46 protein-coding genes, 1 tRNA gene and 10 pseudogenes (2 of these 57 cut by a window edge) are annotated in these 57671 nt (G+C 57.5%); 31 read left to right on the forward strand and 26 right to left on the reverse strand.

The annotated features are described in order from the left end of the window. Positions 1-83 (reverse strand): annotated as a pseudogene (locus OKW26_RS23185) (IS3 family transposase) (it extends 1051 nt beyond the left edge of the window). 576 nt (positions 84-659) lie between these two features. Between OKW26_RS23185 and OKW26_RS23190 the strand changes: the two are divergent. The 3 genes and pseudogenes from OKW26_RS23190 to OKW26_RS23200 all read left to right on the forward strand — a co-directional run. Next, positions 660-1544, forward strand: a complete 885-nt coding sequence (locus tag OKW26_RS23190) for an acetaldehyde dehydrogenase (acetylating) (protein WP_429355357.1) — start codon at positions 660-662, stop codon at positions 1542-1544. Beyond that, a complete protein-coding gene (gene dmpG, locus OKW26_RS23195; RefSeq protein ID WP_429355358.1) occupies positions 1541-2566 on the forward strand; it encodes a 4-hydroxy-2-oxovalerate aldolase in 1026 nt (341 codons plus the stop codon). Before OKW26_RS23190 ends, dmpG begins: the two co-directional genes overlap by 4 nt. Positions 2567-2718: 152 nt before the next feature. Then, positions 2719-3485, forward strand: a pseudogene (locus tag OKW26_RS23200) (SDR family NAD(P)-dependent oxidoreductase); the annotation flags it as partial. Between the two features lie 600 nt (positions 3486-4085). On the opposite strand, the gene OKW26_RS23205 reads toward OKW26_RS23200, so the two are convergent. From OKW26_RS23205 to OKW26_RS23220, 4 genes and pseudogenes are all read right to left on the reverse strand, one after another. Next, positions 4086-5237, reverse strand: a complete 1152-nt coding sequence (locus OKW26_RS23205; RefSeq protein WP_429355359.1) for an IS110 family transposase — start codon at positions 5235-5237, stop codon at positions 4086-4088. Positions 5238-5456: 219 nt separating this feature from the next. Further along, positions 5457-5693, reverse strand: a pseudogene (locus OKW26_RS23210) (IS110 family transposase); the annotation flags it as partial. A gap of 81 nt (positions 5694-5774) precedes the next feature. Further along, entirely contained in the window at positions 5775-7163 is a 1389-nt protein-coding gene (locus OKW26_RS23215) for an MATE family efflux transporter (protein WP_429355360.1), read from the reverse strand. Positions 7164-7470: 307 nt separating this feature from the next. Next, positions 7471-8568 (reverse strand): NAD/NADP octopine/nopaline dehydrogenase family protein, encoded by a 1098-nt coding sequence (locus OKW26_RS23220; protein WP_429355361.1) that lies wholly within the window; start codon positions 8566-8568, stop codon positions 7471-7473. Between the two features lie 643 nt (positions 8569-9211). Between OKW26_RS23220 and OKW26_RS23225 the strand changes: the two are divergent. Then, positions 9212-9364: pseudogene (locus OKW26_RS23225) on the forward strand (transposase); the annotation flags it as partial. Here OKW26_RS23225 and OKW26_RS23230 read toward each other — a convergent pair. From OKW26_RS23230 to OKW26_RS23240, 3 genes and pseudogenes are all read right to left on the reverse strand, one after another. Beyond that, on the reverse strand, positions 9322-9633 hold the full coding sequence (locus tag OKW26_RS23230; RefSeq protein ID WP_184062901.1) for an IS3 family transposase: 312 nt from the start codon (positions 9631-9633) through the stop codon (positions 9322-9324). The pseudogene OKW26_RS23225 and the gene OKW26_RS23230 overlap by 43 nt on opposite strands. An 18-nt stretch (positions 9634-9651) precedes the next feature. Then, positions 9652-10489: pseudogene (locus tag OKW26_RS23235) on the reverse strand (transposase); the annotation flags it as partial. A gap of 139 nt (positions 10490-10628) precedes the next feature. Then, positions 10629-11528 (reverse strand): LysR substrate-binding domain-containing protein, encoded by a 900-nt coding sequence (locus OKW26_RS23240; protein WP_184062899.1) that lies wholly within the window; start codon positions 11526-11528, stop codon positions 10629-10631. Positions 11529-11736: 208 nt separating this feature from the next. Here OKW26_RS23240 and OKW26_RS23245 point away from each other — a divergent pair, with 208 nt between their 5' ends. The 3 genes from OKW26_RS23245 to OKW26_RS23255 are packed head-to-tail and all read left to right on the forward strand — an operon-like array spanning position 11737 to position 14622. After that, positions 11737-12882, forward strand: coding sequence for an NAD(P)/FAD-dependent oxidoreductase (locus OKW26_RS23245; protein WP_429355362.1), 1146 nt, complete (start codon positions 11737-11739; stop codon positions 12880-12882). Continuing rightward, positions 12857-13234, forward strand: a complete 378-nt coding sequence (locus tag OKW26_RS23250) for a (2Fe-2S)-binding protein (protein ID WP_409259537.1) — start codon at positions 12857-12859, stop codon at positions 13232-13234. The genes OKW26_RS23245 and OKW26_RS23250 overlap by 26 nt, the downstream gene beginning before the upstream one ends. After that, positions 13231-14622, forward strand: a complete 1392-nt coding sequence (locus OKW26_RS23255) for an FAD-dependent oxidoreductase (protein ID WP_429355363.1) — start codon at positions 13231-13233, stop codon at positions 14620-14622. The genes OKW26_RS23250 and OKW26_RS23255 overlap by 4 nt, the downstream gene beginning before the upstream one ends. A gap of 361 nt (positions 14623-14983) precedes the next feature. Here OKW26_RS23255 and OKW26_RS23260 read toward each other — a convergent pair whose 3' ends face one another. The 7 genes from OKW26_RS23260 to OKW26_RS23290 all read right to left on the reverse strand — a co-directional run bounded on the left by OKW26_RS23260 (position 14984) and on the right by OKW26_RS23290 (position 21061). After that, positions 14984-16129 (reverse strand): porin, encoded by a 1146-nt coding sequence (locus OKW26_RS23260; protein WP_429355364.1) that lies wholly within the window; start codon positions 16127-16129, stop codon positions 14984-14986. Positions 16130-16272: 143 nt separating this feature from the next. After that, positions 16273-17067 carry an ABC transporter ATP-binding protein gene (locus OKW26_RS23265; protein WP_429355365.1) on the reverse strand — a complete coding sequence of 265 codons (795 nt, stop codon included), beginning with the start codon at positions 17065-17067 and terminating at the stop codon, positions 16273-16275. A gap of 70 nt (positions 17068-17137) precedes the next feature. Next, positions 17138-17851, reverse strand: coding sequence for an ABC transporter permease (locus OKW26_RS23270; protein ID WP_429355366.1), 714 nt, complete (start codon positions 17849-17851; stop codon positions 17138-17140). A gap of 4 nt (positions 17852-17855) precedes the next feature. Continuing rightward, complete coding sequence (locus OKW26_RS23275) at positions 17856-18545, reverse strand: ABC transporter permease (RefSeq protein ID WP_429355367.1); 690 nt, start codon at positions 18543-18545, stop codon at positions 17856-17858. Positions 18546-18861: 316 nt separating this feature from the next. Further along, positions 18862-19641: an ABC transporter substrate-binding protein gene (locus OKW26_RS23280; protein ID WP_429355368.1), complete on the reverse strand. Its 780-nt coding sequence runs from the start codon at positions 19639-19641 to the stop codon at positions 18862-18864. Between the two features lie 114 nt (positions 19642-19755). Next, positions 19756-20250, reverse strand: coding sequence for an NAD/NADP octopine/nopaline dehydrogenase family protein (locus OKW26_RS23285; protein WP_429355369.1), 495 nt, complete (start codon positions 20248-20250; stop codon positions 19756-19758). Positions 20251-20497: 247 nt separating this feature from the next. After that, positions 20498-21061, reverse strand: coding sequence for an MFS transporter (locus OKW26_RS23290; RefSeq protein WP_429355370.1), 564 nt, complete (start codon positions 21059-21061; stop codon positions 20498-20500). Between the two features lie 877 nt (positions 21062-21938). On the opposite strand from OKW26_RS23290, the gene OKW26_RS23295 reads away from it, so the two are divergent. From OKW26_RS23295 to OKW26_RS23325, 7 genes are all read left to right on the forward strand, one after another. Beyond that, entirely contained in the window at positions 21939-22241 is a 303-nt protein-coding gene (locus tag OKW26_RS23295) for a hypothetical protein (protein WP_429355371.1), read from the forward strand. Positions 22242-22325: 84 nt separating this feature from the next. Next, positions 22326-23093 (forward strand): ABC transporter substrate-binding protein, encoded by a 768-nt coding sequence (locus OKW26_RS23300; RefSeq protein WP_184062880.1) that lies wholly within the window; start codon positions 22326-22328, stop codon positions 23091-23093. 213 nt (positions 23094-23306) lie between these two features. After that, complete coding sequence (locus OKW26_RS23305) at positions 23307-24710, forward strand: MmgE/PrpD family protein (RefSeq protein ID WP_429355372.1); 1404 nt, start codon at positions 23307-23309, stop codon at positions 24708-24710. Between the two features lie 373 nt (positions 24711-25083). After that, entirely contained in the window at positions 25084-26247 is a 1164-nt protein-coding gene (locus tag OKW26_RS23310; protein ID WP_184062876.1) for an enolase C-terminal domain-like protein, read from the forward strand. Between the two features lie 1822 nt (positions 26248-28069). Beyond that, on the forward strand, positions 28070-29347 hold the full coding sequence (locus OKW26_RS23315) for an NAD(P)/FAD-dependent oxidoreductase (RefSeq protein ID WP_429355373.1): 1278 nt from the start codon (positions 28070-28072) through the stop codon (positions 29345-29347). A gap of 922 nt (positions 29348-30269) precedes the next feature. Further along, a complete protein-coding gene (locus tag OKW26_RS23320; protein WP_429355374.1) occupies positions 30270-30767 on the forward strand; it encodes a hypothetical protein in 498 nt (165 codons plus the stop codon). Continuing rightward, on the forward strand, positions 30736-31458 hold the full coding sequence (locus OKW26_RS23325; protein WP_429355375.1) for an EAL domain-containing protein: 723 nt from the start codon (positions 30736-30738) through the stop codon (positions 31456-31458). The genes OKW26_RS23320 and OKW26_RS23325 overlap by 32 nt, the downstream gene beginning before the upstream one ends. Positions 31459-32432: 974 nt before the next feature. Here OKW26_RS23325 and OKW26_RS23330 read toward each other — a convergent pair. Then, positions 32433-33719, reverse strand: coding sequence for a tyrosine-type recombinase/integrase (locus OKW26_RS23330; RefSeq protein WP_429355376.1), 1287 nt, complete (start codon positions 33717-33719; stop codon positions 32433-32435). Positions 33720-33883: 164 nt separating this feature from the next. Then, positions 33884-33970, reverse strand: a tRNA-Leu gene (locus OKW26_RS23335). 177 nt (positions 33971-34147) lie between these two features. On the opposite strand from OKW26_RS23335, the gene OKW26_RS23340 reads away from it, so the two are divergent. Then, positions 34148-35290, forward strand: a complete 1143-nt coding sequence (locus OKW26_RS23340) for an ISNCY family transposase (RefSeq protein ID WP_429355377.1) — start codon at positions 34148-34150, stop codon at positions 35288-35290. Between the two features lie 1110 nt (positions 35291-36400). On the opposite strand, the gene OKW26_RS23345 is transcribed toward OKW26_RS23340, so the two are convergent. Both OKW26_RS23345 and OKW26_RS23350 read right to left on the reverse strand, forming a co-directional pair. Then, positions 36401-36574, reverse strand: coding sequence for a hypothetical protein (locus tag OKW26_RS23345; protein WP_184062866.1), 174 nt, complete (start codon positions 36572-36574; stop codon positions 36401-36403). Positions 36575-36747: 173 nt separating this feature from the next. Further along, positions 36748-37215, reverse strand: coding sequence for a hypothetical protein (locus tag OKW26_RS23350; protein WP_429355378.1), 468 nt, complete (start codon positions 37213-37215; stop codon positions 36748-36750). Between OKW26_RS23350 and OKW26_RS23355 the strand changes: the two genes are divergently transcribed. The 3 genes and pseudogenes from OKW26_RS23355 to OKW26_RS23365 form a co-directional block, all read left to right on the forward strand. Beyond that, positions 37190-38248, forward strand: a complete 1059-nt coding sequence (locus OKW26_RS23355) for a porin (RefSeq protein ID WP_429355379.1) — start codon at positions 37190-37192, stop codon at positions 38246-38248. The genes OKW26_RS23350 and OKW26_RS23355 overlap by 26 nt on opposite strands. 312 nt (positions 38249-38560) lie before the next feature. Further along, entirely contained in the window at positions 38561-39226 is a 666-nt protein-coding gene (locus OKW26_RS23360; RefSeq protein ID WP_184062864.1) for a GntR family transcriptional regulator, read from the forward strand. Positions 39227-39495: 269 nt separating this feature from the next. After that, positions 39496-39723: pseudogene (locus OKW26_RS23365) on the forward strand (transposase domain-containing protein); the annotation flags it as partial. Between the two features lie 224 nt (positions 39724-39947). Here OKW26_RS23365 and OKW26_RS23370 read toward each other — a convergent pair. Both OKW26_RS23370 and OKW26_RS23375 read right to left on the reverse strand, forming a co-directional pair. Then, positions 39948-40208, reverse strand: a complete 261-nt coding sequence (locus OKW26_RS23370; RefSeq protein ID WP_260321315.1) for a hypothetical protein — start codon at positions 40206-40208, stop codon at positions 39948-39950. 227 nt (positions 40209-40435) lie between these two features. Next, a pseudogene (locus OKW26_RS23375) lies at positions 40436-41415 on the reverse strand (IS110 family transposase); the annotation flags it as partial. Between the two features lie 697 nt (positions 41416-42112). On the opposite strand from OKW26_RS23375, the gene OKW26_RS23380 reads away from it, so the two are divergent. The 3 genes from OKW26_RS23380 to OKW26_RS23390 all read left to right on the forward strand — a co-directional run bounded on the left by OKW26_RS23380 (position 42113) and on the right by OKW26_RS23390 (position 43157). Continuing rightward, entirely contained in the window at positions 42113-42433 is a 321-nt protein-coding gene (locus OKW26_RS23380; protein WP_429355380.1) for a hypothetical protein, read from the forward strand. 14 nt (positions 42434-42447) lie between these two features. After that, the gene (locus OKW26_RS23385; RefSeq protein ID WP_429355381.1) at positions 42448-42585 is read left to right on the forward strand and encodes a hypothetical protein; all 138 of its coding nucleotides are present in this window, start codon (positions 42448-42450) and stop codon (positions 42583-42585) included. 323 nt (positions 42586-42908) lie between these two features. Further along, on the forward strand, positions 42909-43157 hold the full coding sequence (locus OKW26_RS23390) for a hypothetical protein (RefSeq protein WP_429355382.1): 249 nt from the start codon (positions 42909-42911) through the stop codon (positions 43155-43157). A gap of 199 nt (positions 43158-43356) precedes the next feature. Here the strand turns inward: OKW26_RS23390 and OKW26_RS23395 are convergent. Beyond that, positions 43357-44083 (reverse strand): annotated as a pseudogene (locus OKW26_RS23395) (IS6 family transposase). 43 nt (positions 44084-44126) lie between these two features. On the opposite strand from OKW26_RS23395, the pseudogene OKW26_RS23400 reads away from it, so the two are divergent. From OKW26_RS23400 to OKW26_RS23410, 3 genes and pseudogenes are all read left to right on the forward strand, one after another. Then, positions 44127-44288, forward strand: a pseudogene (locus OKW26_RS23400) (ABC transporter substrate-binding protein); the annotation flags it as partial. A 676-nt stretch (positions 44289-44964) separates the two neighbouring features. Further along, complete coding sequence (locus OKW26_RS23405) at positions 44965-45171, forward strand: hypothetical protein (protein WP_429355383.1); 207 nt, start codon at positions 44965-44967, stop codon at positions 45169-45171. A gap of 61 nt (positions 45172-45232) precedes the next feature. Then, entirely contained in the window at positions 45233-45661 is a 429-nt protein-coding gene (locus OKW26_RS23410) for an IclR family transcriptional regulator domain-containing protein (RefSeq protein ID WP_429355384.1), read from the forward strand. Positions 45662-46150: 489 nt separating this feature from the next. Here OKW26_RS23410 and OKW26_RS23415 read toward each other — a convergent pair. After that, positions 46151-46372: pseudogene (locus OKW26_RS23415) on the reverse strand (DDE-type integrase/transposase/recombinase); the annotation flags it as partial. 380 nt (positions 46373-46752) lie between these two features. Between OKW26_RS23415 and OKW26_RS23420 the strand changes: the two are divergent. The 6 genes from OKW26_RS23420 (at position 46753) to OKW26_RS23445 (ending at position 54144) form a co-directional block, all read left to right on the forward strand. After that, entirely contained in the window at positions 46753-47013 is a 261-nt protein-coding gene (locus tag OKW26_RS23420; RefSeq protein ID WP_429355385.1) for a hypothetical protein, read from the forward strand. Between the two features lie 532 nt (positions 47014-47545). Beyond that, positions 47546-48733, forward strand: a complete 1188-nt coding sequence (locus OKW26_RS23425) for a porin (RefSeq protein WP_429355386.1) — start codon at positions 47546-47548, stop codon at positions 48731-48733. A 454-nt stretch (positions 48734-49187) separates the two neighbouring features. Next, positions 49188-49727, forward strand: coding sequence for a MarR family winged helix-turn-helix transcriptional regulator (locus OKW26_RS23430; protein ID WP_429355387.1), 540 nt, complete (start codon positions 49188-49190; stop codon positions 49725-49727). 372 nt (positions 49728-50099) lie between these two features. Further along, positions 50100-51665, forward strand: a complete 1566-nt coding sequence (locus tag OKW26_RS23435; protein ID WP_429355388.1) for a methyl-accepting chemotaxis protein — start codon at positions 50100-50102, stop codon at positions 51663-51665. Positions 51666-52192: 527 nt separating this feature from the next. Continuing rightward, entirely contained in the window at positions 52193-52408 is a 216-nt protein-coding gene (locus tag OKW26_RS23440) for a hypothetical protein (RefSeq protein WP_184062848.1), read from the forward strand. 168 nt (positions 52409-52576) lie between these two features. Next, positions 52577-54144 (forward strand): IS3 family transposase gene (locus OKW26_RS23445; protein ID WP_429353521.1). Its coding sequence is split into 2 segments (ribosomal slippage): positions 52577-53015 and positions 53015-54144, totalling 1569 coding nucleotides; the frame shifts between segments, so codons are not numbered across the junction. 116 nt (positions 54145-54260) lie between these two features. Here the strand turns inward: OKW26_RS23445 and OKW26_RS23450 are convergent. The 3 genes from OKW26_RS23450 to OKW26_RS23460 form a co-directional block, all read right to left on the reverse strand. Next, positions 54261-54932 (reverse strand): GntR family transcriptional regulator, encoded by a 672-nt coding sequence (locus tag OKW26_RS23450; RefSeq protein WP_429355389.1) that lies wholly within the window; start codon positions 54930-54932, stop codon positions 54261-54263. Positions 54933-55075: 143 nt separating this feature from the next. Then, positions 55076-55774, reverse strand: coding sequence for a GntR family transcriptional regulator (locus OKW26_RS23455; RefSeq protein WP_184062844.1), 699 nt, complete (start codon positions 55772-55774; stop codon positions 55076-55078). A gap of 1059 nt (positions 55775-56833) precedes the next feature. Further along, entirely contained in the window at positions 56834-57379 is a 546-nt protein-coding gene (locus tag OKW26_RS23460) for a tripartite tricarboxylate transporter substrate-binding protein (RefSeq protein WP_184062842.1), read from the reverse strand. Between the two features lie 166 nt (positions 57380-57545). Between OKW26_RS23460 and OKW26_RS23465 the strand changes: the two genes are divergently transcribed. After that, positions 57546-57671, forward strand: partial view of an IS30 family transposase gene (locus OKW26_RS23465; RefSeq protein ID WP_429352295.1) — the start only. Its footprint extends 897 nt past the window's final position; only the first 126 of its 1023 coding nucleotides appear in the window; its start codon is at positions 57546-57548; its stop codon lies off the right edge, out of view.

Consider the following 57671-nt stretch of genomic DNA (forward strand, 5'->3'; position numbering starts at 1 on the left):
GCGTCCGCTCGCCCCTTGACCGCCGCCATCGCCACTTTCGCTTTGAACCCGGCTGAGTGCGTCCGTCGGGTTCTCTTCGTCATCTTCCTGGTTCCTTTGTCGGCATTATCGCCGGCTCAGGTCCCGAGCATTCCACTTATCCGACTGTCCGAATTTGCGCGGCCATCTCTCAGCGCGTGGGCCGCAAGCCACGCGCTACACATGCGTTTCACTCGCCTTTGGAGGTCTTCGCAGGCATGCGCGAAGTCGCTTCAACACGTCCCTCTGCATTTCACTAAACCGGTTGCACTTCACCTTTCAAACTGCTCGACCAAATACGCTCGCCGCTTAGCTCTGAGTCTAAACGCGTGCGGTTTGTCGGGAAGTCGACCTCATTGTCTGAAGACCGACGTTAATGAGCGGCACAATTCTTCGCAAGTGGGTCAGAGGTCCTGTCGTCCCGGGATTCCGAGGGTTTGCGGCCCACATGGCCCGGAAGCTGCTCAGAGACTGCGCGGATACAGTCCGGTCGCTGCCGCAACCGCGGAGAAAGACCATATGCCCTCAGCACACGGAGACATGGTCACGCTATGCAGCCCCCGATTCGCAACCACGTTTCTAACTTTTTCTCAACTGGAAGGTGCCAATGTTGATGATTTGGAGCGCAAAGAGAGCGCGAAATGAGTGATTCACGCACGAACGTAGCCATCATTGGATCAGGAACGCTTGGTACCGATCTGATGTGCAAGGTCCTCGCGTCGGAAAGCTTGAGCCTTGCGTTTTTGGCCGGACGCGATCCGAAGAGCCGCGGGCTCGCCGTTGCGAAAGAGCGTGGCGTCGAGACGTCGGCGGATGGAATCAATTTCCTGAAAGCGCACCGCAATGCATATGACATCGTGTTCGATGCGACCTCCGCCTATGCGCACGTCGACCACAATGCCGTTTTTTCTGCTTGCGGGAAATTTGCCGTCGATCTGACGCCGGCTGCCATTGGTATGGTGTGTGTGCCATCGGTCAATCTCACCGACGTCGCCGGGCAGCAAAACGTCAGTCTGGTTACCTGCGGCGGACAGGCGAGCTTGCCGCTCGCGCATGCGCTCAGGCAGGCGACGCAGCAGATTGACTACCTCGAGGTCGTTTCAACAATAGCGGCCGCGAGCGCGGGCATGGCGACGCGGGAAAATATCAACAATTACCTTACTACTACCGAGCGGGCCCTGTCTCTCTTTTCGGGGGCGGACAAGGTGAAGGCGATCCTAAATATCAATCCTGCGGAACCGGGCGTAATGATGCAAACGACGATCTACGCTTACGCGAAATGTGGTGACTTTTCCGAAATCGAGGGCGCAATCAGTAGCGCCGTCGCTTCCGTACAGGAATACGTCCCCGGCTTTCAGATCGTGCTCGCGCCGATTCTGGATGAAGGACGAATCACTGTCAGCGTGAAGGTGCAAGGCAGCGGACATCATCTACCGAGCTATGCGGGCAATCTCGACATCATCAATTGCGCGGCTGTCGCGGTAGCGGCGCACAAGGGCCGTGTGACGAGGAGCAAGCAATCGTGAAAAGCTACATCACTCTGACCGACGCATCCCTGCGCGACGGAAATCACGCAGTGCGGCACCAGTTGACAATTGGGCAGATCGTCCGCTACGCGCAGGCCGCCGACGTGGCTGGGATCAATATCGTGGAGGTGGGCCACGGTAACGGACTGGGTGCCTCATCGGCTCTGCTGGGTAAAGCGGCGAGCACCGATGCGGAGATGCTGGCGTCCGTGCGTGAAAAGCTCAGGCATACGAAGCTCGGAGTTCATTTGATTCCCGGGCTCGGCAAGATATCCGACATTGAGGTGGCGCTAGAAGCCGGCGTCGACGTGTTTCGGCTGGCATCCCATTGCACCGAGGCCAACATCACCCGGCGTTTCATCGAGTACGTGAGGCACGTCGGGAAAACCGCCTATGGCGTGCTGATGATGTCGCATATGGCCGATGCCAGAGAGATCGTGGATCAGTCCCGCCTGATGCAATCGTACGGCGCGGAGGCGATCGTCCTGATGGACAGCGCGGGCTTTTCGACCCCGGATCTCGTCAAGGAAAAGGTCGAGGCCCTGATCGATGGTCTGTCAATACCAATCGGGTATCACGCTCACAACAACTTGGGGCTCGCAGTAGCGAACTCGATTGCCGCGGCGGAGAGCGGTGCTACGCTCCTCGACGCCTGCGTGTGCGGTTTCGGCGCCGGCGCCGGCAACACGCAGCTCGAAACGTTGGTTCCAGTTCTTGAGCGCCATGGGTACCAGTTAGGTACAGACTTCGCGCGCGTAGCCAGACTAGCGAAGTGCGCAGACGAGGTGCTGCCGATCCGGACCCCTCACATCCCCATCGCTAACATCATCACGGGCGTTTTTGGCCTCTTCTCGGGTTTCGTTCCGCACATCGAGCGCCTAGCGTCCGAGCTTAAGATCGATCCTTTCGAGCTGTGTCAGGCCCTTGCCCAGCGAAAGCTGGTAGCGGGGCAAGAGGACGTGATCGTAGAAGAAGCGCACCGCCTCGCGGCCATGAGCGCACAGAGCGTCGCGGTGAGGTAGTTCCGTCCGCGAAGATGGCACACGCCGACGTTTGCCGTCCTTGCCGAGAGTGGCGATTTGAACAACATGTATCTGGTTGCGTTGCATGTGCAGCGCCGGTGCAGCATCTGACAGATCTTATCGCGTCATGATTTCTTACAGGACAGAGAGCAATGAGCAAGCTTGCACATAAAGCAGCAGTCGTAACGGGCGCATCGAAGGGTATCGGTGCTGCCGTTGCAAAGGCGCTGGCGGCCGAAGGCGCGGCCGTCGTCGTCAACTATTCAAACAGTAAGAAGGGAGCGCATGCGGTTGTCGATGCAATTACAGATGCCGGAGGCAAAGCCGATTACAGATGCCGGAGGCAAAGCCGTCAAAATCGGCGGCGATGTCTCGAAACTGGCGGACGCACAAGGTATCGTCGACGGCGCGATCGAGCATTTCGGTCGCCTTGACATCGTTGTCAACAACGCAGGGATCTACGAACTAGCTTCCATAGAGGACGTGACGGAAGAGCATTTTCATGAGCAGTTCAATATCAATGTGCTTGGCACGCTGCTCGTCACACAAGCTGCGATCAAGCATCTGCTCGGAGGCGGCAGTATCATCACCCTTAGTTCCGTCGCAAGTCACGCGGCAGTTCCGAGAACGGCAGTTTATGCGGGTACGAAAGGGGCCATCGATGCCGTTACGGGGGTGCTTTCGCGCGAACTCGGACCACGCCACATTCGCGTTAATTCGATCCAACCCTAGCATAGTCCTGACAGAAGGTACGCACAGTGCGGGCATCGTCGGGTCCGATTTTGACGCTCTGGTGCTCAGACAGACGCCTCTGGGTCGTCTTGGGCAGCCCGATGATATTGCTGCTGTGGCGGTGTTTCTCGCGTCGGATGACGCGCGGTGGATTACGGGCGACAACCTGCTCGTTGGTGGTGGCTTACCGGATTGCGGGCCATCGCGAAAGCGGTGGAATCACCACCGGCGCCTACCGGGGTGCGCGCCAGTTCTCGACCCTACCTTAAGGGGAGGGGCTGTAAACGGGCCGGGTTAGCCGCGTACCGCCGCCAGTTCCTTAACCGGACACTACTGATACTGATAAAGGCTTCTTGGATCTCTCATAGCAATGCCCTTCTATGGGGAATCAGAAGTCAAGCCCTGTTCGAGATAAAATTTCGCCATGCGAAGTGAATCTCCTTACCCGTTGTCTACGGCCAGTTTGCGTGGTCGCCTGCTACGACCAGACGCAGACTGGCCGTAGACAACCTGTGATTCGCAGGTTCCGACGATGATGACCGACACCATTTGTAGCCTGGCATGTCAATGTCACTCAGGTCAGGGTGTCTGTTGACCGGTCAGTGCCGGGTCGACCTTCTATCCGTGCCGGCCTGGCAGGCCGGTCACCTCATGCCGCATGCGCGAAGCGCTGGCGCCACCCTGTTACCGACGCGCCCCATCTAGATACACGGTCATCCGCAATGGGTAACCCGAGGGCGTTCCGGGCGCGTTGACCTTTACATGCTGTCGCTGCAACTCATATGGTTCAGGCCGTCACGGTGTTAGCCTGTCCCGACTTGAGTATCGCGCCCTCGGGGATCTCGCCGTGCTCGAGAAATCGCCACAGGGCGATTGCCAGACGCCGTGCGAGCGCCACGATACCGATGCGCCGCAGCCGCTTGCCGGTTCCGGCAAAGCGCTGGTTGAACCAGTGGCTGAGCTGGCTGCCGGGCTGCAGGCGCAGCCAGCTCCAGGCGAGCTCAACCATCAGCCAGCGGCATCGTTTGTTGCCCGCCTTGCTGATGCCCTGTTCAACCTCGCTGGTGCCACTGGCGTATGGCGTGGGCGTCAGGCCCAGGCAGCCGGCCAGTTCCCGGCGGTTGTGAAACTGCCGCCAGCCAAACAGTTCCCTGACCAGGGTCCACGCGCTGCCTGTACCGATGCCAGCGAGCTGTGCCAGCAACGCCATGCCGGGATGTGCGCCGCTGCGTACCTGCTGGTCCTGCTGCACTTCGAGCGTGCGGATCTGCTGGCGCACCAGTGCGAGCCGCTCACATTCGCGCTCAATCTCGGCGCGCAGACCGGGTGCGAGCAGCTCGCACTGCCGGGCCCACCAGTGCGTCCAGATCCGGCCGCCGACATACCTGATCCGGAGGTTGTGCAGCACCAGCAGGGAACGGATCCGGTTGGTATGCGCGGTGCGCTCATGCCGCAGGCGTTCGAGCTCGCGGTGCAGGCGCCGGTCGTCTTCCTGCTCAGGCGTGGGGATGCGGGCCACCGCCCACACGCGCCGCTCGCCGGAGTGGTAGCGCATCAGCATGGAGAGCAGCTTGTCGCTGTCAAGCCGGTCCGTCTTGGCGCGACGGGCACGGCGGTTCACCTCGATACTGGCCGAATCCACCACGAGATTGACGATGCCGTGTTCGGTCAGCCAGCGGTGCAGCCAGAAGCCGTCACGGCCAGCCTCATAACAGCTGTAGACCGGTGCATCGGCGCCGAGATGGCAACGCGCTCTCGCGTTCGCGACGGCGGTGAGAACCGCCGTGGTGTCACCCGCTGCGACTGTACAGCGGCTGGGCGCGCGCTGGCCATCACCCAGTGAGAGCTTCCAGTTCTTCTCGCCCAGTTCAAAAGCCATGTACAGCCGGCCACCTGCCGTCGTATTCTGCCCACGGAGGGCTGTGTTAGGCGTATCCATTTGCGTGCTCCTTCGGAGAAAACGAGTGTGCAACTCCCGTTTTACTCCAGTCGGGCTTACTGCCACTGCCCTCCCACATAGCATCTAGTTCATGAAGTGTGTTCGAAGAAGTCCGGCTGATCGTTGGAGACCTTGATGCGCAAGCCTTTGCATCGTCCGCGACGAACCAGCACGGCGTCGAGCCCGCCGCGCTTTACACGCTGCAACACCGTTTGACGGGCAAGCTTCACTGCTCTTGAAGATTTCATCTATCTCGGCAGCAAGTTCGTCGAGCCATTGCTGCAGTGCCTTCAGTTGCTCGAGGTACATCGAGCCAAGCCGTCTGAGCAACGTGGTGATGGGGGAATCGGGATTGTTGACGAGCTCAACCACTCCTTTTCTCAATTGCGGAAGCCCGACCGGGAAGATCACACCCTCTTCAGCAAACATACTCCAGATCTGATTCGATTTCGCTGTGTTCCTACTACCGTGAACATAGGTCGCGGTGCGGGGCCCACTGGGCGGCCGGCATTTCGATGACACCGGGCATACGAGACGTCATCGAGTACATTGAGAAATGATTCGCCGGAGGTGCTTGCAAATTGCTTTACTGCCACCGCTGGCAACCAGTGACATGATCAGTGCGCTCGGCAGCAAACCAAAAAAAACGCCGCACCAGACCCCGGTTGCTGACACGAGATTCACGCTGCCGAGCCAAAGCCGCTGCGTTGCGAACCCGTCTCCCAGAACCGCAACACCTATCCACAGGCTAATTATCTGCACAAATGCGGGAAACGCATTAATGCCAAGTGCACGCAGAGCCGCTGCGGCACTAGTTTGAAGGCAGTCAACGAAAATCACTAATGACAGGAAGATAAGAATTCTGTTCGAGATCGACAAAACTCTCTCGTCCGCCGTATGAAGTCGGAAGACAGCGGCTCCAAAAAACATATGTAAGCTGGCAAGTAAGAAGCCGACTGCCATCGTGACGAAGATCGCCGTTCTTGCTTTGCGGCCCGCTGCAATTTGTCCCTCAATCCCGAATGCTTGACTTATCTTGACAGAAAATAAAACTGCAAGGGAAACGACCAATGTGTACCCGACGTTATAGACGTTAGAGACGATTTGATGGGCGCTCAGCTGGTCAGCGTCGAACTTGCTTATCAATATAGTCATGTATCCGAATGCTGCAACTTCGGAAAGCGTCGAAAATGCGACGGGGAGGCCAGTTCTCAAGAGAACCACCAACTGAGATGGCTCTCGAGACAGAAAAAAATCAAATCGGAATACGGAAAATCGCCTATCGAATAAAAATAGAAGCGTGGCGCCTATACCCATGATATAGAAGGCAATGGTAGTTGACAGACCACAACCAATCAGGCCAAGCTGGAAGTGTGGGCTGTCGACCAGCGCTAGGGATAGGGTAATTTTTGCTATTAAACCAATGCCTTGCAGTGCTGTAATATAGGCTGTGGCCCGAATCGAGTTTGCGATGCAGGCTATAATTCGAAAGAGGATGAACGGCAAAGCGCTAAACGTGAGAGCATCAAGATAATCTTGAGTCGCGACCACTAAATAGGGTGATTGGTTCGACCAATGATGGACTGTCGAAAAATACTTCATAACACAGAAAAAGAATGAAGCAGCAAAGATTCCAGACGCAAATCCGTAGTAAGCGATGTATTTAAGTGTTGCTACGGATTTCTCTGCTATAATTCTCGATGCATTTATGGTGATCGACGAAAAAAACGCGGTCATGATTACACCAAGTGGACCGTAAATCGCGTTCCCCAATGCCAGCGCACCGAGGAGATCTGGCCTTCTGTTGCCGACGATAAGAACGTCTGCTACGGCATAGGCAACTACGAACAGTTGCCCGACCCAAATCGAAAAGAAGAAAGAAAGATCGCGACTTAAATTGACTAAAGATGGTTCATGTTCGGACACTTGAAATCTCCGGTGTCAGGAAACCAGTACCCTAGACGTGTATGCAAGGCGCTGCTCTACGTCGTCGCCTTCTAGCGCTTCGCGATCATTAAGCGGAGTGACGCAAGTGTTCCGTCTCCGACGGCGGTTTAACAGAAAGCTGGTCGACAAGATGTCCCACAGGCGCAGTCTAGTTGGCAAACGTGTCGAATAGGATGTCCAGAGGACGACGAACGAATCGCTTGTCCAAGGCGATCGGTTTCCGGTAGCCCGACTGCTTTCTTAGCGACTGCTTGCCCCTGCCGAAATCGCACTGTTTTCTCTGATGTCACATCGCCCATGGGAGGTGCCAAGTCGCGCTATCAATAAACCGCAACAGTTCTATTTTCGACATGTGATCCATGCCAAGGCGCTTCAAATTGCGGCCACTTTTAAAGTAGTCAACGCCGTTGATGACCGACGCGATGTCCACCACAGCCTTGATGGTCGGAGCCTGGACTTCTACTCTCGAGCCAAGCTCGTACCAAGGGACCAAAATATAGGGTACATCCTCTGACACGTATCTGTCTTGCATGTGAGTGGGCGCTATCTTCTTCGCGTTGTGAACCTTAGTTTGCGACGCGAAATCCGAAAATTTCTCACAAGCCCCACCGTAGAAACCGACCATTTCCTGCAAAACCGTCTGCAGTCGAAACCCGAAGGCTTCCGCGATCTTCAGGCGCTCGGCGTCTACCGCCTCTATAACGTTCCCGACTGAGGGCGAAATCCCATCACGATAGAACAGGAAGTCTCCTTTCCTACTTTCTATCCAACCTGTGTTCAGGATTCCTGCCGCCGGATGAATAACACCATTATTGGACTGCATTCCGATTTCAAAAATGTTGTTGCACCACAGGAGCGTCTTAGGAAATATCTCGGAGATTTGCGACCCCTGCTGCTCCCCCATATTGTTCGGAAGCGCTGCGATGGGGAGGCTGCTCTTGACTCCGGCGATAGACACTTCGCCGTCCTTGACCCAAGATGCGTATGGAGAAGCGTTGGTTTCTAGGATGGCCTGCGCGTTCAACTCGCTATGACCGAGCAAAGCGAAGAAGTTGCCATTGATGACTACGATAATGTGATTACTGAGATCGAAGCCCTTCAAATTATTAATAATGTCGGCGTGCCCGTACGATGGCACAGTGACCACAAGAAAGTGTGAAAATCGTACCGCATCGGCCATCTCGGTGGTTAAAATTGGGTTAAATTCACCTTCTATCTCCATACTAGAGGCAAGGCAACCTTTTTTCCGGATCGCGTCAATATTGCCTCGGTGTTTGGGATGACCATAAAGAAGAACATCAACTCCTCGGCTGGCAAGATCAGCCGCGAAGGTGCACCCAGTATTTCCGGCGCCGATGATTGAAACAGGCAGCTTTGAAGACATCGCCTCTCCTTCTTCACAAATTGTAATTCGAATGATAGGTCTCGTAGAACCCCTCGCCTAAAATGAAAATTAATGTCAATGTGCAGATCCGACACCGCTGCCAACAGAGACTTGCAACAATCGCGCCAACTGCCAAAAAGCAGTCAAAAAGTTTTCCGCTTGCCATGCCAATGGTCGAATAGAGCCCCGTGGGGCGCCCGGCTGATTACCACTGTGTCGCGGACTCGACAAAGCTCACATCTGCTGCAGGGTTGTCGAGTTCGCGACATATCGGTAGGTGCTCTGGTCCGTCTATGAAAGCCCCCATTTTTGACAAGCGGGTCTGATGGGTCGTCGCTCAAGATTTCGGGGGCGCGAATGGCGACGGGAGAAACTGGACGCGTGCAAATGGCTCGGTGAAGAGAGGCGATAGTGTTATTGCCGATAGTGCAGGATGTTTGCGGAAGCAGGGCCACGGTCGAGGAGATAGATGCGGCAATCGTTGGTCAAGGACACGTTAGCGGCTCCGTGCCTCGGGGAAGGGCGCGCGAGGGGAACTACACAGGCCGAGCGACAGAGATGGCGCCAAGAATTCGGACATTTCGTTGAGTGGAAAAGCTGGGGCGTGAGTCGGCCATAATGGCTGGCGACAAGGAACCAGAAGATGACGAAACGAAACCGACGGACACACTCACCGGCGTTCAAGGCAAAGGTGGCCCTAGCGGCGCTCAAGGGCGACAAGACGCTGGCAGCGCTGGCCCAGCAGTTTGAGGTTCATCCGAGCCAGATCACGGACTGGAAGAAGCAACTGCAGGAGTGGGTTGTCCACGGCCGGGCGGCGGGTCGCCTGTCACGACCACGACGCTGCCTGGCGGTGGACAACCCGCGCGTCGATAAGCTTTGACCTTGCGCATGCAGGTTTTCGAACTCGAGCGGCGAACAGTAACCGATGCTGCTGTGCAGGCGGCGTATGTTGTACCAGCTCTCCAGAAACGAGAACAGACGCCGCCGTGCCTGTTCGTGGGTCGCGAAGTGTTCGCGACAGAGCAGTTCGGCTTCGAGTGTGCCGAAGAACGACTCGCACATCGCGTTGACGCTCCTATGTCAAGCGAAGGCTGTAGAGTCAGCTAGATCGGCGAGAATGAGAGGGTAAAGTTCTCGCACTATGTACCGCTTCAGGCAGCGGTGAATTTCCTTCTTCGAGATATCCTCATGGCTGCGACGTTGCACGTACGCTTTCGTCCTCGGGTCACTACGCATCCGGACCATCGCTATTGTCCATAGCGCGTTGTTCGCGGAACGGTTTCCCCCGCGATTCAGTCGATGCCGTACTGTTTTCCCGGATGAGGCCTGGAGAGGGCTCGTTCCGCAAAGTGCTGCGAGAGACGCTTCATTTTGAGGCGTTCAGGGTTGTCGCCGGCAACAGTAACGAGTGTCGCGGCGGTGTGAGGTCCGACACCGAAGCGCCCCCTAAGCCGACAAGCGTACTGGTTGGTAAGCTTCTCCAGCATTGCATCGAGCGTCTTCAGTTCTTCCTCCAAAGCCACCCACCGCTTGGCCAGCAAGCGAAGCGTGATGGCCAGAGTCTGCAACATGGGAGTGTTGCCAGCGACCTGACTCGAGCGCAGTTCGCAACGCACTCGGCCATCTTCGTGCTTGAAAGGCGTTGGCGAACGTCTTGGGGTGCGTTGGCGAGCAGGCTTCTCAGCTGATTGATGGCTTGGGTTTTCGCCTTAACAGCACTTCGCCCAGCGCGCATAGCCTCAGCAGCGCCCGATTTGTCTTTTGGGATGGCTGCGGCCTTGCCCGAAAGGACGGCGCGTGCAGCGCTTTCGGCGTCGGTGGTATCGGATTTGCCGCGAAACCTGCGATCTGCGCGGCCCGGCCGGTTCACTTCCCGAACTTCAATCTCATGATCGAGTAGAACGCGCGTCAGCCCTGCGTCGGATTGGATGCAGTTTTGCCGATGGAGCAGCCAGTCGGGGGCGCCGGCGCGGCAATCACGGTTGTGTCTGGCCCTCACAGGTGCAAACGATCGCGCGCGGCAGAAAAACCGTCCGGCGTTCTACGCATAGGGATTTTTACTGCCAGCTTGTTATTTCCAGTTCGAACTGGTCTCGCAACAACGCAGCGAATTCCTCCGCCAATTGTGAGACTGCTCTGTGCGGAGGATAGAGAAGGAAGTTGGGGTAGTTGACGGATGGTGAAAAGGGCAGAACCTTGATTCCCTGGCCTACATAATCCGTAGCCACCAGGGGATGGGCCAATGTAACGCCGAGCCCGAGCTTTACCATCTCGCAACATGTGGCACTGTATTGCGCTTCGAGCGACAGCACGCGTTCGACCGCCTCCTGCTCGAAGACACGGTCGGTTTCTTCCCTCGAGCCATCTCCATGCACGAGCGAGATGTATTGCTCGCCGCGAAGGTCGGTAGCCTTTATTCTGCTTTTTCCAGCGAGACGATGGCTTTTCGGCAAGAGGCAAACGACCTCTGCGTCAGGCAGCGCAATCGCCTGGCAGGTAGCGGCGGCAGATACGAACGCGACGATTCCGACGTCGCAGAACTGTGACGAGACCCATTGCTCTACCGTGTTAGACGTATTCGTATGGATCGATACGGTCACATCGGGGCGGGACTGCCTGAAGCGCTGCACGACTCTGGGAAGGAAGCTCATCCCGATGCCGGGGATTGACGCAATGCGCAGGCGGCCGCTGCCGAGATTGCGAATGCTGTCGGCCGCGTACGCGAGGCTTTTCAGCCCGACGAAGACGCGCTCAACCTCGCGAAACAGAGCTTTTGCCTCCGGCTTTGGACTGAGACGTCCACCGGAGCGCTCGAAGAGAACGAGCCGCGTATCGGCCTCGAGTTGAGTAATGAGCCTGCTCACGTTGGACTGAGAAGTATGCAGTTCTTCGGCGGCGCCGGTGGTTGAACCGGCTTGCATCACTGCGCGGAAGGCCTCGATTTGACGTAGCTTCATCTTGGCTATCTCGTTTCGGCATAGGGTTGCATTATATTGGTATTTGACTGCATAGGAAGGGGCCGTCAACATCCGTACTACTACGCACGTGGCTCGTTGGTAGCGAAGACGCTTCAGGCAAAGCCGATGCTTTTTTCTCTGCTGCGCGAGGCGCATACAGGAGGGGCGAGCAACGGCGAGGAATCATTATCTTGCGCGAGGACGCAGTATGAAGACACACCATTTGACGGGCTCCTACGATGCGATTGTCGTCGGCGGTGGGTTGGTCGGGTCTGCTGTCGCCTATGGCATCGCCCGCGAGGGCGCTCAAGTCCTCGTTATTGACGAGGGGGACGACACGTTCGGCGCGTCGGCGGGCAACTTCGGCCTGGTCTGGGTGCAGGGCAAAGGTATCGGACAACCCGCGTACACTACATGGACCCGGGAATCCGCGGCGCTCTGGCCATCATTCGCCGACGCCTTGCGCGATGAAACCGGCGTGGACGTGCAGTTGCTGCAGCCGGGCGGTTTTGATTTGTGTTTCTCAGATGGCGAGCTCGAGGAGCGTGGAAAGCAGCTGCTGCGGCTATCGAACGACGCCGGTGGCGACTATCCTTTCGAGGTTCTCGGCCGCGCGGACCTGAAGGCCCGGATACCGGAAATTGGCGGGTCCATCGCTGGCGCAACGTATACGCCGATGGACGGTCACGTGAATCCGCAAAAGCTACTGCTCGGCTTACGAAGAGGCTTGACCAACCGCAAAGCACACCTCGTTAACTCCGAGAGGGTGGTGCGCATTGACTCCCAACCCGGCGGATTCGTTGTATGCGGACAGCGGGGGCACTGGTGCTCTGCACGGGTCGTGCTCGCTGCGGGTCTGGGCAACAAGGACCTTGCGCCCATGGTCGGATTACAGGCTGCCGTCGTGCCAATACGCGGTCAAGTCCTCATAAGCGAGCGCGTCGCGACGTTCCTTCGCTTCCCAACCGCCACAGTGCGGCAGACGGATGAAGGCACCGTCCAATTGGGCGACTCACTTGAGAACGTCGGCTTCGATAACGGTGTCACAACGGACGTGCTCTCGGAAATAGCAACGCGCGGGGTGAAAGCTTTTCCACTGCTTCGTGAAGTTCGGCTCGTGCGGGCATGGGGGGCTCTCCGCGTGATGACTCCGGATGGATTCCCGATCTACGAGGAGTCCGCGATCTGTCCCGGGGCCTTCAATATCAGCTGCCATAGCGGGGTAACGCTTGCCGCGGCGCACGCGCTGCGGCTTGCGGGTTGGACAACCGGCGAACGGCGAGTTCCGAATTTCCAGTCGTTTGCCGCGGATCGCTTCCGAAATCAATATGAATCATTTTCCCATGTCGATTGAACCGCTCTTCGAGCAACTGCCGGTTGCGCAAGGTCCAAAGGTGCGCATTACCTTCAACGATGTACCTTATGAGGTGCCTGACGGAATGAACCTGGCTGCCGCGCTCCTTGGTGCGGGTGTTCGACGTTTCCGCAGTACGCCTGTGAGCGGATCCCCGCGGGCACCCTATTGCATGATGGGTGTTTGCTTCGAGTGTCTGGTCGAGATCGACGCGACTCCGAACTGCCAGAGCTGTCTCGAAAGCGCGCGTGACGGCATGGTCATTCGGTCACAAGAAGGCGTACGGCAGGTGCTGGCCGAATTCAGCGCTGAGTCAGCAAGCACGATTGGTGGAAAGGGGCAGCGTCAATGATGCCAGAATCAGTTGATGTCGTAGTTGTCGGTGCAGGACCAGCAGGCATGAGTGCCGCGACCACCGCCGCGCAGGCGGGACTTAAGGTTGTGCTGCTTGACGAACAAATGGCAGTTGGCGGCCAGATCTATCGGTCTATTACCCGCGCCGACGACAAACGCATTGACTTGCTAGGGCCGGACTACGCGTCTGGAAGCACTATCGCTGTGGCTTTGTCCGCAAGCAATGTCCGTCATGTAACCGGTGCCCAAGTATGGTTTGTGAGCAGAGAGCATGCGGTACATTACACGCAGCAAGGGCAGAGCAAGTCCCTGGTGGCGCGTCACGTTGTGCTCGCCACGGGCGCCATGGAAAGACCATTTCCGATTGTCGGCTGGACTACACCTGGAGTGATGACCGCCGGCGCCGCGCAGATTCTGCTGAAAGCATCTGGCACGGTACCTAGGCAGCCGGTCGTGCTCGCAGGCTGTGGACCACTACTCTATCTGCTTGCCTGGCAGTACTTGCGTGCGGGCGTGCCCATCCGGGCCTTCGTCGAGACGACTGGTCTTGCAGACAAATTCAGAGCGGCGAAACATTGGTCGAGCGCCCTATTGGGATGGCGCGACTTGACGAAAGGCCTCAACTTGTTGCGAGCGCTCAGAAGGGCACGCGTACCAGTATACCGAGGTGCAACAGAGCTGCGTGTTGAAGGCGAGCCGGTTGCCACAGCACTGACCTTCATAGCGAGCAAGAAGCGTCAACGCATTGATGCTCCACTGATACTTCTGCATCAGGGGATTGTGCCAAATACGCAAATCACCTGGTCGCTTCAGGCATCGCATCATTGGGACACGAACCAACTGTGCTGGGTTCCGGACCGCAACGACGTCTTCGAGCTGGACGTGCCAGACGTTTTCGTTGCAGGCGATGGTGGCGGCATCGCTGGCGCGAAGGCCGCGGCGACGCAAGGACAGATCTGTGGGCTTGAGATAGGCCGCCGTCACGGCAGGATCGAAAGACGTGAGTTTGATAAGCGGCTCGACAGCTTACGCTCGGAGCATGCCGGGCATCTTAGCGTACGGCCGTTTCTCGATGCGCTATATCGACCTTGCGACGGAACACGAATTCCGGCAGATGACGTACTGGTCTGTAGATGCGAGGAGGTCACGGCAGCCGAGATCCGGCAATCGGTAGCGCTTGGATGCGTTGGTCCCAACCAGACCAAGGCGTTCAATCGATGTGGTATGGGCCCCTGCCAGGGCCGACTATGCGGGCTGACAGTCACGGAGATCATCGCGCGAGAGCGTCGTGTCTCCCCGGAAGTCGTCGGCTACTACCGGATCAGACCACCCATAAAACCTCTTACACTTGGGCAGTTGGCGTCAATTGGCGACCATGCCGAATAACACGTGCAACGTTGAAACAGGATGCCGCAATCAGCAATGTAATCGCTACGATCCACACGGACAGCAGTTACGACAGACCCGGGAAGACGCGCTTCATCTACGACGTTCACGGTGACTGAATCCTGATTTTCAAAAAAGGGAATTTTATGATAATCCGTCAAGGAATTACTGGAAGGCTGAGCAAAGCTTTGGTGGTGAATGGCTTTGCGTTTCTATCGGGTCTGACTGACGTTGCCCGCGAATTTCGGATCCCTTATCTGAAGGCCGTCGGAACGGACAAGTCCCGCATCGCGGTTGCGAACATCTGGCTGCGGGACGTTCGTACATTGTAAGAAGTTCAAGCTACGGCCACATGGCATGCTCAGAATTTGTGACGAATGGCGACACGAGCGACGACCTGGTTCTTGCTCGACGACACGTCAGCGGCACCTGGCACATAAGCGAAGTCGAGCACAGTTCCGGTCCGGTCGCCGCCAACGTGCTGATAGACGCCCTGAACATATAGATCGGTGCGTTTGGACAGGTTGTAATCGGCCATCCAACCAACCATTTGGTAGCTTGGGTTAAGCTTGCCTGCGGTACTGTTGAAGTCGGCTCGCGTGTATGTGTACATGGCCCCCGCATAGAACGCCGGGGTGAACTGATACTTGCCGTTTATTTCGAAATTCTGAAAGCGCAGGCTGGAAAGCGTGCCTGCGGCCGGGGTAATGTCACCGACGTATCCGGATGCAGTCGGATTAGCTACGTACGTGTTCGTGTACGCGACACCAACATTAGCGGACCCGAAGGTGTAGCTCGCGCCTGCGCCGAAAATACGCAATTTGCTTCCTACGAAGTTCTCGTCGCCTTCATTATTGATCGCACCGCCGGCTGTAGCCGATGGATTGTTGGCCTGCAGATACGCCGCCGCGAGAAGCAGTCCACCGGTGGTGTACTGCGCACCGAGGCTGTATTGGCGATTGTTGGCAAAGTTCGTATCGTTCGAGAAGCTATACGTGCCGCCAAACTGAAACCCTGCGATCGTCGGGCTGGTGTACTTTACGGTATTGTTTACGCGGAAACTGTTGTCCGTGTTGTCATTGTCATAGGGGTGCGAAAAAAGGTAGCCCGCCCAGTTGCCGTTCGCGGTGGTCTGCGCCAGGTAGTCGACGACCGAATCATACTGTCGACCCAATGTCACGGAACCGAACTGATTCGAGGAAATTCCGACGTATGCCTGACGGCCGAACATCAGCCCGCCTTGCCCGAGTCGACCATTGTTGGCATTGAAGCCGTTCTCCAGTTTGAAAATCGCGCTCAGCCCGCTGCCAAGACCCTCTGTTCCTCTAAGACCCCAGCGGCTACCTTGAGCGTAGCCGCTCTGGAGTTCATATACTTTCGAACCTGCGACATTGTTGGTGTAATCGAAGCCTTCATCAATCAGACCGTAAAGCGTCACAGTAGATTGAGCGAATACCGGAGTTGCGATAGTGGAAATAAAAAGTACAGCAAGTGTGATTTTTTTCATTAAAGTCTCCGAATATTAAAATATAATTACGTGAAAACGTCCTTGTCGACGGACCCAAATTAACCACGCCTGATTCGTATCCGATCTATCAGTAATACTGACGAAAAATAAGACGTCGCCGGCAGTTTTCTCACGGTCGCGGGCTACTTCAGGCTGCCAGAGAGAAACTGCCTGAGTCGTTCGCTGCACGGCTTGCTCAATACTTCCTCAGGAAGCCCCTCTTCCTCCGTGCGTCCTTTATGAAGAAACACCACATGATTTGATACGTTGCGGGCGAACCCCATTTCATGCGTAACCACAATCATTGTGCGTCCTTCGTCTGCGAGCTTTTGCATTACCTTGAGAACTTCACCTACCAGCTCCGGGTCGAGTGCAGATGTTGGTTCATCGAACAGCATCACGTCAGGGTTCATCGCCAACGCGCGCGCAATCGCGACACGTTGCTGCTGCCCTCCGGAGAGATGCGAGGGATACTGCTTCTCCACGCGCGGCGCGAGTCCGACTTTCTCCAGGTATTCACGCGCGCGCTCTTCGGCCTCGCGACGCGGCAGCCCGAGCACATGTATCGGCGCTTCAACAATGTTCTCGAGAACGTTCATGTGCGCCCAGAGATTGAAATGCTGGAACACCATCGAGAGTTTCGTCCGGATACGCTGCAGCTGCTTCGGGTTCGCGACGTCGAGATAGCCGGATTTATTGGACTTCGTCTTTACGGCTTCGCCATCGACCGAGATGCGCCCGGAGTTCGGTCGCTCAAGAAAGTTGATGCAACGAAGAAACGTACTCTTTCCCGAGCCACTTGCCCCGATGATGCTGATAACGTCACCCTTGTTTGCCTTCAGGGACACGCCCTTGAGCACCTCGTGGTCTGCGAAGCGTTTATGGATGTCATGAACTTCTAACTTGCAAGTTTCCGTCTGAGTCGTGCGCCTCAACATTCTGATCCCTTATCGTTACGTTTAAAGCACCGGTGTGTCGGACACCTTGGCTGGACACCAACGTGCAAGCTTAGTGAGCACGCGGTCCGAGGTAGCCGAGCCAGTGGCGTTCAGCACGCCGGAACACAGCAACCAGCGCGAAAGAGATGGTCAGGTAAAGAAGCGCGGCAATACCAAATGCCTGGAACGACTGGTAGGTTGCTGAGTTGGCATCGCGGGCGACCTTCAGGATATCGGGCACGGTCGCCGTGAAAGCAACCGAGGTGGCATGCAGCATAAGGATCACCTCGTTGCTGTAGAGAGGCAGGGACCTTCGCAACGCGGAAGGGATGATGATGCGTCTGTACAGGGTGAACCAGTTCATTCCGTACGCGCGTGCTGCCTCAACTTCACCGTGAGACATCGAGCGCATCGCGCCAGCGAATATCTCGGTCGTGTAGGCGCAAGTATTAAGCGCAAACGCAACAATTACGCAGTGGTAACCGCTTCGAAAGAAGGCATCGGTAAGCTCATGCGACCGAATAAAGTCGAAGCTATAAATACCCGTATAGATCAGAAGCAATTGCACGTACAACGGTGTGCCCCGGAAGACATACGTGTAGAAACGCACGGGCATGCTTATGCATCGATTCGCGGAGACACGAGCCACCGCGAGGGGCACCGCCATCAAAAAGCCGACTACGAGAGATGCCACCAGCAGCCAGAGGGTGACGGCGAGGCCGGAGACGCGCTGCCCGTCCCAATACAGGAAAGCGCGCCAGAACTGGGTGAGGATATCGATCATGAGCCTAGAGTTCCGCGTGACGAACGCCAGTCGAGAATCGTTTCTCGAGCCTGAACAGCATGAAATTGGAGATGGTTGTCATCGCGAGATAGATGAGCGCGGCACACATGACAAAGAAGAACATTTTGAACGTGCTCTTACCCGCATCCTGTGTGGCCTTTACGACGTCTGCCAGGCCGATAATGGAGACCAGCGCAGTCGCCTTGACCAGAACCTGCCAGTTGTTGCCGATGCCCGGAAGTGCGAAGCGCATCATTTGAGGAAACAGGATGCGCCGGAAAACAAGAACCCCATTCATTCCATAGGCGGCGCCCGCTTCCAGTTGACCGCGCGGCACTGCAAGGAATGCGCCCCGAAAGGTTTCCGTGAAGTAGGCTCCATAGATGAAGCCGAGTGTCAGGACGCCTGCCGCGAACGGGTCGATGTCAAATTGCGCGAGACCCAGGGCGTCGGTAAGATTGTTGACCGCGATCTGGATGCTGTAAAAGACAAGGAGCATCAGGACAAGGTCTGGTACCGATCGTATCAAGGTCGTGTACGCTGAGCCGATTGCGCGAAAACCACGATTTAGCGAGAGCTTCGCGACGGCGCCCATGAGGCCAAGGACAACCGCGGCCGCTAGCGAGAGCATCGACAATTCAATTGTCCGCACAGTGCCGGCCAGCAACTGCGGACCAAATCCGAATAGAAACACATGCGTCTCCGTGCTTGTTATAGGTAGAAAACGGCGAGCCGAAAGCCCTCGCATCTCTGTTGTGCGGCAACCATTCAGTCACCCAGGCGGCAAGGAAAATCGCGGCGGCTCGGAAGGGGCACTCACCGGGCACGCAGCAGCGTCTTGTCCCACATCTCCTTCAACAAAGGCGTGGGAGAACAGAATAGGTAACGGCCCCTTTTCCGATGGCCATTGGTTAGCCTGACGGTCTCCAAATGCCGGACTTTGGCCGCTGGCGATTGGCACAAACTTGGCCGACGTTTTCGCAAGTTCTATCTGGATAGTTGCAGGCACGTCAGCCGCCATAGATGTCGAAGCTGAAGTATTTCTTTGAAATCCTGTCGTAGGTGCCGTCTTTCCGGATGCTATCGATAGCGCCGTTGACTGCGTCAAGCAGGGCCTTGTCGCCTTTCCTGATACCGATGCTTACGCCCGGGCCGAAGATGCTTTCGTCCTTGATGGCCGGACCTCGCGCGAAACCGAAATCACGACCCTGCGCAGTATTCAGGAATCCCGACTCAGCCGTTGGCCCCGAAACCAGTGCTGCATCGAGCCGCCCATCCGCGAGGTCATTCCACACCTGGTCTTGCGAAGGGTAGGGCACAATGTCAACTCCATTCGTCCAATGCTTCCGTGCATAGGCTTCCTGTGTGCTTCCCTGCAAGACTCCGATATGCTTTCCGTTGAGCGATTCGGGCATTGCCACCAGAGCCGAGCCGCGCCTTACAACCAGCGCTTCGAAGTTGGCGTATATCTTGTGGCTGAAATCGATTGCCTTCGCGCGCTTCCCGGTCTGCGACATTGACGAATTGATCGCGTCGAACTTGCGCGCCTGCAACGCGGGAATCATGCCGTCGAACGAGTTTTCAACCCAGACGCACTTCACCTTGAGCTTCGCGCAAATTGCATTACCCAGATCGATGTCAAATCCAACGAGATCGCCACTCGGGGTTTTCGACTCAAATGGCGGGTAAGCGCTGTCGACTCCGAACTTAAGTTCCTTTCCATCGTACGCGAATGCCGCAAATGGAATGGACGTTGCGCACAGGGCGACCAGCAGCGTTTTAATGTTCATTTTGGTTTCTCATAAATTCCAAGTCCGGATTTTCGGCATAGTACTTCTGCTTTTATTGCGTCGGTGGCGTCGGACTCGGACGCCCCTCGAGCGCATCGCCGGATGTAATGGCATCTAGGTTGGAACGGCATAGCCGTCGACTACAAGCCTCTTGAGGGTGTCGATTTGAAGCGGTCCAATCTCGGGAAGAATGTCGTTGTCCGCCACAAAGTACCGACCGTAACAGGTGCCGAGAATTGCCACGCCGCCCTCGTGCAAGGGCGCTCTCACCCCAGCCAGTTCGGCGAGTCGAAGCGTCGGTACCAACCCGAACGGCACTTCTTCGAGCACGTAGCGTGTGGCGATGTCTCTCGGGCCGGGCGGATCACTCCCTTGCCGGACAAGTTGCTCCGATATTGCCGAAAATGAGTCACCAACCACGCCAAAAGACAGCCTGCAATGATCAAAGGTCGTTCTCACTGACTTTCCGAATGCTGCTGCAATGGTAAGTGTCTCCTGGTCTAGACGGGCTCCCGATGGAGACCAGACTTTCGGTTTATGTCCATTCTGTATGAGATACGCCGCATAACCCAAAGCGATTGCGCCGGCTCCTACGATTGTCACTTGCATGTGCCTTCCACCTTGAAATAGTCCACTGACCGTGCACGACCTAGGCGGTTATGTAATAGATTTCTCAGCCCAAGCCCGAACCCATCGCTGTTTAGGAGAGGGCAAACGAAACGTCACCTACACGTTCTTCGCAGATGAGATAGCAAAATGGCAGACGCCAGCCCCACGAATCGATCTGTTGCGGCGACAGATAACGATTCGCGCCGTAGGCGAATAGCGACGCCGCCAGTACGGCGAGACCTGACGTCTACCATTGCAAGCCACCGAAAAACCCCCTGCTGTTCACATCCTGTTCGGTGAGGAAGGAATTGGCCGCTCCGAACTCGCCGCCCGCCGAAAAGCCTTGCAGCAGGCGTCTCGCCACTAGAATCACCGGCGCGAGCACGCCGATCTTGTCGTATGTCGGCACGAGGTTAATCGACGCAGTGCCGCACAGCATCAGGAACGCCGTGCGGCTTAGCGTGAATCGCCGACCGTACTTATCTGCGACGACCCCGAGGATAATTGCACCGACGGGCCGGATGAGGAACGAGCTAGCGAAGGTGAGAAGGCTGAGCAACAGCGCCGATTGTTCGTCCCCGGTCGGAAAGAACAGCTTGGACACGGTGATTGCGAACATCGCGTATACGAGCAGGTCGAACCATTCGAAAAACGTGCCGAAGTTGGCGGCGATGACATCGCGGACCGAATTTTTTACGGGCGTCGCGCAGACACCGGCGTCAAGGGTGTTGGTTCTGTTCGGCATCTTATCTCCTTTGCAGTCGGCGCCGGTCGGATTGTTGCCGCGGGAGCCGTTATAGAGACGCGCCATGCGCGCGCCGCGATTTAAAACAACAAGCTTATGCAGGACAAGCGATATGGAGGATCGAATCGTTGCGCGCAGCAGGGCGAGCGGCCCGATCTTTTAGTACATGGGGACGTCGGCACAGTGCGCCGCAAGCTGCCGGCCGGCCCAGGACGCGGCCGCCTGAACGATGTATGCGCAATTCAGCGGGCCGCGCACCTGGATTGGCGCGGACCGACGAGTGCCGCCACGCGGCCACATGATCGCCGAGATATCTCTTCGAGAGGCCGAGCCTCATTTTCCGTCTTTCATCATTTCGACACCTCAATTGCGGATTACGCCACCCGACAATGCATGAGCGGCATGAGCGGCATGAGCAGGATGGTGTGCTGCCGACGTGAACGACACAATGCCGTCAAAATAGGTCCGGTATTCGAAATGCGTATAGGGGGTTTTCCCCCCATATGGCTCGGCTCTGCAATTCAGTGGCCTCGCTGAACGAACTTAATGCCAGCCGCGGCTATGGACCGAGCAGGCCTTGACTCGGCGAACACGCGTCGGATGCCGGTGCGGTACGGCGCACGGAGCAGGCCCACGGCCGTCGATAGGGCCGGCACCACCGTCGCGCTGCACCTGCCGAAGGCTGGCAACGATGTCGCCCCAAGGGCGCGAAGCGCAGCAATGAGACAGGCACCGCGCACACCGATAACGATGCAGGGTTTTTCGCATGGGCAGTACATCGGGCCAGTTTCAGCCTCGCCTCAACGAAGTCAGGGAATACCCTTATCCACTTTTCAAATAGACGACCGCCTTTGGCGACATTGTTTATCGGACGGTGAAGCGCGAACATTCACCCATGCCGCCATGTTCCGGGCGGACCAGGCCAAGAATGGGAGCGCATGCAATGACTAAAGACGGAAAAATGAGGCTCGGCCTCTCGATGAGATATCTCGGCTATCACGTTGCCGGCCGGAGGCATCCGGATGTGCCGGCGGACGGAGCGCTGAGCTTTGCACATTTCCTAAACACGGCCCGCAAGGCGGAAGCGGCGCATCTCGACATGGTTTTCTTTGCTGACGGTCTTGGGATCCGCGCCAATGACAATCCGAAAGGATCACTTGCGCGTGACATGCGGAATGCAGAGTTGGAACCGATCACGCTTCTCGCCGCACTGGGTGCAACCACGTCACTGGGCGGCTCGCACTGAGCCAAAAGTACTACCGAAAAGTCGTACGTTTTAAATGAATAGCTTAACCAATCACAAATTCGATATATAAAGAAAGGAGCGGAGATGAGACAACTGGTAGCCTCCACTGTGCTTTGCCTGCTGGCGTCTTCTGCGTGCGCCACAGATACTCTGCGCTTCGGCACTGAAGCAGACTATCCGCCGTTTGAATATAAGCTGCCAAGCGGAGAATTGGCAGGTTTCGATATTGACATCGGCAATGCTATTTGCGCGAAACTGCAGGTCAAATGCAAATGGGTTGAAAGTTCGTTCGATGGCCTCATTCCCGCTCTTGAGGCGCGCAAGTTTGACGCCATCAATTCGGACATGTGGGCCACGGAACAGCGCGAAAAAGTAATTGATTTCACATCCGTTATTTACGCGACCTCGGCCCGTTTGGTGGCGCGCTCGGACAGTCACATCCTGCCGAACGTAGAATCGCTCAAAGGCAAGCGCGTCGGTGTTCAACAAGGTGGAACGCAGCAATATTACGCAGAACAGAAGTGGGCGCCGGGTGGCGCTGTCGTAGTTACATATCCGAGTCAAACCCAGGTATACGCGGACTTGGCCGCCGGTCGAATTGATGCTGCCTTGCAGTCGCAGCAAAGCGCGGAGGACAATTTTCTGAACAAGCCCGAAGGCAAAGGGTTTGCGCTGGTTGGCCCGCCACTGACCGATGAGAAGATATTTGGCCGCGGAGTTGCTTTCGGCGTCCGCAAGCAGGATCCGGAGCTCAAAGCTCGCCTTAACGAGGCTATCGCCTCCTTGAAACAGGATGGCACGCTCAGCAAGATTGCCAAAAAGTATTTTCCGTATCAGATCGTGACTCCCTGAAATTCCCGCCAATTCCAACGTGGAGTTTCGCGTGCTTGGGACCAAAAGCGACTATATATCGAGATTACTGCACACCCGCGCAACTTCTGCGGAGAAATCTCGCACAATGGAAAGCAGGAACGAGCTCATTGAGCAAAGCGAAGAAGGTTCGGGAGAGAAATCTCGAAGAGCCGTGCATGATACGAGGAAGGACCCTATGAAGAGGAAGCAGCTATGAAGTCGCCGGTGGCATATCGGGACCCGCACACTACAGTCGTCGACCTGTTCGCATCCTATGTCGAAGAGGCTCGAGACAGGCCTGTTCCGCAGCACGTTTCGGATGTCGCCATAATGCATATTTTTGATCTCATAAGTGCGGCTGGGGCAGGCATCTATGAGCAGATCGCGGTCGTCAGCCGCGACTTAGCTCTGGAAACCTTTCGGCGTGGGCGCGTACCGATCTGGTTCACAGGCGCCGCCAGTTCCGTCATTGGAGCCGCCTGGGCGAACAGCGCCGCCGCTTCGGCGCTCGATCTTGACGACGGGGATCCAGTGGCGCGCGGCCATCTCGGAGCGGCGGTTATTCCCACCGCTTTCGCCGTGGCCCATGAAGTCGGCGCGACATTCGACGAAATCGTGCGAGCCATTGTTATCGGCTACCAGGTCGGTGCGACGATCGCTACCGCGCGCACATCCTATGGTACGACCGGAACTTGGGCTCCCTATGCTGTAGTCGCGACAGCGGGCGCGCTCCGTGACATCGGCAGACGTGTATTGGCGCACGCACTTGCAATTGCGGGGGAAGCGGCGCCGAACTGCGCGCTTATGAGTGCTCCTGCGCCCCATGACCCGCTCCCCGAAGGCAGTGACGTAAAGGAGGGGATTCCTTGGTCTGTCGTAACAGGCCTAAATGCCCTGGAGGCGGCTCAGAAGGGCATGACCGGACCACGAAATATTCTCGATAGTGTTCGTCATTACAAGTTTCCCGTTGATCTCGACGAGGTTATTCGTTCCGGTTCACGCATCAGGGATAGCTATTTCAAATTCTATTCCTGCTGCCGACACATCCATGGTCCGCTGGATGCGCTGCAGGAGTTAATGGCAAAGAACAAAATCAAAGCGCCAGATATTCAAGAAATTAAAGTCGAAATTTACGACGACGCAATGCGTCTTGAAAACAGGTGTGAGCCCCAAAATCTGCCGGACATCCAATATAGCATCCCCTACTGTCTCGCACTCGTAGCTCTTTTCGGGCCGCAGGTCTTGCTGCCACTCAGTGGGGGGGCTCTGAATCGCAATGACGTATCTGCTCTTGCTCGAAGAGTTTTGCTGTCGTGTAGCGCAGATATTGAAGCGGTATATCCGCAGCAAACGCTATCGCGCGTGACTATCACGTGTGGCAGCGGAACGTTTAGCTCTGGAGATACCGTTCCGAAGGGCAAGGGCGAGCATGTTACCTGGCAGGAGCTCGAGTCGAAGTTCAAGATGGCGACGCGCCTTGTCGCCCTTCCGGCACAGCAGAACGGGATCGTTGAGGCCGTACACCAAGCCCGGGCGGGAAATGCGTCAAGCTTGATGACCTGTCTCGCGGAGGTGAGATTTGACGAAGTGGACCGACGCACGAGCAACGAAGGCTAGTTATCTCTAGTAGGAGAAGTTATGAAGCTATCTACACCGAAAAATTAATGATGGGTTGGCGGGTGTGGTTTGAGCCGTTTAAACGACGTAGGATTTGCTTTGCTTAGGCCGATTCGAATCATTTCCGGGAGATCACATCCACCATGAAGTGGATCCTAAGCTTCCGGTACTGGAGAATAATCGCCTCTGCTGATATTTCGCGAAAGGCGATTGGCGCGGGCCACCCGACTCTCGTGCGTGCTTTGGGCATCTGCCAATTAAACCGGCACTTCTACCAGGTGCTAAGCGCAGTAATTAAATTTGATAGAAGAAACAGCGCCTGCGGATCTGCAGATGACTAATCTTCTGTCTGTGACCTTTTCCAGGAAATGTGATGCGAGATGGATCCGACGTTAATGCGATGGCACGGGTGGTCGCAGCCGAGGTGTTCGAAATTGAGGCGGCGCTTGTTACCCCATACAAGCTGTCCGAAGGAACACTGGTGTCAACACGCGCCGTATTGCTCAAACTGACGGACGCCGATGGCGTTGAGGGCTGGGGCGAGGCCAATCCTTACGATTCCTTTACCGGAGGCACGGCAAGCGATGCTGCACGTGCCCTAAAGGAAACACTGCTGCCTGCAGTCATGGCATCTTCGGCTCCCACCCCCGGTTGCATCGACGAGGAACTCGATACACGGCTCGCTGGACACCTCAGCGCCAAGGGGGCCGTGACGATGGCTCTGCTCGATATACTCGGCAAGCGGCTCGGTGTCCCCGTTGCAACGCTACTGGGCGGGGCGCTGCGGGAGTCACTTCCAGTGGTTTGGCCGCTCAGCAATGGTACATCCGAGGAAGACATCCGCGTGATCGACCAGCGGATTGAGCAAGGATTCTCAAGCTTCGCGTTAAAGATGGGTACGTCGCCAATACGTAGCGAGATACAACGGGTGGCTGACCTGGAGGCGCGTTACGGGAGCCGTATAACGCTGACCGCCGACGCTAACGAAGGCTGGAACCGCGAGGAAGCTCGTGAGTTCCTGAAAGGAGTTAGTGGCTCCCGGCTTGCGTTCGTCGAACAGCCGTTGGAGAAGTCTGATCTGGAGGGAGCGGCGTTGTTGGCCAGGGACAGCAGGCTTGCGATCTCAGCGGACGAAGCGGTGGCTGAACTCTCGCATGCGGCGCGGATTGCAAGCGTCGGTGCCGCTAGTGTCTTTAGTGTCAAGAGCAGCAAAAATGGAGGCCCTTTGCGCGCTCAGCGCATTGTGGCGGTAGCACAGGCGTTTGGGATTTCCTGCTACATGAATTCGATGATCGAGTTCGGCGTGACGCAAGCCGCGTCATTGCAGCACGCCGTAACCATAGGGAATCTCGTCGACGTCGGCCACGCCTTTATGTCAACGTTACGGCTCGCCGAGGACCCGACCGATTTTTCTTCATTCGTGCGCAAGGGGGTAGTGCATCTTCCTGAGAGAGCGGGATTGGGTGTGGAGGTAGACGAGTTCCATGTGCGTCGCATGGCGGTAAGTGGATTTCATCTTCGCCGCTCACCACAGTGAATTGCCAACAACAGCATGTCGGATGAAAAGCATGACGGAATGCGAGACACGACCGACTCCGCTAGCAGTATTCTGATTGAGGATACTGCTCCGGTTCAGGGCCCTTCGCCTCAACAAGGAGGCGAATCGACAACCTGATGCTTGCAAACCGCTCGTGTGGGAGGCTCGCGCGAGCGCGACCCTTAATTCTGTGCCTGAGTGCAGTGCGGATTGCACGTCATGCGCTTTGAGGGATATTTATCACCGGCTCTACTCCTATCCGACGAGCGTTATTCGCGTGAATCAGATTCGTGTTTGGCCCCAGTGCGCAGATCTTCGCCGCGGATCGGGTGCTGTGAGCCGGTGGCTATACAGAGTGTACTGAAGGCGCCTAAAGCGCGTAACCAATCGCAATGCCGTTCGGCAATCTTGCCGACGTATCCCGACGAGAGCGGGTCGGCTACATACATAGGTATTCGAATATGCCGACGTTAGCCTAACCGAACGGAAATGAAGCCTTCATTGATCAGGCCATGACCTTCACAAAGGATGAGGAAGTTATGACGATTGTAGGAATGTCGTTGAGAAATATGGTGGAGGGTTGGCGCCCGACCCGAAGAGAGGATTTCGAGTCAGCCATTACGGACGATCCAGCACGGGACGTTACGTTTGCGTCGTCGCAGACAACGGAGGCGGGTCAAGGGCGATGTTCTTTTTTCGACACCGAAACGGAAAATGGTGCGTCTTTCCACCCGATCCAGAGAGACCTGCCATACGCATCGCCGAGATTTCGTATGCCCGGGACTGAGGGTGAAAACAAGCGTCAGGCTGAACATTCAGAGCTCGGTCGGTGCCACCGACGATGCGCCAGGGACTTTCTTCGTGTGCTGTGGGTGAGCGATCGTTGATCGCGGTCAGTTTTTCCACGTCCTGATCGTGGTTGCGTGGCCGGTTCGCTGCGATCATCGAACACGTGCCGGCCGGGAACCGGTGAATGCGTGTTCCGCGCCACGCGCGGCTACGCGGCGTGCAGCGAAAAGTACGTGTGGATGTTTAGCATATCGAGGTGAATATGAAGCCGTCCGAAAATCCTGCTCACGAACTGCCCACATCCGCACCGATTCGGCTTGCCGGGCGGGAGGCCTGTGACAGTAAGTGTGACGCGTGCAACGCGAATTTCGACGGTCAGAGAAAGAGGGAAGATCGTCCACGTTCGTGCCAGCGGTCGATGCCCACGCGAATCGACGCGCCAGCGGAGCCTGCCGGATCGGTCGGGGAGCTCTGCGTCGTCGCAACGATCGTGAGTGGACGCTTTCTGTGAACACTTGGGCGGCGAGCAGTTCAGACGATTCAGCGGTCACTCATCCTGAACAGGATGTGGCGCGTTCGGGAAGATGAACGTCTGAGAAAACGCATTTTTTTTGCGTTAATCCGAGGGGCGGTCTGGCTATTCGCGATTATCGGCCATCTATTGCTCACAGTGGCTGTTGCAACGGAAATGTGCAAAGCTCGATTTCTGGCACTAACCGCCCAAGTCACCTCGGGAAATCTACGGGCGGACGGCGCCGCATCCAGTGGGCTCGCGTTGTAGTAGCAATATTCCGAAGTCGTGAACTTGCGCTGCGGGACAAGAATGTGCGGGATTAGCATGTATCGCAGATATTGAGCCGACGGTGCAAGCGTGGCACGCAAGCGCGATGCTAGATGCGGGTTCTGGCTTTCGGCCCGCCGACCGCCGATTTGTTTAACCATCACCGGCCCTCGACATCGGCTAAGCGGAATTGTCTCGAGGAAGCCGGACATTTCGTTACCGCGGTTTTTTGTGACGGCATGGAGTCTCAAGTTGGATGCAATCGTCGTTGGAGCGGGAGTCATAGGGATCACCGCGGCATTGGAACTTCAACAGCGTGGGTTGAAGGTCATGCTGCTGGACCAGCAGTCTGTCGCGCAGGGCTGCAACTTTGTCAGTGCGGGCGTGATCTACCCAGGCGCATTCCCGTCCAGCACGTACTATCGCATTCCCGAGCTTCCCGCCGCTTTCTTCAAGGCTAGTTCGTCTGCCGCCCTCGATTGGCGATCAGCTCCAGGCCTGCTTTCGTGGTGTGTTCAATACGCGAGAGCAACGCGGTCGGACATCGTCTGGCATGGCACGGACCTACTTCATGAACTCTGTCGGGACTCACTTCGTTCTCTCGAACTGCTGCTTGGCTCGGACCTGCCGCCCCTCAGCAGATGCGGTCACCTGGCGGTTCATCTCTCCTCTTGCGAAGTCGATCGGGCAACATGTCTGAACTCGATTCGCACGTCGCTCGGCGCGGCTGTCAGGATAGTGTCTGGCGGAGAACTGGCCGCGTTAGAGCCTGCGATTTGCCGTCTCGCGCTTGGGCCAAGTGCGGCCGGAGCTACCTTCCTGGCAGGGGCGGCTCACGTGACAGATACCGCTGCGTTTGTTGCCAGTCTTGCGGACGTATTTGTCCAACGCGGCGGGCTCCTGTGCTTCGACAGGGTACAGGGCCTTAATAGCGCAGGATGCGGAAAGGTCGCCGTGAAGTGTGCCCGGGGAGACTACTCACCCGGAACCGTTGTTCTCGCGACCGGCGCACACTCGAACCGGCTTCTGGCAGATTGCGATCATCGCATTCCGCTAGTTGCCGAAACCGGGTACCACATCGAGTTGGACGTCGAGCCCGGATTTATCAGTAGGCCTGTTTCGCTATCAGGCCTTGGCGTGATTCTGACGCCGAGTGAACGCGGAGCCAGGATTTCCGGCCTCAGTCACTTCGGGCTGCCAGGTTTCCGAGCGCGGCCCGACCTGCTGTTATCCGCGCTGGATCGCGTGCGCAAATCCCTGCCGGGTCTCAGAGCTCGACCAGGATTCGAGGTACGCAGCGGTGAGCGCCCCAGTACACCGGACTCCTTGCCGGTCATCGAGCGCGTTCCAGGCCATCGTTCCATCTTTGTGTCCACCGGGCACGGGCATCTGGGCCTCACGCTGGCTGCCGTCTCGTCGGGCATCCTTGCGGATCTGGTGACGAATGGCTCATCGAGCTATGAAAGCGAACTCAGCTCCCAAAGGTTCAGCAGAAGTACTAACAGCGAGGCAGTTTTGCGAGCGGCATAAACGGCAGAAGAGCATGTTTGCCGACAATGTCACGGCGAGTGACGAAACGGCGGAACTCGCGCAGCGGATACGCGGTGATCGCATCAAAGCGTTGAATCGATTTGCGGGGCGCCGGCGGGATTCAACATGCCGAATGCGGGAGCGCCGCAATCCATGATTGACAGCTGGCAAGGCACAGCTGGAAAGAGAGCGTCACATCTGCGAGATCCGTACGATCGCCGCACTGAGGTTGAAACAGGATGGAGAAAGTCATGGCAAGCGTAGGAAGGTCGTTGAGAAATATGGTTCAGGATTGGCTGGCACCCGATCCCAAACGAGGGTTTAGAGTCAGTCACGTCGGACGATCCGGACACGGGCGCTACGTTTGTGTCGTCGCAGACAATGGGGCGGGCTCAAGGGCAATGTTCTTTTTTCGCCACCGTGACGGGTCATGGTGCATCTTCCCGCCACAGCCAGAAAGACCCGCCATGCAGGTTGCGGGGCATTGTGTTGAACACGAAAGCGTAAATCAATAGGCCGACGGAGCTGTTGCCCGGACTATGCTCCGCTTCCTTTATCGTTGCCTCCTTGGAAGGATGCAATGGTTAAACCGATACCCGATGATGTCTTGTGGTCACTAATTCAACTATCTTTGCCGCCGATCAAGCGGCAGCGCGCTTGATAACCCGGATGTGTGCACCTTTGTGCTGCGGCGCAGTGCTAAAGAACCTTCTGGCCGTGCACGTCTCGAAGTGATTCGAGGAGCACTGAGCGGTAGAACAGCCTGCGTGCACGAGCTTGCCTTCCGTCACGCATCGCGGCCTACGGTGCCGCGATGAGCAATCGCCTTCGGCTCGTCCGCCGGCCAACGGAGGTCAGATCGCTTTCGATAGCGGAGGAGGAAAATGTGCAGGGCACATGCGAGGCAGCGAACGAAAGTCCGGTGTCCGAGAGCACCGCACGCAGGAACCCACTGTGCATCGTGGCGTCAATCCGTAACCTCGCGCACATTGAAAGCGCTTACGGCACCGCAACCGCGCTGACCGTCAGGCATGTTGTATACGGACGCGCTCGCGATTTCTGTACGCGGGAGTCGGGCATCATGACGCGCAGCGGAGAGCAGATTGTCGTTCTGATTGACCGTGCTGTTCCTGAAGACCTGGCGAACGCTCACGCAGTTTGCAGCGACCATAGCATCGTCGATGCGGTCGTCGCGGCGCTGGGCGACGCGCCGGTGTTCACGTCGATGGGCCCGATCCGCGCAGCCATCGGTGCATCGATCCCGACCTGCGACGGCACACCGTTCGACCCCGAAAAAGAAGCATCCGCAGAGATGCGCATGGGCACCAGAAAGTGGCGGACCCGATACGCGCGGGACATGGAAATTGCCGGGGAACTGCTAGGTCGCGTTGGAACGCGACGAGTTGTGCTTCCGCTATGAGAAGGTCTGCAGCGCGACCGGTACGGAGAGCGTCAGCTATTGGGAGGCGTTGTTGTGCAGGACCGCAGATGGCGTACCGGTCAGTGTAGGCAAATGGATTCCCGCTCTCGAACGGCTCGGACTGGTGGGCCGCCTCGACAGATGGGTCGTGACGACCGTGATCGATACGCTGCGTGCGCATCCGGGCATGTCGCTAGGCTGTAACGTGTCGATTCAGAGTGCAGCGCTCGGCGGCTGGCGGTCGACGGTCATCGAAACCCTTGCCGGGGAGCCTCAGGTCGCGGCACGGCTCGTCATCGAGTTGACGGAAAGCGCGCCGCTGACCGACATCGACGCAGTTGCGGGCTTCGTCCGGGCGCTGCAACAGCTCGGATGTCGCGTCGCTCTCGATGACATCGGTGCAGGCTACAGTTCCGTGAGGAGTCTTATGGAACTGGGTGTGGACATTGCAAAAGTCGATGGTGGATATCTGCATCAGGCCCGCTCGAACGGGTGCGCACGAGTACATCTGGGTGCGCTGATCCGTCTGGCGCGAACATGCGCTTCGCATGTGGTGGTCGAACGTGTCGAGGACGAAGAAGACCTGCACGTATCCCGGGCCTGTGGCGCGCATTGGGTTCAGGGATATCTCTTCGAGCCCATCTTCGCCGCCGGTTTGGCACAATCCGCGTCTGAGCCCGAACGGGACTGATGCGCGAGATGGAAGGTCCTGCGGGAGAAAGGAGAAGTCATGAGCGACATCTATCAGTACAAACCTGGAAGTGGCGTGCCGGTCGTCACACAGCCCATCCCTGGCACGCGGACCTGCAGGCCCGCCAGCAATTTTCTTCTTCCGCGACAATGACCGCGCTTGATGCGTCTTCCCGCCTGAGTCCGAACCTCCGTGATGGAGTGTTTCCCGCAAGTGCAGCGCGATAGAGGATCGACCCGGCCATCAAAGCCGGGCAAGTCCGGGATTGAGTGGAGTACAGAAATGTTTGAGAAATCGAAGCCGCTAACGCCCGAGTACGCCCGCGAGCTGGAAGTATGGACGTGCGCCTAGTACGACGAAGCCGTTGCAGCGAATTTCGTGCGCCCGCCGTATCACCCTGACGCGACGATCATCAAACGTCTCCAGGGCTACTTCCACGCCGGCCTGGCGCCGGCTGAAGCCGCAGTGGCATGCTTCGGAAGGAATCACTGAACGGTGTCGTCATCGCGTCCCCGCTGGGCAAGGATGGTCCTGCGGAAGGCAGACAACGATCCGCGGAATGCCCAGCCCGTTACACGCGTGTACTAACCACTGGAATCGGGCAACAACTTTCAGCGAAGGTGCGCGTCTGTTGGTGTACCGAAGGCGGCGCTTTGGCACCTGAACGAAGGAAACCATCGACGCGAAGCCCTCGGGCGGCTGTGGGGCGGCGCCGCCGCCGCATTCCAGACAGAATGTTTTTTTGTTGATACCTATGCGTGGTTCGGGAGGAGGGCACGACGTTGAACATGATCGAAGTCGCCCGGCGTGTCAAGGTTGAAGTGTGCTATGCGTTGACGCCTGCCCGCTACGCACTGTCCCACATTACTGGGCGCACGGATCGCCGACAACCGGCAGCTCTTGCATTCTGTAAAAGCTCCCGTCGTTGTCATCGGATCGAGTGGATAACGTTGAAGCAACGTACCGCGGCTTCATCAGGCTGCGATTTCGTCGTTGTCGAGCGATTGCGAAGATGTAGATGGCGATTGCACGGGTTTCTGGTTGACCCGTTGGGCAAATGACTGCTGCTGGGCAGGTTGCATGCCGGTCTTCAGCACATCAAGGTAGTCAGCGTACCACTGGATCATCGCGCGACGTTGCACCAGATACTTGGCGTGGTTGTAGTCGCCGGCAATGCCTTCCTCTAGATGAGCTAGTTGCGTTTCGACGTGATCCTTTATCCAGCCGTGCTCGCGAAGAAGGGTGCTCGCGGTATGGCGTGTGCCGTGACCGACCATACGGCCCTTGTAGCCAATCTTCGAAAACACGAGGTTGATGGTGTTCTCGCTGATGACTTCGTGCTTCGTGCCGATGCCGGGGAAGACGTACTGGTGACGGCCCGTCAGCTCCATGAGCTCGCGCAGTGCCTTGACTAGTTGCGATGGAAGCGGAGTGACGTGGCTGCGCCGCATTTTCATTTTTTCAGCGGAGATCGTCCACAGGGCGCCGTCGAGATCGATCTCGGTCCATTCGGCATAGCGGACCATACCCGGCCGGCTTGCCGTCCAGATTGTCATCCAGACCGCGACGTATGCGATGAGGCGGCTCTTTGATTTTTCAAGCGCCCGCAGGAAGTCGGGCAGCTCCGGTTCGAGCAGGTGAGGATAAGGCTTAGCCTTTGGGGCGGCCTTCGCAATGACCTTGAGTTCCGACGCCGGGTTGAATTCGCACTTGCCGCGTGCGATGGCCTGACTGAAGATTTCGCGTAACCACCCGCGGGCCTTTTTCGAGACGTTGAGTGCGTCGCGCTTTTCGAAGCGTTCCTGGACGCGGGCGCAGTCAGCACGCGTGATGTTTGCCAGCTTGATCGAACCGAGCTCCGGCAGGATGTCCTTGTCGAGGTACGTCCGAATCTTGTCGAGCGTTGACGCCGACCGACCCGCATCCTGTTTGCTCTTGTACCAGAGTTCAGCGGCTGCCCTGAACGTGCCGTCGTCGCTGGTATCCGCCCGCTGCCGGTCTATCCGTCGTTTTGCGCGAGGATCGGCACCGTCGGCGACGAGTGTCCGGTAGGCCGCTGCTTGTTGCCTCGCTTTCTGAAGCGTGACGTCGGGGTAGCGTCCCAACGAGATGCGCGGTTGCTTGCCGTGCAGGCGGTAACGGAAGTGCCAGAATTTGTTGCCCTCGGGCGTGACCCAAAGGACGAGACCGTCGCCATCGGCCACACCGTAAGGCTTTGGCTGGGGACGGGCTGCTTCGACTTCGCGGACTGTGAGCGGCATGGTGAGTACATTGAGCGATCTCGAACTTTCAATGTACTCAAAAACGTACTCATCTGCACGTGGCTTGCCGTATCCCGGCTTGGACGGCAATAAACAAAAAACCCCGCAAATTCAATGATTTACGGGGTCTTCTGGACTTCTTTGTACTACGCTAAACAGCCTTGTGGTGCCCAGGAGAGGACTCGAACCTCCACGGTGTTGCCACCGCTAGGACCTGAACCTAGTGCGTCTACCAATTCCGCCACCTGGGCACGTCTTCAAGCTAGACCGCTATTTTAGCAAGATGATTAAGTTTGTCAATTCCTGCTTCAAACAAATGTTAGGAGCAAATCAATTGTCCGGTTCTGTAGCACGTAATGTGTCCGGTTTTTGGGTGCGGTATGGAACCACCCGTAAGCCGGGCACGCTGGTTACAGGAAACCCGGAAGATGAGATTCGAAGAGGTGTACACGGACTGGCAGGATCGGCGACTTACGCAGGCGGAAGCGGCGCGCCTGCTGGGGGTTTGCGAGCGCACGCTGCGGCGACAGATTGATCGCTACGAGGCGGACGGACTGCAGGGGATGATCGACAAACGGCTTGACCAGATATCGCATCGTCGGGCGCCCGTCGATGAGGTAGTCAAGCTCGTGGAGCTCTACCGGCGCGACTACCCCGGCTGGAACGTTCGACATTTCCATGGCTGGTACCGGCGTGAGCATGGCGGCCAGCGCAGCTACACGTGGGTCAAGAACCAGTTGCAGCAGGCCGGTGAAGTCAAGCGGGCCAAGGCGCGTGGCAAGCACCGCAAGAAGCGCGAGCGAGCGCCGCTGGCGGGCATGCTGATACATCAGGATGCGAGCCGTCACGAGTGGGTTAGCGGGCACGACTGGGATCTGGTGGTGACAATGGACGATGCGACGGGCGAACACCTGTCGATGTTCTTCTGCGACGAGGAAGGCACGGCGTCGAGTTTCCACGGCGTGGGCCAGACAATCGCGCAGCACGGCCTGTTCTGTGCGCTGTACACCGATCGCGGCAGCCACTATTTCCATACGCCTGAAGCTGGCGGCAAGGTCGACCGAAACAACCCGACGCAGTTCGGCCGGGCGCTGGCGCAGCTGGGCATCGAGCACATCGCGGCGTACTCACCCGAGGCGCGCGGGCGTTCGGAGCGGGCCTTCGGCACGCACCAGGAGCGGCTGCCACGCGAGCTCGCCAAAGCCGGCATCACCAGCATGCAGCAGGCCAATGTGTATCTGGAACAGGTCTATCTTCCCCGCCACAACGCCGAGTTCGCGGTATCTGCAGCCGAGTCAGGCAGCGCCTTCGTGCCGTACATCGGCAATGGCCTGGCCGACATCCTGTGCGAGCACCACGAGCGCACCGTGAACAACGACAACTGTGTGAGCTTCGAGGGGCTGCCACTGCAGATCCCGGCCGGTGGTTCGAGGCCCCATTACGTCAAGCGGCGGGTGCGTGTGCATCGCTGCGTGGACGGCTCGCTTGCCGTGTTTTACGGTCCGCGCTGTCTGGGACGTTATGATGCCGCGGGCACACTGCAGGTTGACCCGGTTCAGCAGGCCGCCTGAGGGTTCGCCAGACGGCCGCGTGGGCGGCAAACCGGCTTCGGGCTATGCCCTGCGCCGCTTTGCCGCCCACGCAGGAAAGCGGACAAATCATTTGCTATAAAACCGGACAGTTCTATTTGCTCCCAACATTCCTGCTTCAAACAAACTTGCTTTTCTCGTCCGCTCGGTTGAACGCGCAGCGAAGTAATGCAATCGCTACTGAACCACCGTCCTGCTGATCCGGCAATCGAAACACAAACAACGATTTCGACTACCAGGCCTTACAAAAAAAGAGAGCCGCCAAAAGGCGGCTCTACTTTTGAATCTGGTGCCAGGAGAGGACTCGAATGTGAAGTTCAAGTGCTTGATTTTAAATTAAAAAAATTGTTGATTTATGGCGTATATACGCACCTGTATACGCAAAAATGTTGGATCCCACAGGACGCTATTCCGTGCCGGATGGCTCCGCACGCCGCGACGGCGAACAGACTCTTCAGATCGGGGAGATTTGTTCCTTTCATGGGGTGCAGGTGGTCGGAGGTTCAAATCCTCTCGCCCCGACCAATAGATATAAGGCTCTCATGGCTTCGGCTGTGAGAGCCTTTTTCGTTTGGGGCGATTTTGCCCCCACGTTTGCCCCCACAGGACGGACGGCTCTCGCGGGAACAAAGCGGAATTTTGGGTCGCGTCGAGGGGCCGGCCGCGTTCGCTGCTCACGAGATTGAGACTCGTATATCAATGCGCGAACTGTGCTCGCGACAACCTGTTTACTGGTAACGCAGCCCCATTTCTGACGGCTTGGGGGCTGCCAGCGGTCCAACTGTAGGGCGGCGGAGCAGCAGTTCATTCGCTTAGGAAAACCAGGAATGCGCGTTGGATACTAGTACGGCCTATCGATAACAGCCTGGGGGAATCTCTATGAGCGGATGCGATTGCAGCTTATGCGTCGAAAAGGACACTGCAAGGTGGTGGATCGCTGCTCAGATCGAAACATCGATTAGGCTCCTATAGGTTTATCACTCCGCAGAGCGCAGCGCTGTTCGATCACTCCCTCTCCGCCAGAAACGGCGGCAAACCCCGCAGAGTCTGGGCCTAACCGCATTTTGTTTTTGCGCGATCCACACAACGACATCAAGTCATAGCCGGATTCTGGCGGACCTTCTTGTATGTCGGTCCAATGCATGGACCGAACTTATGTCCGGTCGCCGACAAGACGTTGATGACGTGTGCTTTATTAGCCACCATCGTCAACTCCAACGCAGCGACGATGCCGTACAACTCGCCCTTAATGTTGACGTCGACCATGCGATCGCACTCCCCTACGTGCAAGCGGTCAAGCGTCGAGCGAGCGAGGCGTGAGTTTCGTATAGTTGAGCATGACATTGACGCGGGCATGCGTCTTGATGGCGTGGTCCACGAGGTGTTAAGCCTAGTGGTGGTGGGGTTGTCGTCCCTCAACCTCACGGAGTGGCTTGTCTTTAGTCTTCGTCGTACTGCGCGATCCCGGCCAACGGTTGCGCAGAGGATGCGGGCGGCATTTCTCGTCGCATGGAATTCAACGCCAAGGCGCCCGCCGTTGAGCAAGTGACCGACGCCGCACCCGCCAAGAATCCTGGCCCAATTCCCGCATGTCCGGTCAGCAAGCCAAGAAGCGGCTTGTCACGCCAAGCGTCGTGTCGAAGAACGAGGTGGACGCACCATCGCAGCGCCATTGCTCGCGGCGGCGCGCCACGCACGGCCTCGACGCCGAAACCCGCATAGACGAGCGCATAGCTGATCGCCGTCAATGCCGCCGTGCGATGGCGATTGAAAGCAAGTATCGGCACGGAGTTGCGGCGACAGACTGAAATCGACACCAGAAGGATTTCGCAAGGAATGAAAGGTACCTGCAACCCAGAGATCAAAAGACAGGAGACGGAAGTGCACAAAAGAATTGCTGGATGCATGCTGGGTGTCTTGCTGCCATGCGTAGCGCACGCTCAGTCGAGCGTCACGCTTTACGGCGTTGCTGACGTGTTTTACGGTTACTTCAAGAACTCCGCCACAAGCGTGAGCAGCCTCAATTCGGGCGGACTGGGCGGATCACGATGGGGCATTCGCGCCAAGGAGGATCTTGGCGGCGGCGTGACTGCAATTGCAGTTCTTGAAAGCGGCTTCAACATTAACAATGGAACGCTCGGGCAGGGCGGTCGGGAGTTTGGCCGCCAGGCGTATGTCGGCATCGACAGCCAGTGGGGAACGCTCATCGGGGGGCGCTTGCAGACGGCAGGCTACGTATGGGGCACGACGTTCGACCCGATCTTGATGTCTGCAGGATCGGTCCTGGGGTCAATGACCGGCGAGGAACCGCGACCGTGGATCTTCAACCCGCTGCAGGATCCCGCCCGCCAGGACAATGCGCTGCAATACAGCTCGCCCACTTGGCATGGCCTCAGCGCGACCCTGGGCTACTCGTTTGGCTCAAACCAGGGCGCCGCCGCGAATACGAAGTATCAGATCGGCACGCTGTGGTATACGAATGGCGGTCTGGTCGCCAGCTACGGACTGGGCCGCAGTCTCACCGTGGCGCCAGGTGGCGACGCCAATACACTGGAACATGCGTTTGGCGTCAAATACCGGTTCGACTGGCTTTCCCTCTACGGCACGTATCAGTTGCGGCGAAACAATCCTGGATTTACCGACAAGGCATGGCAAGCGGGCTTCACGGTGCCGACAGGGGCCGTGGGTATGTTCGGCTTTGCGTACGGCGGGCTGAGCGACGAGAACCAGGTCCGCTCGCAAAACTGGAGCGTGCGCTCATTCGCAGTCAGCTATACCTATTATCTTTCGAAGACCACTTCGCTCTATGGCTTCTATAAGAAGCTCTGGAATCGCGGAGTCGCGAAGCAGACCATCTTCCCACCCGGCGGCTTGCCCGCGCCCACCGCGTACGATGAACATGTGTCCGCTATCGGCATCGGCATGCAGATGCGGTTCTGAACCCCGTTGGGAAATGCGGAACTCGTCATCGGGCATTCGGCTATAGCCGTGCCCTCGAGAGCCCGGGCGACCTCGACATCGATGCGATGCGCAACTGCATTGGTGCATCGTTTGCGGTCATGCGCAGTGGGCGATCAAGCTTCGTTGACGAGCGAGGCTTGATGTACTCCCGCCTCGTGGCACCACGGTCCTCGGCCGGTAATAAATAAATGTAGCGCCCCCGGGCGGCCCAATCAGGAAGGGCTCGGACGCCTTGCGCCGTCGACAATCAGGATATAATTTCGGATTGAATACAACTCTTGGGCGGTCATCGTGACAATTACAGAACTTGATGGGGTCGACTTCCCGTCCCAGATCGCGTCGGAGATGCGCAAACTGATCAATCGCGGAACACTCGCGCCGGGCTTGCAACTTCGCCAGTCCGATCTGGCCGAACGTTTTGGCATCAGTCGCGTGCCAGTGCGCGAAGCGCTCAAGCTTCTGGCAGCTGAGGGCATCATCGAACACGACCCGAATCGTGGGTTTTTCGTGGCACCCTTGTCCAGTGACGAGGCACGTCAACTCTATCGGATGCGCCATCTGCTTGAATCCGAGTTGCTCGCCACCATTGTCTGGCCCAACCCGCCCCAGTTGAAGAGCCTCAAGGCGATGGTGGCCGAGCTCAACCAGTTACTGGCAAGCGGCTCGCGCGACGCCTGGATTGAGCGCCACCGGGCGTTTCACGACGCGATCTTCGATCTGTCAGAAAACAAGATCCTAAAGCGTGAAGCTTTGCGGCTGATGCGCCTGACCGATCGGTATCGCTCGTTGGCGGCGGACATCACGCGCCAAGGTACGCACCTCGACGCGCGAATCGAGGAACAGCTTCTCAAGGCATTGTCGGCGAAAGATCGCAAACTGCTCCTGAGCACCTACGACAAGGGCCGCGCCATCGTGCTCCAAGGCTTGATGGCGGTTTTGGCTGCGCGCGGCGTTTAGGAATGTTCATTAAGGGGCCGCCGGGATCAGGCTGGTCCGCGGCGCGCCCGTTTCGCTGCTTCTAGAACCGCAACTGCATTCCGGCAGCGGGGACCGACTGGATCTTGCCCGCCGCCGCGGTGCCAATTTCGGCAGGGTAAGCGCCGTTCGTAGGTAAGCGGTAAGCCATGGGCGTTATAGATCTCGCGTAGAGGCGATCGCACAATGCTCTTCGTTCAATTCGATCAGGAGCAGGCGATGACGGCATCAGCTAGAGAAGAGCAATCGGAAACGGGATGTTCTGCTGGACCGAACTCGGTGCCAGGCAGATCGGTATCGCGCAAAGCCTCCTCGTGACGTGCAAGCTACACGACATCGATCCCTACGATTATCTGGTCGACGTGCTGCAGCGCGTGGGCCAGCATCCGGCATCGCGCGTGCATGAACTCACGCCGCGGATGTGGAAATCGCTCTTCGCCGGCGATCCGCTGCGCTCGCCCTTGCATCAGATCGCCTGACATCGCAAGGACGTCGGTGAATTGCCGATTACGTTCGTACGCTGAAACACACCGGCCAGGTGGACTGCAGTGGTTTTTGGATAGCGCGTGGGTGAGCTGGACCGCCGCTTGGTTGATTGCGACATTCTTCAAAAAGGCATTGTCGTTCCGAATCGGTGTGGGCTGCACCAAGATTCCATGCCGGGGCGAAGTCAGCTTGACCGCATTGGACATGCGCTTGCCGCTCACACGGTCCCAGTTGATCGCCCCAGGCCCGTGGGCACGCCGTTGTTGATGATGGGCGGGTACGGGCCGACTGCGGCCACCGCGCCGATCTGCGCGGGACCCGCGACACAGAGCAGGTCGGCGCCGTAGCTTCCGGTGCGAAAGTTCAGCATGCCTCGTGCTGCTCCCGTTGCGGGATCAATGCCGCCGATCAGAAAGTAGTCGAAGGCAAAATCATTCTGTCGCCCCAACCGGAAAAAGCCCAGCCCTGTCTGGCGCATCCCGACCGAAGCGGAGTTTTCGAATAGCGCCCCGCGCGACTGCGGGTCAAGGTTGCCGGTGCTCAGGCTGATCAGGGAGTCCAGGCTGAAATTGGCGCTGAGCCCACCGCCGAGGTCCTCGTGCCGCGAAAGAAGAACTTCGTCGGAAAGATCGCAGAGTCCTGCATCTGGATCAGGCGAGAGCCATTCGCATCCCGATAGCCCGCGATGCTCTCGTCCAGAAATCCGCCGATGGTAGACGAGCCTGAGCGTCGGGTGACCGGGGCGAGGCCGGCGTAGGCGGCGAGATGCGCAGCTGAAGCGAAGGCTTTGTGGGCGACTTCCGCGAGGAGTCTGGCGGCGGTCCTGACGCCCACTCCCGGCATGCTGGTCAGGACCGGCCAAACAGGGTGCGCGTGCACCAGGCGTTCAACTTCGCTGGCAACCTCGTCGCGTTGTTTGCGCAAAGACGCGAGCTGCTGGGCCAGACGCGGCATGACGATGGTTGCTGCCTGCGTACCAGGTACGACCACAGCCTGTTCGCTGAGCGCCTGAACGATTTCGGCAGCAAGGCTTTTGCTCATGCGAGGTGCAAGTTTGGTGAGGCGGTTGGCGAGTGTTTTCTCGCTGGTCGCGGCAAGCTCGGCGGGCGACGGGTACCGCGCAAGCAGATCGAGCACGGCCGGATGGTCGAGGCGCGGCCCCAGAACCCGTTCCAGTGCGGGATGGATCTGGGTAAGCAGGCCGCGAATGCGATTGCTGGTCTATGTGATTTGCGCGGCGAGATCGCCATCGACGCCGCATAGCATGGTGAGTTCGGCAAGTTGCTCATCAGCCACTCGACGCGAGCGCAGCGTATGCGGCGTCGAGCGCGCGGCTTCTGCAATGATGGCGGCATCGCGGGCGTCGGTCTTGGCTTCGCCTGCATGCAGATCGGCGATGCGGCGCATGGCCAGACCCGGCAGATAGGCGACCAGGACGCCTTCATCACGGGCGACTGCCACGGGCAACGCGCCAATCGTGGCGGGGCTGGTCGACGACGAACAGAAGTTGGTCATACGTCTTGAGCTCGGTGATCAGGGCACGCAGTTTGGCCTCATCGTTGGGCAGCACTTTGTTGTACAGGTGCTTTCCGGTCCGATCGAGAGCGACGGCGTGATGGCGGCCATTGCCGACATCGACGCCGACGAATACGTCGACTGGAGTCATGTTGTTAGTTTTCTTGCATCGAAAACGTTGCAGGTCTCGGTATCCACGTTACGGACGGCCTCAAGATATCCTGACCGAGCCCCTATTAGCGATCACCAGCCACCCACCAGACCCGGTGACAACACCCCCGGATCATGACTGCGACTGGTGGCGGGAAAAGCAAATCTGATTGCTTCCCTCGAAGCGCGGTCTCTAAGCGCGCTCGGACGTGAAAAGCGGGGCGGGGAAACCCTCACCCAGAACGTGACGTTGAACATGCGGCCTCGGTCGTTCAGACGCCGTATGAGTCGAAGCACGTTCTCGAACCATCTCGGGTATACCCGCCAATCGCAACCCTTGTGTCTCGTGGTCATGTCGCATAATATGGTGAATACTGAATTAAATAATATTTGGCAGGTTTTACAGTCAGCCGATAGCGCAGTTTGCGTCACACCAAGCGCTGGAGTAGCGCTGGCTGTCACGGTAAATGCAAATGCTGTGGCCGGATGGCCGCGCAAATCGATCGCGAGAATTTAGATTAGGAGACTTGAATGAATTGCGCCAACGCATCACCATGGAAGTACGTCGTCATGTGGTTGCGGCTCTGCTTCCGGAGTTCATCTTTTCTACTCGGGGATCGATACATCCTGAGCGGTTGGGTGCCGGAAATCCCCGGTATCGGCGGAGCTTACGTTGCGGCGGCCACAACAATTCATATGTATTCAGCGGTCAAGTAAATGGAGTTCTTTTACGGGCTGATGCTCTTGACGAACCGGGGCGTACTGCTCGTGCTAATCCGCGAGATGCCAACCACCGTAACGATCTTCTGGCTCAACACGTACATTGTCGCCACGCCGCGCCAGCTCTTTACCGGGCCGCAGGAATTGTTTATGAACGGCGTGCTCCTGCTGGCCTACAGCGGATACATGGCGGCGGTGTTTCGACTCAAACTCGAACCGATGTGGCTTTGGGACGGCTGGAAAAGGTCTTTCCGGAGCGAACCCAACAGTTCAACAGCGAAACGTGCGCTGTCATCACCACATCAAGGCGACGCATAACCGCTGAGGCTGATATGAAGAAGGATACCTGGATAGCAGCAGGAATCTGTTTTTTGCTCACCGTGGCGGCGTATATTGGCTCGATGGGTTTGGGGTATGCCGATTACCGTCCGCTGCGCAATTTCGACTACTTCGGGTTGGGTGTGGCTTAGCTGGTCTTTGTTGCAAACCTCATACGTGACCAGCGATCGGTAAGCGCATAGAGGTATGACCCGGGGCTGATGCAGTAGCAGGCGGCTCAAGATGATGCGGCACCGACACGATACGGTTTGCCGACGACGTGGATCCGGGTCTTTTGGTTGGTCGCTCGACACGATCACCTCGACGGGCGATCATCCGCCTTTCCGTCCGAATGTGGAAATAGCACGCTTGTCGATGGTTTGCGCTGGAGCACTGGCATACGCATCGCACGGGCACCCAACATCGGCACAGTGCATCGACAGGCGCCTTTTCGCGGGACAGAGAGGATAAAGTGATGAAGACCGGAGAGCAATCTTTACGTTTCGTAGTTGAAAAGTGGCTCGGGTTGCAACCTCCAGAGAGCGCAAGGGTGACGGCACTGGGCCGTCCGCGCTCGGGCAAAGGGCGTTTCGTGTGCGTCGAGACCGTACACGGCAGCGAAAGACTCGCACTGTTCTTCTTTCGGCACGACGACGGATGCTGGAAGGTCTTTCCTCCTGCTCCGGCGTTGCCAGAGATGGCTTTGGAGCGTCTGTTTGGGTAGCCTAAATCGGGCCTGTCAGTAATTTCGTGTTCGAGGCATACGACCCCGCGTACAAGCAGGAAATTATCAAAATTCCTGCTGTACGCATAATCGAGGCAGGGCCAGTCGTCGTGGACCGTAATACAGCGGCCGCGAAGTAGGGCTCTGTCAACTTGGCGGGCACAGACTGACCTGTGTCGCTCAAGAGTAGTTATCCTTATCAAATAATTTTCTCGACTGCGGCAGAGACAGTCCAAGCATGCCATGCGGCGAAGCGTTCTCTGAGTACGGCACGATGACAGGCCGCGGTCATCCGATGTCCGGGCAACGCGAAGTGCTGCCCGATCGGGCCGAAGCATGAGAGAAATGTCTGCGTGCGACGGGATCGCGAAAGCCGCACATCTGGCGTTCGCGCCTGCGGGTCGGCTGGTGGCTGTTCTCGGCGCGGTTGTTCACGCATGCAACTGCTTCGACGAAAACGTGCTTCACATGAGCGAGCTCGGGAATCTCAGCCTTCGCCGCCGGATAGCTGCGAAGCTGGTCGATAACGATCCGGCGCCGCGCCGGGTTTGAACGCAGCAGGCGCTTGAAGAAGCGCTTTGCCGCGGCCTTCGCCGCTTTTGCACCAGCACATCGAGATCGGCGCCATGCTCGTCCACTGCACGCCACAACAGATACGGCTCGCCGCGCAGCGTCACGAACAGCTCGTCCAGATGCCAGGTGCTGCCCGGCTTGCGCCGCGCCGCTTTCGCGCACTGGGCGAATCGAGCACCGAACTTGTCGCACCAGCAACGGATCGTTTCGTACGTGACCACGACACCATGCTCGAGCATCAACTCCTCGATGTCGCGCAAGCTCAGGCTGAACCGGAAATACCAGCGAACCGCGCAACTGATGATGACCGCAGGGAAGCGGTGGCCGTGATAAGGCGATTTCGTTTCTTTCATCACTTCATTCTACCGCCGCCTCCCCACCAACCTGACAGTGCCCTTCATGGTCATCCGGCAGGCGATGGGTGTCGCCAGGAGTCGGCGCGAAATGGTTGCGAAGATGTTGCGTGAGTTCGTTGAGGACATGAAACGAAACGGTTTCGTCGCGCAAGCGCTTGAACGCCACCGTATTGCAGGTGCCTCTGTCGCGCCGCTCGAGTAAATAGCAGGGAAGGGTGTAGAAGCGCGGTCCGCTGGATGACCGTTGCGTGACGCCACTGCGGCTCGGGTGACCGTAGACGGTCACGGCTGAAGGTGAGCTGCCGTCGGCCGTCGGCCGTCGCCGTCACGTTGCCATTCGAGATGGTTACTTTCCTTTTTGGGGTGCCGCCTCTTACCACGGGCAATCAGTGTCGAAGATGAATCGAACACTTCCGACCGCATCGCCTACATGCGCGAAGCTACGTGTTGCTTGTCAAAAGGTTCTAAATAAGGATTACGTTCCGAACGCAACAGAATGCGCAGCTATGGCATTGGTAGACCACGTAGTGATTGAAGCTCCGCAGACTTTCCAGATTATTTACGCGGTAACGAAGTTTAATTTGAGCGGGTGTTCTGTGCGTTGGTACTGCTCAATCGGTTCGGAACGGGCTTGAGGTAGGAGGCCGATGCGTGATGGCATGCAGTTACCGACGATTCGTAACCATGCCCGGGCGCGGTTCTCCGACTTTGATCGTGTAAGGAAGATCGCTTAGGGTCATTGCTCGAGCGGCGTCAACTGGCCGAGCGCGCTGCGGTCAATAAGCTGTTCGGCGTACACCGTGGATGCGCGTCGCGCATCTCCCGCGTTTGCGAATGAATGCTTCTCTGGTACATGAAACGGCGCGCAGCACGATCCGGTGCTGTCGGATGCACGCTTCGATGGTATCGCCGACTTTTTCGGCGAGCGGCAGCAGTACTCCATAGTCGAAGCGGAAGCGCAATTGCCTCTGCCTGTACCCAAGAGCGACGCTGTATACGCGTCGCTGGTCAAGCGGGCGGTGAAGCTCGCAAAGAGAGCAGAACTGCGCTCGGGGTTCCAGGGTTACCTCGGCCCGGTCGACTGACACGCGCTCGCATGGCATGCATCGGCACCTCTGGCCTATGCTTCCGCTGCTCGCGCTCGCGATGGCCATGCAGGACGAGACAATCGCGAGCTTCGGCGGCCAGTCTATCTGGACGATCGACGTCATCGCCAACATCGTCAAATGCGCGGACGCGATGATAGCGATCATCTGGGTGGGGAAGGCGGACGGGCAGCGGACGGCCTTTTGCTACGATCCCGACGTGGGCCAGGCAGCACGACTTTTATGCACGTCGACCGGACACGCATGGCTCATGACGATGACCGATGAACAGGCGGCCGCGCTGGTCTTGAAACAGGGCTTCGGACAGCCGAATGAATTCGGACCCAATGCGCCGACGACGCTCAGGGCGCTGCACGGTTTTCTGCACGCTGCACGGGTCCGTGGCTATGCGATGATCGACGAGGTGTTCGCGCCGCGCATGTCGGCGGTTACCACGCCCGTGCGGCTCGCGCTGCGTTGGCGTCATTAGCCCGGCCGGTCCGAGAGGACGGCTGACCGTGGGAAAAATACACGAGTATTCGGTACTGCTGGGCGAGGCGGCCAATGAGCTAGTCCAGTTGAGCAACCTGGCGGGGGTTCCCAAGTCGGCCGCCGCTCGGCAAGGGATGAGAAAATCGGGGCTTACGCCGTCCAGCCGACGGGGCTTGCGCCCTTTGGTCGAACCGCTATCTCCGGCACGCCGTGACCGGAGTCGCGTGACACATCAGAAGCCGGGACTTTAATCGGCAAGCGCCTTCGGGCGGAAGCCGACCACTACGCAGGTCGCTGGCTTTACTGGGGAGCTTGCGGAATGTGTACCGAGAGTGACCACCCGCCTCATATCGGAATGATCCGTTGCAGCTTGAGGCAGTCAAACTGCCAGACAAACGCATCGAATGTGCTCTGGTAATCGAGGAGGATCTGGTGCAAATAGGTAGTGGATAGTGGGTCCGTTATGCCTTGAGATATGGATGCCTTATCAATTGAAAATGACGGCATTCCAGACGGAGGGGGCAGTGATGTCCTCAAGCGCAAGAGCGGACAGGTCACACTGCACCTTGCCAATGCGATGCATCAACTCGATGCCTGAAATCGTAGTCTGGGCATTTCTGAACCTCTTGAGCCCGCGCATCACATTCGTCCTGGACTTGATGTGACGATGGTCTTGCTCGATCAGGTTATTGAGGTACTTCGAGGAGCGCAACTTCGTATCCTTGGAAGCAGGCCATAGGACTTCATCTCACGCCCAGCCCGGTGCGACGCTGCATACCCATATGGCGTGGCCGTCTCCCGTGGTCGCCCTGATGCTTGACTGCCTTGGTGAAAAAGGCCTTAGCTGCTGCGACATCGCGCGGCATCACAGCACAAGGTCGTGATACGTGCGCAAGGTTATAACGCGCAACTCAATAGTCGCGAACCGCCACCATTGAATGGCAAATTGCGCCAGTTGGGGAAGCCAAGGGTTTTCACCAGAATATGGCTCATTGACATTGTAGGCCGCTATAAATACTATTTTGACTGAGGACAACGAATTCTATTGTGCCTGCTTTTAGGTGCGCGCTTCCAGTGGAAGACGTTGGCATGCGCGCCCTGCTTTCCGCCACGTATCTTCGTGACACGCGGCTCTTCGCGGTCCGCGGGGTCACGGCTGCGAGCGCGCTTCTTCTTCTTTTGTCACCGGGTCATGGTGGCGGGGCAATTACGACGGCCGAAAACGTGGCTTTGATCGCGAGGATGATACTGAAGGGCATTTCGATCGCAGGCATACAGCTTGGCGAATATCCTCTGTCGACCCATATCTATCCAACCCGTTCCGGGGATCCGGTGTGGGATAAATGGTGACTCTCTCCCATGTCGGTGCGATTAGCGCGGTATCGACCGCCGGATTGGCAATCAAGACGTCGGTTGCTGCTTACGTTTCCGTCGGGGCGGCGGTTGCGATCGGCATTATTGGTGCGCATTAGGTGGTATCAGGATGCATTAGAAAAGCGTTATCGAGATCATGCGAATCCGAAGCCGAACATGATGCTGAAGGCTGATCCGCGGACTCTCACGGAGTGACGGATTAGAAGGTGATTGATGGCCGTGGGAAGTCGGAAGACGGTGTGGTCAAGCCCATGGCTACTAGGGGTGGTCGACAACTGGGCCGACGCCGGCCCCTTTCTCTATTTGGTCGGTGCCTACGGGCAACTGGCACCGCCCCAGGCGCTCGCCATTCAAGAATTGCTTCGGGCGTCCCGCCGGGTCCCGACGTCGCATTGGATGCTGCACATCTCCAGGAGGGCAACGGACCGGCGTAACAAATTGACCTACTCGCGTTTGTAATTCAATAGCAGTCGGTTTCAGAGATCACATATAACAATCAGGAGAATGTATGAATCACCAGGGGACGTGGAGGAAACACCGGTGGGCCGCGGTGCCGCTTGCATGTGCATCAGTTTGCATGAGCGTTACGGCCGCCCGTGCGCAAAGTAGCGTCATGCTTGGAGGATTTCTTGACGAAGGTGTCGCCACCTATCGTGATTCAGGTGGGGCCCGTTTGTATCAAATGCAGGATTCCGCCATCTTTCCCACCAAGTTTTTCTTCCGCGGGAGCGAGGACATGGGAGGGGGCCTGCGCGCAAACTTCAGCCTCGACTCGATGATCAGCCTGAGCACAGGGGGACTTGATCCGCAGTCCCGCGGCGCGATGTTCGAGAACTCGTCGTGGGTCGGACTCAGTCAAGCAGGGATTGGCAGCTTCCGCCTCGGGCGCCAAAACGACTTCGCCTTCGACTACTACCTGATCGGTGGTATCGATCCGGCAACGGGCATCGCTGGCGGTATGCTCAACTTCCGGACCGGTAGCTTCGGTGCCGACCTGCTCGGCGTTTCAGGGCCGGCGCAGATTGCTGGCGCCGTCTCGGGCGGCCCGTTCGCGCCTATCACGACGAACGGCCAAATTTCTGGATTAGCGGCCATCAACTGGGATCGTGTCGGCGGCAAGCGGATGGCGAATGCCATCAAGGTTGTGTCGGAGGAATATGCCGGGCTGTCGGCTGGCGTCATGTATAGCTTCGGCGGCACAGCGGGCGACTTCAACAACGGGGCCGGAAAAAGCGCGGCGATCAGCTTCCGGAATGGTGAAACGCGTGCTGCTGTTGTTTACACTGAGCAGAACTATGCGCCGGTCAACAATGGACATAGTGGCATCGCCAACCTGCTCGCCGGAGCAAGGACGAAGTTCGGCCATTTCACTGTCTCAGGGATGTATAGCGACGCGCGCAACACCCATACGGGGGCCAAGATTTACGCCCTGGCTGGTGGCGTCGGATATGACTTCTCACCGGCTTGGAACCTCGGCGGCGCTTATACCTACGAAAATGGTAACGCGTTGCTGAAGAACGTGGTGATCAACCAGGCCGCGTTGCAGTTGACGTACACGTTGTCGAGACGCACCGCGGTCTATGCCGCCGGCGTATATCAACGCACCAACGGCGCATACGCTGCAGAAATCGGGAACATCGTGGCAAGCGGCAATATCCAGACTGTTTTCCAGCTTGGCATGATGCATCGATTCTGATGCTTCATTGAGGAACGGCAGCGATGATCATGTTTTCGTCATCGCTGTCGTGGCCTTCTTGGGTTATGCACCGGGGGCCGCAAATACTGCCATCCGTCCGTTCCAAGCGGTCGCCAAGGTTAGCGCGGCGCAATTCGAACTCAGTGCCAGCGTGCCTCGATTGATCAGTTTTGCCTTTCCGCTGCGATTTGCGTAGGAAAGTCCGCCCCGTCAAGCTCAGAAAGTGCCCCAATTTCCCCTCGTCCGAAGTAATGATAATATTCACATTTGAATGCTATAATAAAGTCCAACGTCTTCGGAAACGTTCGACCCGCGGATGAGAGCAATTCGGTGCGCCGGGCAAGCAGTAGCAGCGCAGGAGCGAATGATCAACCATAGTACGAGGTGGTTTTAGGACGTATAGAGCACGCCCAACCACTGGTTCCGACCACCTTTGCAGGAAAAGCAGCAAGAAATGAAGAGCGAGGAGGGGCTACACCTAGGTTATGAGGCGGAAGTCCCGGCTTTAAGTTGGCTCACCCGTATTGTTGAGATTGACAAAGCGATCTCCGAGTCTGCTGATCAACATTTGAAGTCATCGCTTGGGATTTCGTTTGCACAGGCGAAGGTCGTCGCATGCCTGGCTGGGCACCAATTCATGACGCAGGTTCAACTCGCGCACCGGCTGCATTTCGATATGGGGGCGCTATCCAGAATCATTCCGCGTCTCATGGATGCTGGAGTTGTAATGAGGTCTCGGCATCCAAACGACTGTCGCTGCTGGTGTGTTCAGCTTACGGGAAGCGGAGTTGCGATGGCTGCGAACATTACAGCCATTCTCGGCGCAACTGACAATAAATTGATTGGCCTCTTAACCGAGGATGAAGCCGATATTTTTATTGCGTTGCTTAAGCGCCTGCTTGCTAATTCCCCAGCCCACGGCTCAATCGATGTCTCGAGATTTGCCGTGACGGGCAGTCCAAGACCCTCCAGCGTCGTTGGCGCACCGGCGTGAACGGCAACCTCCCTTCTCCGCCCTAAAACGTGGCCAGCGGATGATCTAATCCAGCGCGTCTTTGCGTTGCCCTTTACCCACGACGTCTTCTCGCCGCCGCGGCCGCGAGCAACGGTCTGAACAAACGCCAGCATTGCGCGCCATGCACGGCTTTCGCCCAGTCGACACGACTGTCCGGATGCCGCATGCGCGGCACGCTGGTCCTGCTCGAGTTCAGAGTTTCCAGTGCGCACGCGTACAGGGCGGTTATCGATCTTGCGGGGCGCGGCTATAACGCATCAGGCCAGATTACACAATTAACGTTGTCACCTATCCATACTCATAGGGCTCATGCCGAAATACAAAGTATACAATTAATGTAGGCAATAAAACATGCTCCTGCTTCTTTGCAATCTCAAAATACGCAACCGGCTGTTTGTAAGTTTCGCAATCGTTATCGTGCTGCTATGCAGTGCCGCGGGATTTGCGCTCTTCCAGGCGCATCAGATTCAATCACATCTAATGGACATCAAACAGAATTGGATGGAGTCAGTCAAAACGATTGCGGATCTTCGTCTGGCGCTCAGTACAGATCGTCGTTCCACGCTGGGTCTTGTCTTGTCTGATACCAAGAATGCCAAAGATACCAATGCTGCGATTCGAGCCGAAGCCTTGTATCAGCTGAGAAAGAGTGTCGATCGCTATGAGAAACACGCGCGCCCGGGCGAGGATCGTCAGTATTTCGAGAACGATAAGAAAGCAATCGCTGCGTACGCGATGATCAACAAAGAACTCTACACGCTTGCAATGTCTGATAATCCGGATCTTGCTACCGAGCGTGTGCTCGCCAACACCAAGATCTTTGCTGTTTTCAAATCCACGGAGGAGACGCTCACCGCCCATATGGACTTCATTCAGAAGCAGGCAGATCAGGCTGCGGAAAAGGCCATTCATGACTATGATGTGGCCTTGATGCTGACGTTCACCGTAATATGTATCGCTATCGTTGCTACGGTATATGTCTGCAACACGGTTGCGACGTCGATCGTCTTCCCGTTGAATGACGCCGTAAAGATTGCTGAGGCAGTTGCGTCAGGGGATTTGACGTCAGAAGTCAGGGTACATTCCGATACTGAACTTGGCCAATTGATGCGCGCGCTTCGCAGCATGAATGAGAGTCTCGTGGATATCGTAAAGCAGGTCCGGTCCGGCAGTGAGGCGGTATTGACCGGCGCATCCGAAATCGCCGCGGGGAACGAGAATCTGAGCCAGCGCACCGAGGAACAGGCGGCGTCTCTCGAGCAGACGGTAGCTTCGATCCAGCAGTTGACGGCGACGGTGCAGAACAACGCGGCGAATGCCAAACAAGGCCTCGAACTCGCACAGACTACGTCCGATCTGGCAAACAGCGGTGGAGAGGTCATGAAACACGTTGTGACCACCATGAGCGGCATTGCCGATCAATCGAGGAAAGTCGCCGACATCATTGCGACTATCGAGGGCATCGCTTTTCAGACCAATATCCTAGCCCTTAACGCGGCGGTCGAAGCCGCACGTGCTGGCAACGAAGGCCGTGGCTTCGCCGTCGTGGCCCAGGAAGTCCGCACGCTGGCTCAACGCTCGGCAACGGCGGCCAAAGAGATCAAGGAATTGGTCAGCAATTCGGTCACCCGCGTTGTCCAAGGATCTCAACTGGTGAACGATGCCGGGTCCAAAATCAACGACGTGGTGAGTGAGTTCACCCGGGTCTCGACTCTGATGGAGGAGATCACCCACGCATCCGATGACGGCCACCGCGGCATCATGGAGATAAATAAGGCGATCGGCGAAATCGATACAGTGACCCAGCACAACGCAGCCTTGGTCGAAGAGGCCGCTGCTGCAGCCCGTGACGTTCATGCAGAAGCAGAGCGCCTACAGACACTGGTTACTAACTTCAAGATCGCACGCGCCATCTAAATCAGAGTCTCCAGGCACAAAAAAAGCCATCGATGAGGGATGGTTTCCTTGATATCGACGAAGACTGCGGTACTGCGGACAACTTATTGCAACAGAACCGAGAAAAAGCCTTCGATGTTAATTAACTGCATCCCAAAAGTTCGACACGGATCCAACCTTTGGGGTGTCTTTCATGGCGAAGTACGATAAGCGGTTCAAACTGAAGTTAAGCAACACGCATTTGCGCGGGGGGAGTTGGGCGGCCAGTATTGGCAGCCCGCCACGAGATCGGCTACTCGATGTTGCGTCGCTGGGTTGATGCCTATCGTTTGCACGGCGACGCAACGCTATGCCCTAAGCGCAGTCGATACGACGTTCACTTCGCGGGCCGAAGGTGCTCAGGCTCACGTCGCGTGAGGGGCTTTCCCTGCGCGAAGTCACGGCTCTGTAGGACATCCACGATCCTGCCAGGGTCTCGCAATGGGTGCGCCTATATGATGAGGGCGCTGCAGATGCTCTGATGCGCCGCCGACGATGGCGTCCAAAAAATGCCCAAGACCCGGCGTGACCTGCCTGTTGAAGAGAAAGCTGCCGATACGCGATCACGCGAAGAACAACTCAGGGAACTCGTGTATCTGCGGATGGAGGCGGCGTATCTGAAAAAGCTCGATGCGCTGTCCAGGGGAAAAAACCAAACAGCACAAAAGAAAAACACGCAAATCGTGAAGGGCTGCGGACTGGGCATCCGCTTGCCGCACTACTGAAAATCGCGGGACTGGGCGGTGAGCGCGTATCACCGCACGGATAATGCTGACAACGCCATGAAGCCACCATGAATGCCAACATCGTGTCCAGCGGCAAGGTACCCCCCGCGTCACAATGGTTGTCGCCTGGATAAAATTGGAATCTGGGGGCGATAAAGAGAGAACAAGTTGGCGCGTTACGGAAAGACATTCAAGGACAGGGCAGTGGCGCGGTTGCTGCCGCCGGAGAGCGCATCAGTGGAAGAGGTTGCGCGAGAGATCGGTGTGGGCGCGCAGACGCTGGAGCGCTGGCGCAGTGATGCGCTGTCCATGCCCGCTCGCGAGCGGGCCTGGACAGCGGCCGCGCGTTTCGAAGCGGTGTTGAGCACGGCAGCGATGGACGAGACGGCCCGCAATGCGTGGTGCCGCGAGCATGGCGTGTATCCGCAGGAACTGGCGCAGTGGCGGCAAGCGGCCACGCAGGCGCTGGCCGAGCCCGAAGAGGCCCGTGCGAGTCCACAGCAGACGAAGCAGGACCAGCGTCGCATCAAGGAACTGGAACGCGAACTGCGGCGCAAGGAGAAAGCACTGGCCGAGGCAGCCGCATTGCTGGTTCTTTCAAAAAAACTCGGGGCGATCTTCAACACGGACAAGGGCGAGGACGAATGATCGGCCTCGAAGATCGCCAGTTCCTGGCCCGGGAAATCGATTCGGCAAGACTGGCTGGCGCACGGTTGCGCCTGGCCTGCGAGGTGGCCGGAATCGACGTGCGTACCCTGCAGCGCTGGAGGGCCAATCAAGGGCTCGTCACTGGCGACGCCAGGCCCGGCGCGATGCGCCTGCTGCCCGCGCACACCTTGAGCCCGGAGGAGCGGGAAAACGTGCTGCGCGTAGCCAGCGAGCCGCGCTTTGCCGACATGCCACCGGCGCGCATCGTGCCGATGCTGGCTGACGAAGGCGTGTATATCGCCAGCGAATCGACCTTTGCACGCGTGCTGCGCGAGCATGGGCAGATGAGGCGCCGTGGCCGTGCCAGAACGCCTTCGAGCGGCCGGCCGCCGACCACGCACGTTGCAACCGCGCCGCGCCAGGTGTGGTGCTGGGACATGACCTATTTGCCGGCAACGGTCACAGGGCGATGGTTCCACCTGTACCTGATTCTGGACCTGTACAGCCGCAAGATTGTCGGCTGGGAGGTGCACGACAGCGACGCGGCCGAACACGCTGCTCATCTCGTACGTCGTACGGCGCTCTCCGAAGGCATTGCCGCCCTTGAGGCCCGGCCGGTGCTGCACGGCGATAACGGGGCGACGCTGAAGGCCACTACCGTGCTGGCGATGCTGCACTGGCTGGGCATCAAGCCGTCGTACTCGCGCCCCCGGGTCAGCGACGACAACGCCTATGCCGAGGCGCTGTTCCGAACCGCGAAGTACCGGCCGGAGTTTCCGGTCACAGGCTTCGAGGACCTGAGCGCTGCTCGCACCTGGGCTGCCGGCTTCGTGCAGTGGTACAACTTCGAGCATCGTCATAGTGGCATCCGCTACGTGACGCCTGCGCAGCGTCACGCCGGTGACGATCGTGCGCTTCTCGCCGCTCGGCATGCACTGTACGAGAGGGCCCGCGAGCGCAATCCGGCCCGCTGGTCGCGCCACACGCGCAACTGGACACCGGTTGGTGCCGTGACGCTTAACCCCGAACGCGACTCAGTCGTCGAGATGGCGTCGATCAGCGCAAATAAACAGCCTCTGGCTGCATGAGTGAGGCGACAACTTGCTTGACGCGCGCCGGGTACCGTGGGGCCGAACACCTCCTGTACACGACGTTCCAATCAAATGAGCGTAAGGGGGCACAGATTGCGGCCCTCCTTTCGTTTTTAGGCCCCTCTAGCGGCCAGTACCCTCACCAGTCCTTCCAAAACCACTGAACGCCCTTGATCATAGGCTGCAAGCAGATGAACTCTGTCCCGACTTTCCAGTGCCTGCACCAATCGCGCTTCGATATCTGCCCGGCGATGTTCCGGACTTGCCGAGACATCCGCGGCCAGCGCACGATAGCGATCCGACAAACGCATCAAACGCAGGATTTCTAGCTTGATCACCTTGTGTGGAGACAGTTCGAAAATCGTGTCGTGGAAAGCACGGTGCTTTTCGATCCAGCCATCGCGATTACCCGCCGCCAGCAACTCCGTGAGATCTGTAAGCATTCGCTTGAGCAGCGTCAGCTGCTCGGGCGTAGGCCACTCGATCGTGCTCAGCAGTTCTGCCTCAAGCAGTTGACGCATCCGATATAGTTGTCGGGCCTCATCACTTGACAACTGTGCGACAAAGAATCCACGATTCGGATCGTGCTCAATGATGCCTTCTGCCGCCAAGAGCTTCAGTGCTTCCCGGATCGGAACGCGGCTGATCCCGAATCGATCAGCAAGTTCCGACTGCCGCAGTTGGAGGCCCGGTGCTAACACCCCTCGATTAATCAGCTTGCGCGTCTCTGCGGCCACGTGAGCCGGAAAATCAACGGTGTCCGTTTCGCGAAGTGCGGTGACCATCTACTCCCCACCAAAACGAAATACATTTTGGTCTTATATATCAAGATTCGAACTTCCGAGTATCTCTCGTTGGCAAAATGAAGAAAAGCCCTTTTCTGTTCAGGATTCCGACAGCAGATCACTCACGGTGCCGTTTTTTTCGTTTATTCCCGGGCCGCAAGCACTATCATCAACCCGTCAAGAACCACCGTTCGCCCTTTCTCATAAGTTGAGAGCAGCAATTCCCGGTCTTTGCTTTCCAAAGCGTTCACGAGTTTTGCTTCGATATTAGCGTTACGATTTTGCGGATGCGCTGAAATATCGGCAGCCAGCGCCCGATAACGATCGGTGAGTCGCAACAATCGTAGGACTTCCCGTTTAATCACTTTATTAGGCGAGAGGTTGAAAATCTTATCGTGAAGTGTGCGGTGTAATTCGATCCACCCCTCACGATTACCGGCTTGAATCAATTCTTCAAGCCGGGACAGTAAGCCCTTGAATTCCCTGATCTGCGCGGATGTGGGCCATTCAACCGTCATGAGCAACTCTGCTTCGAGGAGTTGGCGCATCCAATACAACTGTCGGGCCTCACCGCTCGACAACTGAGCGACGAAAAATCCACGATTCGGATCGTGTTCGATGATGCCTTCCGCCGCCAGTAGTTTCAATGCCTCACGCACCGGCACACGGCTGATGCCGAAACGTTCCGCGAGGTCCGACTGTCGTAGTTGAAAGCCGGGCGCGAGCGTTCCCCTATTGATCAGTTTTCGCGTCTCTGACGCCACCTGAGCTGGAAAGTCAATGCCATCCACTTCCGGGACGGTAGCGATAGGAGTTCGGCCTGGTGTCGGAATCGCATTCATTTTAGTATTATATCTGAGAATCTTCGCCTGACAACGTTGTCAGGCGATTCGGTGATCGACCGTTAGAAGGTCTTATAAACTCCCGGCCAGGAAAAGCGCAGAGCCTGGCCAACGGAGATAATCGGGTGAGGAATGGTACTTCTGCGCGCCGTATAGCTGACGTTGATGAACGAGAACGCGCCACAGCGTCGCTATGCCCCGCGCGAGATGTTCAACACTCCTTGCTGGGTTGTGGGCTGGTGCATCGTGACGCTTGTTGCTTGCCCAATGACTTTCGAGCGTGGGAGTCGTCGAACAGCAGACGCAGCGCTGGGTTGAGGAGGCTGTCTCGATGCGATAGACAATGACCTGTGTTCGATCGTCCGGGTCGCGCAGGAGCGCAGTGGTAAATCGAGCGCGGTCTTTGTGGACGGTCGACCTACGCGAGAGCGCCACGTGCGGGTCACGACGGCTACAAACGAAAATGCGGCGGCGAGGTCCACGCGAACGCAGCTTTGCTGGCTCAACTGCGTCCGCTGGCTGAGCCAGACGCGCAGTCATTTATACCCTGGAATTGGCTTGCGCAAAAAACTTGGTTACCACCGCCCGCAAATTCGCCACGCTGCACTGTCAATGTGGAGAAGCGTGAAGGACTTTATGTCCGCATAGATGAAAGTACGTCTGTTCAGAGACATTTCGGCCAGTGCCAGATGTAGCAGTCGAGGCCCCAAACAGAAACTTCCCCGTTCGTCCTGCGCCACCGATCCGGTGCTGCGTAGGCTACAAATGTATCGGTAGGCTGGTACTGCGCGACATGTTCAAGTGTGTCGAAATCTCCTGCTGGCGAAGTGCGAAACATTCTTCCACGGCACCGGTGGCGCATGCGTGATCCGAATGCCAAACGCCGCCAAGATCACGCTTTCATTGCAACCTGGTCACGCAAAAGCCAGCTCATTACGACCTTGGGTTTAAGCGTCTTATCCAGCTTCGCCATGAAAAACCCCAAGGGTCGGATTTATCTCCAATTCTTGGGGTTCAGTGCAACGATAGGGGTTTTCTATGTTGCACCGTGGTTTCAGATCAGTACACGAAGCCGGGCATCACTTCGCTCGCAGTGGGAACATCCTTGATCTCGGGGATACGCGCCGAACCAAAGACCACCAGGGGACGCATCTGACCTTTCTTGATGTACGGGGCTGCGACATCGTACGGAACCGGGATCACCTGCACCTTCGCTTTCATCAAACCGTCGATTTCCTCTGCGGTATCCTTGTACGATAACTTGACCATGCGAACACCGTTACGCTTTTGCAATGTGGTCATCGCGGTCAGGTCGCGCGTACCGTCAGCCGTCGTACCGAAGGTGTAGCAATCCGGATTATCTTTCAGGCGACTAATCAGATCCGCGTAGTCCTTGATGTCGGTTCCGGACACGCCTTTGCCGATTTCAGCGACCAGAACAACACCCGTGGGCGCACCAACCGGGGCTGCCGCTGCCGGCTTAGCCGCAGGTGCAGCAATAGGTGCAGGTGCCGGTTTGGCAGGTGTACTCGCGAGGGCGACGCCCGAGATCAGTGCGCCCGCTGCGAGGACTGCCGAGAGGAAGAGTTTCCGGTTCAGTTTCAAGATCAATTGTCTCCAAGTATTCTAAAGGATGCCTGAAAGGCGGCTAACAATAATGCATTTTGTGATTAACAAAATCGCATCATATCTTGCGTGCGGAATAATGCGGGCCGTACCTCCTTAGTCTCTAGTTCCAAGTGCAACACCTTGAATGAGGTAGGGTGTTGCGATGAAGAAGAACTACAAGCATTTGAGTGCGGAAGAACGCGCGGCGATCATGATCGAACATCAAAAGGGCGGCAGCATAAGAACTATTGCGGGGCTGCTGGGGCGCAGCGCTTCGACGGTGTCGCGC

Origin of the sequence: Paraburkholderia sp. 32 (genome assembly GCF_050435345.1) — a bacterium.
Lineage (GTDB): Bacteria > Pseudomonadota > Gammaproteobacteria > Burkholderiales > Burkholderiaceae > Paraburkholderia > Paraburkholderia tuberum.

Coding starts and splice junctions, on each gene's coding strand:
- OKW26_RS23190 (WP_429355357.1), top strand. CDS start 660: ATGAGTGATTCACGCACGAACGTAGCCATCATTGGATCAGGAACGCTT.
- OKW26_RS23205 (WP_429355359.1), bottom strand. CDS start 5,237: ATGGATACGCCTAACACAGCCCTCCGTGGGCAGAATACGACGGCAGGT.
- OKW26_RS23220 (WP_429355361.1), bottom strand. CDS start 8,568: ATGTCTTCAAAGCTGCCTGTTTCAATCATCGGCGCCGGAAATACTGGG.
- OKW26_RS23230 (WP_184062901.1), bottom strand. CDS start 9,633: ATGTGCGAGTCGTTCTTCGGCACACTCGAAGCCGAACTGCTCTGTCGC.
- OKW26_RS23240 (WP_184062899.1), bottom strand. CDS start 11,528: ATGAAGCTACGTCAAATCGAGGCCTTCCGCGCAGTGATGCAAGCCGGT.
- OKW26_RS23245 (WP_429355362.1), top strand. CDS start 11,737: ATGAAGACACACCATTTGACGGGCTCCTACGATGCGATTGTCGTCGGC.
- OKW26_RS23250 (WP_409259537.1), top strand. CDS start 12,857: ATGAATCATTTTCCCATGTCGATTGAACCGCTCTTCGAGCAACTGCCG.
- OKW26_RS23255 (WP_429355363.1), top strand. CDS start 13,231: ATGATGCCAGAATCAGTTGATGTCGTAGTTGTCGGTGCAGGACCAGCA.
- OKW26_RS23260 (WP_429355364.1), bottom strand. CDS start 16,129: ATGAAAAAAATCACACTTGCTGTACTTTTTATTTCCACTATCGCAACT.
- OKW26_RS23265 (WP_429355365.1), bottom strand. CDS start 17,067: ATGTTGAGGCGCACGACTCAGACGGAAACTTGCAAGTTAGAAGTTCAT.
- OKW26_RS23270 (WP_429355366.1), bottom strand. CDS start 17,851: ATGATCGATATCCTCACCCAGTTCTGGCGCGCTTTCCTGTATTGGGAC.
- OKW26_RS23280 (WP_429355368.1), bottom strand. CDS start 19,641: ATGAACATTAAAACGCTGCTGGTCGCCCTGTGCGCAACGTCCATTCCA.
- OKW26_RS23285 (WP_429355369.1), bottom strand. CDS start 20,250: ATGCAAGTGACAATCGTAGGAGCCGGCGCAATCGCTTTGGGTTATGCG.
- OKW26_RS23290 (WP_429355370.1), bottom strand. CDS start 21,061: ATGGCGCGTCTCTATAACGGCTCCCGCGGCAACAATCCGACCGGCGCC.
- OKW26_RS23295 (WP_429355371.1), top strand. CDS start 21,939: ATGACTAAAGACGGAAAAATGAGGCTCGGCCTCTCGATGAGATATCTC.
- OKW26_RS23300 (WP_184062880.1), top strand. CDS start 22,326: ATGAGACAACTGGTAGCCTCCACTGTGCTTTGCCTGCTGGCGTCTTCT.
- OKW26_RS23305 (WP_429355372.1), top strand. CDS start 23,307: ATGAAGTCGCCGGTGGCATATCGGGACCCGCACACTACAGTCGTCGAC.
- OKW26_RS23310 (WP_184062876.1), top strand. CDS start 25,084: ATGCGAGATGGATCCGACGTTAATGCGATGGCACGGGTGGTCGCAGCC.
- OKW26_RS23330 (WP_429355376.1), bottom strand. CDS start 33,719: ATGCCGCTCACAGTCCGCGAAGTCGAAGCAGCCCGTCCCCAGCCAAAG.
- OKW26_RS23340 (WP_429355377.1), top strand. CDS start 34,148: ATGAGATTCGAAGAGGTGTACACGGACTGGCAGGATCGGCGACTTACG.
- OKW26_RS23345 (WP_184062866.1), bottom strand. CDS start 36,574: ATGGTCGACGTCAACATTAAGGGCGAGTTGTACGGCATCGTCGCTGCG.
- OKW26_RS23350 (WP_429355378.1), bottom strand. CDS start 37,215: ATGCATCCAGCAATTCTTTTGTGCACTTCCGTCTCCTGTCTTTTGATC.
- OKW26_RS23370 (WP_260321315.1), bottom strand. CDS start 40,208: ATGCGCCAGACAGGGCTGGGCTTTTTCCGGTTGGGGCGACAGAATGAT.
- OKW26_RS23380 (WP_429355380.1), top strand. CDS start 42,113: ATGGAGTTCTTTTACGGGCTGATGCTCTTGACGAACCGGGGCGTACTG.
- OKW26_RS23385 (WP_429355381.1), top strand. CDS start 42,448: ATGAAGAAGGATACCTGGATAGCAGCAGGAATCTGTTTTTTGCTCACC.
- OKW26_RS23390 (WP_429355382.1), top strand. CDS start 42,909: ATGAAGACCGGAGAGCAATCTTTACGTTTCGTAGTTGAAAAGTGGCTC.
- OKW26_RS23410 (WP_429355384.1), top strand. CDS start 45,233: ATGGCCATGCAGGACGAGACAATCGCGAGCTTCGGCGGCCAGTCTATC.
- OKW26_RS23420 (WP_429355385.1), top strand. CDS start 46,753: ATGCGCGCCCTGCTTTCCGCCACGTATCTTCGTGACACGCGGCTCTTC.
- OKW26_RS23425 (WP_429355386.1), top strand. CDS start 47,546: ATGAATCACCAGGGGACGTGGAGGAAACACCGGTGGGCCGCGGTGCCG.
- OKW26_RS23430 (WP_429355387.1), top strand. CDS start 49,188: ATGAAGAGCGAGGAGGGGCTACACCTAGGTTATGAGGCGGAAGTCCCG.
- OKW26_RS23435 (WP_429355388.1), top strand. CDS start 50,100: ATGCTCCTGCTTCTTTGCAATCTCAAAATACGCAACCGGCTGTTTGTA.
- OKW26_RS23440 (WP_184062848.1), top strand. CDS start 52,193: ATGCCCAAGACCCGGCGTGACCTGCCTGTTGAAGAGAAAGCTGCCGAT.
- OKW26_RS23450 (WP_429355389.1), bottom strand. CDS start 54,932: ATGGTCACCGCACTTCGCGAAACGGACACCGTTGATTTTCCGGCTCAC.
- OKW26_RS23455 (WP_184062844.1), bottom strand. CDS start 55,774: ATGAATGCGATTCCGACACCAGGCCGAACTCCTATCGCTACCGTCCCG.